The following is a 57,671-nucleotide window of genomic DNA, read 5'->3' on the forward strand; positions in this document are numbered from 1 at the left end:
TCGGGAACCCCTCCAGGGTGATTTTTCCTAACTCATAATGGATAGGCTAAAGAGATGTTTTTCCCAACGCATCTCTCAAGTGCGGAGCGCATCATAGCAAACACGCTAAACCTGTAAAGGGTTTTTCTTATGGTTTTGTGTTAAATGCTGCCTTTTTGGGCAAAGATGGCGAAAAGTACGCATATTGCTCGTGAAGTGAACATCTGTACTAAGGTTTACGTACTGATAGATAACACCTTGAGGTAATTGGCTTTCTGTATTCTATTCATTGTGTCTAGAACGTGATGAAACGTAAATGGAATTTAATCTAGATTTACACTTCTTGACGTTACAGCATTCATCAGTTGATAGAATACGGTTAATTTCATTTATAGATAATAATACCAATCGTAGTAAATAAAGGTGTCATCCTAGCTTGTTAAAATGCTCGAGAACAGCGTCAACAATTTTGATTGTAGAATAACTACTTATCGAAACTATCTGTTGAAAAGAGCTGTCTTGTTCTCAAGCCTTTTTCCTACGCTATTTCTGACCACTTGCTCACTGTGATTGGTATAACCTTACTTGCAGACCATTATTATGAAGCATAAATCTGTTTTAACCCTGCTTAGCTTGTCTATTCTTATGGCGTCTCCAGCCGCACTTGCTAAGCGTATGGGCCCTAGCACTGTCACTGTTGTTACTGAGCAAGTTGATATCCACCAAGTTAGCCAATCTCTTTCTTTGGTCGGCAAGTTAGAAGCCGAGCAATCTGTCATGATTACTTCTGAAGTGGCTGGCAGAGTGGACTCTATCAACATCAAGGCCAATCAAGATGTCACCAAAGGGCAGATGTTGGTCCAGCTCGACGATGATAAAGCGAAAGCGGCGGTTGCAGAGGCGCAAGCGTATTTAAAAGACGAGAAACGTAAGCTAGCGGAATTCCAACGACTAGTGAAACGCAACGCGATCACGCAAACTGAAATTGACGCTCAGAAAACTAATGTAGAGATCGCCAATGCTCGCCTAGCTGCTGCGAATGCTAATCTTAAAGACTTACACATTAGCGCGCCTTTTTCTGGCACGGTCGGCTTTATCGACTTTAGCCGCGGTAAAATGGTGACAGCCGGTACTGAACTCGTAACTCTAGATGACCTATCGGTAATGCAATTAGATCTGCAGATCCCGGAGCGCTACCTTTCTAAACTCTCTAAAGGTATGAAAGTAACGGCTCGTACTAGCGCATGGGGCGACACTCAGTTCACTGGCACTGTAGTGGGCATTGATTCTCGTATTAACGCTGAAACCTTGAACCTTCGAGTTCGAATTCACTTCGACAACAATAATGATTACTTAAAGCCGGGCATGTTAGTGGCAGCTGATATGGACTTTCCACCGGTGGAAGCACCCATTATTCCAGTTCAAGCACTTGAATACTCAGGTACTAAACGTTTTGTTTATGTCATTGGCGAAGATAACAAGGCGACACGAACCGAAGTGTTCCTTGGTGCTCGTATCGACAACGAAGTTGTGATTGAAAAGGGCATCGACATTGGTCAGAAAATTGTGGTGCAGGGCATAGTGAATATGCGTGATGGTGTTCAAGTTCAAGAACTGACCGTGAACCGCCCTGCTGAGTCAGCAAACGAGAAAGCAACACAAGAAGGCGCTAACTAATGTTGTTATCTGATGTTTCTGTAAAGAGACCAGTAGCGGCTGTCGTATTGAGCTTGCTGTTGGTGGTGTTTGGTATTGTTTCGTTCAATAAGCTTGCTGTTCGTGAGATGCCAGATATTGAAAGTCCGGTGGTCTCGATCAGTACTCGTTATGAGGGTGCTTCGGCTACCATCATTGAGAGCCAAATAACCTCCAACCTCGAAGATCAGTTATCCGGCATCAGTGGTATCGACGAGATCGAGTCCACTACCCGTAACGGTATGTCGCGTATCACGATTACTTTTGAGCTTGGTTACGATCTCAATACTGGTGTGAGTGATGTTCGTGATGCGGTAGCTCGTGCACAGCGTTCATTGCCAGATGAAGCCGACGACCCTATTGTTTATAAGAACAATGGTAGTGGTGAAGCCTCGGTCTACATCAACTTAAGTTCGACAGAGATGGATCGAACGCAGCTAACCGATTACACCGAACGTGTGTTGATCGACCGCTTTAGTTTGATCTCTGGTGTGAGCTCGGTGGATATCTCAGGTGGCTTGTACAAAGTAATGTACGTCAAGCTGAAACCTGCGCAAATGGCAGGGCGTGGGGTTACCACATCTGACATCACTTCTGCGTTAAACAATGAGAATATCGAAAGCCCAGGTGGTGAAGTACGTAACGATGCGATTGTGATGTCGGTTCGTACCGCTCGTTCTTACACTGAAGCGGAAGATTTTGAATACCTAGTCGTTAAACGCGCTTCTGACAACACGCCTATTTACCTTAAAGATGTCGCTGATGTTTACATTGGCGCAGAGAACGAAAACTCGACCTTTAAGAGTGACGGTGTTGTTAACGTCAGTATGGGTATTGTGCCTCAATCAGATGCAAACCCGCTTGAAGTAGCTGACCTAGTACATAAAGAAGTCGAAGCAATTCAAAAGTTCTTGCCAGATGGCACTCGTTTAGCTGTCGACTATGACTCAACAGTCTTCATCGATCGTTCTATCTCAGAGGTTTACAGCACGCTCTTTATCACGGGCGGCTTGGTTATCCTTGTGCTTTACATCTTTATTGGTCAAGCACGTGCAACACTTATTCCAGCGGTGACCGTACCTGTATCTCTGATCTCGTCGTTTATTGCGGCTTACTACTTCGGTTTCTCTATTAACCTGATTACTCTGATGGCACTTATCCTGTCGATTGGTTTGGTAGTAGATGATGCGATCGTGGTGGTTGAAAACATTTTCCACCACATTGAACGTGGTGAGTCACCACTGCTTGCTGCCTATAAAGGTACTCGTGAAGTAGGCTTCGCGGTAATCGCAACGACGCTTGTATTGGTGATGGTATTCCTACCAATCTCTTTCATGGATGGCATGGTTGGACTGTTGTTTACCGAGTTCTCTGTATTGCTCGCTATGTCGGTGATCTTCTCGTCGCTAGTTGCATTAACGTTAACGCCAGTATTAGGCAGTAAAATCCTAAAAGCGAACGTTAAACCAAACCGTTTTAATCTGTTTGTCGAGCGCGTATTTGGCAAGCTTGAGTCTGGATATCGCTCGGTATTGCGCCGTGCTCTAAATTGGCGTTGGGCAGCTCCAATTATCATTATCGCGTGTATGGGCGGTAGTTATGGCTTGATGCAACAAGTGCCGTCGCAACTGACGCCGCAAGAAGACCGTGGTGTTATCTTTGCGTTTGTTCGTGGTGCCGATGCAACCAGTTACAACCGTATGTCTGCCAACATGGACATCGTTGAAGAGCGTCTAATGCCATTGCTTGGTCAAGGTTTCTTGAAGTCATTCAGCATTCAATCACCAGCATTTGGTGGCAATGCCGGCGACCAAACGGGCTTCGTTATCATGATCCTCGAAGATTGGGACGAGCGTGACGTGACCGCGCAAGAAGCACTTAATGAAGTTCGTAAGTCACTAGCTGGTATTCCAGATGTGCGCGTATTCCCTTTCATGCCGGGCTTTAAAGGTGGTTCAAGTGAGCCAGTACAGTTCGTACTTGGCGGTTCTGATTACACTGAACTTCAAAAGTGGGCAGAGCTCTTAAAGCAAGCCGCTGAAGACTCTCCAATGATGGAAGGTGCGGACATCGATTACTCTGAGAAAACACCAGAACTATTGGTAACTGTAGACAAACAGCGTGCAGCAGAGCTAGGCGTTAGCGTTTCAGACATCTCAGATACCTTAGAAATCATGCTTGGCGGACGCAGTGAAACCACCTTCGTTGACCGTGGTGAAGAGTACGATGTTTACCTGCGTGGTGATGAGAACAGCTTCAACAACGCCAACGATTTAAGCCAAATCTACATGCGAACTCAGTCAGGCGAGCTAGTAACGCTTGATACACTGACACACATTGAAGAAGTGGCATCATCGATTCGTTTGTCGCACTACAACAAGCAAAAGTCGGTGACCATCAAAGCTAACCTAATGGAAGGTTACACACTGGGTGATGCTCTGGATTTCCTTGATGAGCAAGCGATTGAACAGCTACCGGGTGACATCTCTGTGAGCTACTCAGGTGAGTCTAAAGACTTCAAAGAGAACCAATCAAGCATCTTAGTGGTGTTTGCGTTAGCGATGTTAGTTGCGTACTTGGTACTTGCAGCGCAGTTTGAGAGCTTCATTAACCCGCTGGTGGTGATGTTCACCGTACCTATGGGCATCTTTGGTGGCTTCTTAGGTTTGGTGCTGATGAGTCAAGGCCTCAATGTCTACAGCCAGATTGGTATGATCATGTTGATCGGTATGGTAACCAAAAACGGTATCTTGATCGTTGAGTTTGCTAACCAACTTCGTGACCGTGGTATTGAGTTTGAAAAGGCGATCATTGATGCTTCGGCTCGACGCTTACGTCCAATCATGATGACGGCGTTTACCACACTAGCAGGTGCTATTCCATTGATTACTTCAACGGGCGCAGGCTATGAAAGCCGAGTCGCTGTGGGTACGGTTATCTTCTTCGGTATGGGCTTTGCGACACTGGTCACTCTGTTCGTAATCCCTGCGATGTACCGACTGATTTCTGGCTCAACACGCTCTCCGGGTCACGTCGAAGCGGTGCTCAATAAAGAGCTTAGCCATGACAACGTGGGAAGAACCAGTCACGGTTAATGAACACGAAATAGTGTAACAATATTGAAAAGCCTGCGTTTGCTCCTAGCGAATTGCAGGCTTTTTTTGTATAACAAACAGAGCTCAACGAACTAATACAATAAATCGAATAAAGGAAAGTAAAGTGGCTGAATTTAAATACAAAGATCTTTCTCAAGAAGAACAAGACAAGCTTGATGCAGCAACCTTTCGTCGCCTGCTAGCACACTTGGATGATAACAAAGATGTGCAGAACATCGACTTGATGATCTTGGCGGGTTTCTGCCGTAACTGTTTCAGCAAGTGGTACAAAGCAGAAGCTGAGCAACAAGGCCTAGACTTGGATATCGATGACGCTCGTGAGCGCATATATGGCATGACTTACGATGAGTGGAAACAAAACCATCAACCAAAAGCGACGCCTGAACAACTAGCGGCATTTGAAGCGAAGCAGAAGCCAGAGTAATTTGTTGTCGTTAGTGATTGATTAACAGAACAAAAAAAGAGCCCATCAAGGGCTCTTTTCAATTTTGGTGTCGGTGCTTACCCTGTGGTTAAGCCAACTCACCTGTTTGCGAGAAAGCTTCCAACTTCGCTGCGTAAGGCTGTAGGTCACCGATATTCAGATTTACCCACTCGTCATTGAAGTAAGTGTCTAGGTAACGTTCACCACTATCACATAGTAAAGTCACGATAGACCCTTTCTCGCCACGCGCTTTCATTTCACTGGCTAGCTGAAGCACACCGTACATGTTAGTACCGGTTGATGCGCCAACCTTGCGGCCAAGAATGTCAGATAACCAATGTGTCGTTGCGATACTTGCTGCGTCTGGGATTTTACGCATTTCGTCAACCACACCAGGAATGAAGCTTGGCTCTGCTCGTGGGCGACCAATGCCTTCAATCTTGCTGAACGTACTGCCTTTCACGTTCGCATTACCGGTTTGGAAGTATTCGTGGAATACAGAGTTCTCAGGGTCGACAACACAAAGCTTAGTTTCATGCTGTTGGTAGCGAATGAAGCGGCCGATAGTTGCAGAAGTACCGCCAGTACCTGGGCTCATTACTACCCAAGCTGGAACTGGGTGATCTTCCATCTGCATTTGATTGAAAATCGAGTTAGCGATGTTGTTGTTACCACGCCAGTCGGTTGCGCGCTCAGCGTAAGTAAATTGGTCCATGTAGTGACCATTCAGCTCTTCTGCTAAACGACGAGACTCATCGTAAATTTCATCTGAGCGGTCAACAAGATGCGCTTGGCCGCCGTAGAATTCAATCTGCTCAATTTTCTTCTTCGCTGTGCACTTAGGCATTACCGCAATAAACGGCAGGCCAAGCAGGCGAGCAAAGTACGCCTCAGACACAGCCGTGCTGCCAGATGAAGATTCAATGATCGTTGTTTCTGGGCCAACCCAACCGTTACAAATCGCGTATAAGAACAGAGAACGCGCCAAACGGTGCTTCAAAGAGCCTGTTGGGTGTGTGCTTTCATCTTTAAGGTAGATATCAATGCCTTCGATACTTGGAAGGTCTAACTTGATAAGGTGCGTATCCGCTGAGCGTTGGTAGTCCGCTTCAATTTTACGAATCGCGTTGTTAATCCATTGATGGTCAGTGCACATAAGCGTTCTCCTGATCTTGTGTAGGAATTTCTTGTAATTGGTATGGTTATAATTTAACTAGAATTCGAGAGAAAAACTTTGCCATATTTGCTTTGTTTTGACTAAAATGTAGAAAATTATTCTATTTAAATACGATTTGGTGAAAGTGTGATAGATGCCGTAGATAAAAAGATATTAAGTTTGCTGCAAGAAGACAGCACGCTGTCATTGAACGATATTTCAGAGGCAGTCAACCTAACAACCACGCCCTGTTGGAAAAGACTGAAGCGTCTTGAAGAGAACGGTATTATTGAAAAAAGAGTGGCGTTGCTGAACCCTGAGAAGCTTGATCTTGCTTTTACCGCGTTCGTATTGGTGAAAACAAGCAACCATTCTCATGAGTGGTATGGCCGCTTTGTGAATACTGTGTCGGACTTTCCAGAAGTGATGGAGTTCTATCGAATGGCTGGCGAGTATGATTATATGATGAAGGTTCAGGTTAAAGACATGAAGTGCTTTGATGATTTCTACAAGCGCTTGGTGAATAGTATTGATGGTATATCTAATGTGACCTCGACATTTGCGATGGAACCATTGAAGTACACGACAGCATTGCCGCTTTAAGCTAAATCTAGCGTTACGCTAACTATTTCTCAGTTTAGATATTGCCTCAGCGATAAAGAAAAGGATTATTCATGTTTGCAAAAGTTTCGACTGCTATTCAGCTGGTGTTAGCTATCGCTATTTTTTACCTTGGCTACACTATCTATTCATTCACCAATAAAGTCGGTGAAATTGTCGATACCTATCCTCAGGTTATAGAGGATCTTTCAGTGCTTACTAAAGAGCTAAAAGTCGAAGAGTTTCTGATACTGGCGGAGCACGTCGACGAGTTGGCGCCACAGATGCTAAATACCGTCGAAGATGTTAGAAAGACGGTTGAGAAGGTGAACAAAACGGTAGCATCGGTCGACAGTAAAATCCCAGCTATCCTAGATGAAGTAAAAAACGTTCGAGTTGAAGTTGAGCAGGTGAGAACCGATGTGATCCCCCCAACGTTAACAGAATTAAAGAGATACCGCGTAGACGTAATGCCACCAATGCTCGCTGAAAGTAAGTCTTACCGCGAACAGACTATTCCTGTCATCGTCACTGAGTCTGAAATGCTACGAGCGGAAGTCCCTGGTATTTTGGCACAAGCTAATTTGTTAGCTGATAAGAGTAAAGAGCTCGCTCAGGGAGCCGCAGAGGGCGCGGTGAAAGGCGTAGTGTTATCGCCATTTAATTTACTTAGAGACGCTGGCGATGGCATCAAAACACGAGTGCAAGGTGAATTCGAGCCTACGCCAGAAGCTGAGTAGAGTTTATGGATTCGAAGTAACGACTTTTCGTTAATATTAAAAATAGAGGCTAGGTACTAAACCTAGCCTCTATTTTTTGTGCGTATTTTGGGCTTGTAAGAAGCGTTTATCCGTTACTTAGTAAAACGCATCACACCTTCTTGTACTGCCGTCGCTACGAGCTCACCTTTTTGGTTAAAGATCTCGCCGCGCACTAAGCCACGAGTGTTCGCCGCCGTTGGGCTTTCAATCGCATAAAGTAACCATTCGTCCATCTTGAACGGGCGGTGGAACCAGATTGAGTGGTCAATCGTCGCCACTTGGAAATTTGGTGTCATGATAGAGACTTCATGAGGATGAAGCGCCGTAACTAAGAACCCCCAATCCGATGCGTAAGCAAGTAGGTATTGATGAATTAATTGGTTGTCTGGCATCGCGCCATTTGCTCTTACCCAAAGGTACTGTTTCGCTTCCGTCTTCTTTGGGTTGAGTGGATTCACAACCGTCACCGGGCGCATCTCAATCGGCTTTTCGCCACAAAAGGTTTTGCGCAGTTTCTCTGGTAAGAATTCTGCAATGTGGCTCGCTAATTCAGTTTCTGAAGCAAAATTCTCTGGTCCAGGAATATCAGGCATTGCAATCTGGTGCTCAAAACCTGGCGCATCGCCATGATAAGAAGCGGTGAGATAGAAAATAGGGCGGCCATTTTGAATCGCTTTCACACGGCGCGTGCTAAAGCTGCGTCCATCTCTTAGGTTCTCAACATCGTAAATGATTGGCTTTTCAGGATCACCGGGAAATAGAAAATAACTGTGGAAAGAGTGAACACTACGGTCGTCTTGAACGGTATAACGAGCAGCAGAAAGCGCTTGTCCCAATACTTGACCGCCATATACCTGTGGTAGGCCTAAGTTCTCACTTTGCCCGCGGAACAGACCTTCTTCTAGTTTCTCTAACTGAAGTAAATTGAGTAATTCTTTTAAAGGTTGACTCATCGCCAGCATGCCTCTTGGTAAAATAGGTGTCAGATTATGGTGTTAATCATTTAGCTTAGTCAGATATCTGTCAATAAATCATAGGGTTTCGAGACAGAATATGAAAGCTCTCTTATAATTGCTGAGTAGATTTGCCGAGTCCGGCAAACATGTTGAGAGAAATTGAATATGAAAAAGGCTCTAATTCTTATTACGTCTTTAGTATCGTTTGGCCTACTTGTTGGTTGCCAAGCAACATCAGAAACGAATGCTTCTCAAGAAGTGGTTGCAGAGAACACTCAAGTGATTTCAGGAACAGTTAGCTACCGTGAAAGAATTGCATTGCCAGAGAATGCAGTAGTTACCGTTACGCTAGAAGATATCTCACTGGCTGACGCACCATCAACGGTTATCGCAACTCAAGAGTTCACTACTGATGGTAAGCAAGTACCGTTCGCATTCGAACTGAGCTACGACAACAACAAGATTAAAGCTAACCACCGCTACAACATGCGTGCGTCGATTCATGTCGATGGCAAACTGCGTTTCACAACTGACACGATTAAGTCAGTGATTACAGACGTAGAAAACACGCAACAAGCAGACCTACGCTTGGTTGGTGTTCGTTAATTAGAAATAGATGCCACTGTTAAGGCATCTTAATTAACGTCTTTCGATAAATGGCAGCTCTAGGGCTGCCATTTATATATTCTTAGTTTGATCTTTCCGGCATCACTCACTTCAACCCCTTCTTTAACCAAATGCCGCTTTTGTCGGTCGAATGAATCGCCCTTTAAAGAGATCTCTCCCTTGCTGTTTATCACTCGATACCAAGGCAGTTTGCTACCTTCTGGTAGGTTACCCAGCGCTTTACCAACATGGCGCGCATAGCCCGGAAATCCTGAAAAACGTGCTATGTCTCCATAAGTTGTTACTTTTCCATATGGAATTTGGTGAATCACAGCAAAGATTTGGCTCAAAAATTGGTCCATACTAAATGTTCCTAGTTCATAAATACCAATCACAGTAAGTAAGTGTTCAAAAATAGCGCAGGGAAAAAGCTTGAGAGCAAGGCAGATTTTTTTGATAAGTATTATTCTCCAATCAAAAAATCTAACGAGGTTATCGAGTTTTTTAACAAGCTAGGGTGACCAGTTAATTACTACGATTGGTATGGTACCACGGATCGGTAGAAGGAGAGGGCTATGGTATTTTCAACGTTTCAGTTCTTGATCACCACATTATTAGCGGTTGTTTGCGCGAGAGCAATCAGTTTAAGTGAGGGAGATATCCCGGTGCTTGCAATGGTAATTCCTGCCTTATGGATTTTACCGCAGGGGGGCATAGCTGGATTAGCTTTGCTTGTTTCCATGACTACTTATGGTCTAACCCTTCCTTTGCAGCCCATCACGCTGTCTGTCAGTGCGTGGGTACTATTCCCGCTATTGATGGTGGTCTTCTCAAGACGCAGTAGTTTGTCGGTCGTGATTATTTCTGGCTTGATCGTGACTACGTTGCAGGTTGGAATCATGGTCACGCAATCAGCAGGCAAGCTTGAAGGCGTCCCGTGGGTTACCACACTTCAAACCTTATCTATCATCGTAATTTGGTGGGCGGCAAATCACCTTAAGCCAGCCAGCCGACACAGCTGGTGGTCATTAGGCTTAATACTTCCATTATGGATAGCCGATTTACCTTATGCTGCTTTGGTGGCCTTGTGTATAACGGGCATCATGGCATCAATGGAAACGCTGACGCGCTTGAAAACGTTCCGCTGGAATAAACTATTATGTTGGACACTGCCAACGGTCGGTTTTGCGGCTCTGGTAATTACTCCAAGTATCGAAGTTCCAAGCCCTGTCTTTGTGGTGTGGTTGTGTCTATTAGGCACCGCGTGGATGACTGACTACATCATTCGTACAGAAGATAATGAAGACATCGATGTCTAGTACTTCAGCAATCCAAACTTTCCAAATGCAGGTAAATGGTGAATTTACCTGCGATTTTCTAGTGGTTTGAATAAAGGATAAGCACTTAGACCGTAATTGTTCAAAAATAGGGTGGAAGGGCTTGCAATGGTTGCTGTGATGCTTAATAATCCAATCACTCTTTGAGGCAAGCCTCTTAGAAAACGAATCTATGGGGGCCTGGTCCTCCCGCAACAATAGCTCGTGAACTCGGTCAGGCCTGGAAGGGAGCAGCCGCAGCGAGTGACTTGTGTGCCGGGATGTGGCTGGGTTCCCACCCTTTAAAAAAGCCGCTCTTCATGAGCGGCTTTTTGCTATCTGAAGCTTAATTTTATCTTGTTTATGACTAGAGGTGCGAAAATATCAGTTTTTGAGGAAACGGTTATAAACAAACAGCAACACGAATGCGCCAAGCGTTGCGGTTATAATACTACCGATGTTAATGCCGTCAGCACTGCCGAGGCCGATGAAGCTCCCTAAAAAACCACCAACAAAGGCACCAGCAATACCTAGAACCATGGTGGCGATCCATCCACCACCATCGTTGCCCGGCATTAGCCACTTAGCTAGCGCCCCTGCAATCAACCCAAGAATAATCCAAGATATAAACCCCATAACTTCTCCTTACTCATTATTGTGTTAGGTGCATGTCGTCACACATCTATGGTTACGTTTAAATCATAGACCATGAATCAAAACTCGATTTAACTAACTGATGACCATTGCGATGTAACCCAGAATAAGAACCAATACCGATGTTAAAGCGTAGGGCACAGGATAGCCGATCGCTGGCATGTCACTGTGACTGGCATCTTGTGCGCCTTTCATTGCAGGCGTACTGTTCCTGCCTCCGGCACAAGCACCAGCTAAAATTGCAGGATTCATTTTGCGGAAATATAAGCCGTACAACCAAGCTAATAAGGGGGGTACTAAAGCAGCTGTCACCCCGAGCAAAGCTATCTTGATGACAACGATGCCTTGAAAAGAGGCCAGTATTTTGGGGCCTACCGTCGCTGCCAATACAGCAACAAACAGATTTAGGCCGATGTCTTGTAGAAAGCTTCTTGCTCCCTCGCTCATAGGGCCGCCAAAACTTGGATTCCGCGTGCGTAGGAAGGAAAAAATGATCCCGGTGAGCATACAGCCTGCCGAGGTTCCCAATGCAAATGGAATACCTGCGACTGTGACACTTAAATGGCCGAAGACATAACCAATTAATAAAGAAACGGCGAGATAGAAGGTTTCTGTGACGGTACTCTCGACGATGGGTACACTGTTCAACTTAGTGGCTGTTTGTTCTACACACCACTGAGAGCCGGCAATTCGAACCACATCGCCAACTTCGATCTGGGTTTGTGGTAATAGAGGTTGCTGGTGGCCTTGTCTGAAGACTGCTTTAAAGTAAACACCAAAACCGACTTCGGAATGTAACTGCGCTATCGTTTTTCCTGCATGTTCGGACTTCCCAACGTGAATGTCCGCTACTTCGATATCGACATTTCTAGCTCGTGGTTCATCGACTTCATTTCCGATATCAGCTTCACCTTCCGCAATCAAGACGCGATATTCTCCGCGAATGCCAATGACATCATTTAACTCAAGCATTGGATTATCAGAAGCATCAATGACTTGCTCACCTCGAACCACTTTAAGCACGGCCGCATCAGGGAAGTTTCGATACAGCTCCTGCACTGAACGACCGACTAACTCTTGGTGTGTGACCTTATAAGAGCGAACATCAATGGGTAGAATGCCAACATCTGAGAACCCAAAGGTACTTGGGAGCTTCTCGTTGTCATCGCCAGTTGAGAACTCTGCTTCTGCTTCTTTACCTGCTTTGACGGGGTCAATTCCAAAGAGAGAAGGGAGGTATTTAATGAACAAGATGATGAGGACGGTCGACAGGACATAGCTTATCGCGTAACCCGCCGCGATATTGGCACTGACCTGATCAATGCTCATGCCTTCTGGTGGCGTAAATGCCCCAGAGCTGATTGCTGACTGCGCTACGCCCATTACTGCCGTCACTGTGTAACTGCCAGAAATGATGCCCGCGGCATAGCCGGGCTCAAGGCCCATGAGCTTGGCGCCGATGACAACAATCGCAAAATTGCTGAACACGACAATTAAACCAATGACGACGAAGTCGATGCCTCCTCTAGCAAGGCCGGAGAAAAATTGCGGTCCTACTTTCATCCCAATGGCGTACATGAACATCATTAAGAAAATGTCGGAGACCAATCCTGGTTCTTCAATTTTTAGTCCATAAACTGAGAAGGACGTCAGTGCTATACCAACGCCAACGATTAGGGTGCCAGCTGTTGTGCCTAAGCTCACACCTTTAAAAGTGAGTCGACCAAGTGGATAACCAATGGTGAGTGATAGAAAGAGAAATACAAACGGATTCTCTGACAAGTAACTAAATAGAAAGGACATAATGTCACCTGCTAACTTGTTGATATAAGGGCAAGGAACCATCAAGGCTCCTTGCTTTAAGTAAGATGGGACAATTAGCTGTGATTAAAGTTACTCGACTCGTCAGCGTCGCTACCATTGACGACCGGGTGTTTGTCAAAGAAATCAACGCAGTGTTGTAAGTCGGAAATCAAAAGGTCAGCCATATCACGACTAAAACCATGACGAACTAAAATACGCATGATTACCAGATCTTCACGCTCGGCGGGCATCGCATAAGCGGCAATTTGCCAACCACGAGATCGGATGCGATCCGAAAGATCGTAGAGGTTAAAGCCTGGGGTTGCGCCATCTTTAATTGACCAACTCAAGGCCGGGATACCACCATGGCCATCGTAGATGATGTGAAATATACCCATCTTTTCGACTTCTTTGGCAAGGTAACGAGCCGTGTCATAACAAGCATCATGGATCTTACGGTAGCCCTCTTTACCAAGACGTAAAAAGTTATAGTATTGCGCAACGATTTGCCCCCCAGGGCGGGAGAAATTGAGCGCAAAGGTCGGCATGTTGCCACCGAGGTAGTTGACGTTGAAAATCAAGTCTTCATGCAGAGCATCCGCATCTCGCCAAACAACCCAGCCAACACCAAGTGGAGAAAGACCAAATTTATGCCCAGAAGCATTAATGGATTTGACCCTTGGCAAACGGAAATCCCACACTAAATCTGGGTCGCAGAATGGGGCGAGAAAGGCACCACTTGCACCATCAACGTGAATCGGAATATCTAATCCGGTCTCTTCTTGTAGTTTATCTAACGCTTCGTGTACCGCTTGTACTGGCTCGTATTGGCAAGTAAAGGTCACGCCTAGTGTCGGGACGACGCCAATCGTGTTCTCGTCACAACGTTTGATTACTTCCTCTGGGGTCATGATCAGACGATCACCTTGCATTGGGATTTCGCGAAGTTCAATGTCCCAGTAACGGGCAAATTTATGCCAACAAACCTGAACTGGACCACAAATAAGGTTAGGACGGTCAGTTGGCTTACCTTGCTTCTTCATTTTCTCACGCCAAGCCCATTTTAGCGCCATACCACCAAGCATTGCGGCTTCACTTGAGCCAGTTGTTGAACATCCCATTGGATTTTCAGCGTTAGGTGCATGCCAAAGATCGGCGAGCATATGTACACATCGAGATTCGATTTCTGCCGTTTGTGGGTATTCATCTTTATCGATCATGTTTTTGTCGATGCATTCATCCATCAATTTATGGACTTCGTCTTCGACCCATGTTTGACAGAAGGTCGCAAGGTTCTGCCGCGAATTGCCATCTAGCATTAGTTCATCATGCACGACTTGGTAAGCATGAGCGGGTGCATGCTCTTGCTCTGGGATTCGATACTTGGGCATAACAACGGAAAGATCTTTGGAAGAATAAACATCATCTAAGAGTGAACCACGAACAGTCGATTTTTTATGAAGAGGCATGGTGAATCCTTTATCTTATTGAATTTATTTTACTTATTGCCATTGAAACATCAGTAAATAGCAATGTTGGCAGCTAAATAAACATAGCAGGATTTTATAAAAATTCAGCTTAAATAAGAGTCTGGTTGCTTATTTCACATTGTTTTATCTTGTTTTGTGCACGGTAAAACAAATATTTCAAAAGTACACTGTGTGGTGAAAAAACGGAGTTGTCATGATGAACTTTATATGAGTGTTAATGCTTATTTTTTAGTGTTGTAAGTTTTGGATATATAATTTTGGTGGCTGATTATAATTTGGTCATTCTACGATGTTAAATTTTTAATCCTCTTAATTCGCAGGCAACACAACGGCAGACGCTTCTTCCTCTGAATCTTCTTTGTCTTCTACTTGATCCGCAACCCAATCAATTGTCTTTGTTAGATAGAGCTTATTGGTTTCAGTATCACACCAACTCTTCGACAATCCTCTTCGATTAAACTCACTGCCAATGGCTGCCAATGTTTGGTTGCTCGAGCGCCCGTAATATAAGGTGTCGCATAGTTGTAGGTTCGACATTGATTGTGGGTATGTATTAACCGACGAGGAGTTCATGCTTAGTGCTTTGGATTGATTGTGCGTGCAGCCTGTAAGGCTTAAGAAAAAGATCAATGCTAAGGCTTTCTTCATAATATCTCTGAACAGTTGCCAATAGTTGGTGGGGATTATGAGCATGATTAAGTCACTGATTTGTCAATTCTTCGCCAAGTACCTAAACAGCATGACTTTGCTCGCAATTAGAGCGCGTTATTGAGTTGTTTAATTCCTCGGTCAAAAAGCGCATTAATCGCCAAATGCGCAATTTTGTACAAAAGCTGAAAGAGACTATAGAGTAGACTGATAAGTCGCTCGATAATCAACAGGCTTGGGAATTGTTATGGAGAACAAGAAACGCTCTAAAGAAAAGGCCGAATATAAGATAACGGAAGAGCTCGGCGGCCTTGAAATTCTTAATGCTGAATATGAAAAGCAGAACTTCTCACGCCATAGCCACGAGGGCTACACGCTGGGAGTCATCGAGCAGGGCGCTCAGCGTTTCTATCGAACGGGCGGACATCATATTGCGCCACAAGATGCGATTATTTTGGTCAATGCCGACGAAGTTCATAGCGGTCACTCTGCCACTGAAGGCGGTTGGGCGTATCGAGCCATGTATCCACTCCCAGAGCAACTTGCTAAGATCACTCAAGAGCTTAACCTACCCAATTACGGCGCGCCTTATTTCCCAAGAGCCGTTGTTGAAGACCCAGAGCTCGCCAATCAATTGAGGTTGGTCTTCAACACGATTGATGAATCCGACAATCGCCTGTTAAGAGAGACCTTGATGTATGGGATGTTGGTTAAGCTGATTAGCCGACATGGAAAATCGCCGCTTAACCCTCAACTCGATGGGAAAACTCAGCGGCAACTTGTCTTAGTGAAAGAGTTCTTAGATGACTTTCCACAAGCCGATGTGTCTCTAGAAGAACTCTCTAAACTGGCGGCTTTAAGCCCGTTTCATTTGGTACGCTCTTTTCAGAAAGAGTTTGGCCTTCCGCCGCATGCGTATCAGATCCAATCTCGATTAAGGCTTTCCCGTAAGTTATTGAAACAAGGGCATACCATTTCAGATACCGCGCAAGAGTGTGGTTTTCACGACCAAAGCCATTTTCATCGACACTTCAAAAAGGCCAATGGCTACACGCCGGGGCAATACATCAAAATGCTCTAAATCGGACACCTTAATTCGTTTGTGAAATCGAGCAAGTTTGTACAATCGAACCGACTCAACTCTTCTTACATTGAATAGCTAATGTGGGAGAGAAAAGAATTATATGGATAATGAAACAATGGATAGACGAACACAGTTATGGAAGGGCGTTTTAGCGGGAATGCCCTTGAGCATTGCGGTTATCCCTTGGGGAATTCTAGCGGGCTCATATGCGATAGATGCTGGGTTGAATCAGCTTCAAGCTCAAGCGATGTCGGCTATTTTATTTGCTGGCTCAGCGCAACTTGTCGCAGCGGGTATGTTCAAAGCGGGTATTGGTTTAGGGACCATGTTGTTGACCACACTGTTCATCACTTCAAGGCACTTTCTGTATAGCGTATCGATGCGAGACAAAATCAGTCATCTTCCTGCGCGTTGGCGTCTATTACTCGGATTTTGGCTCACCGACGAGCTGTTCGCGATTTGTAGTGGGCAGTCTCAGCAAGAGTTTAATCGTTGGTATGCCGCGGGTGTAGGTGGAGGTTTTTACCTTGTTTGGAATATCGCGAGCTTTGTTGGCATTGTCGCGGGAAGCCAAATCCCGTCACTCAATGAAATCGGTCTCGACTTCGCGGTAGCCGCGACGTTTATCGCGTTGGTTTTTCCACTAATCAGAACATTGCCTGTTGTCGTGTGTGTGGTGGTTTCACTGGTCACTTCGGTTGCCATGTCGGTTAACAATATTGATGGTGGGCTAATGATTGCAGCGATCGCTGGTATGTTAGCCGGCTTTTTCAGCGAATCATTCCAAGAGCGAACCAACGGTGACAAGACAATCGTGGAGGGGAAATAGAGATGATTTGGTTAACGATATTCTTCATGACTGCGATTGTTTTCTTTAGTCGGTATCTGTTTCTTGAACCTGCAATCCCGCTTCGACTCAATCAAACCGCAAGGCGCCTATTGCGCTATTCAAGCCCAGCGGTGCTGACTGCGATTTGGGGGCCAATTGTATTTGCTCCTGAACAAACATTTTGGCCAAGCCTTGAAAACCCTTACTTGATAGGCGCGGTGGTGACTGGCTTGCTGATTTGGAAAACAGGCAATGTGTTACTTACGATTGGCGTCAGTATGGGGGTGTTTTTGTTTTATAACCTTGTCGCGGTTGATTACCTTTTCTCGTGAGCTTCAACTTCAACTTTATGTTTCTCCCATAATTTAAGGGCCGTATAAATATGATTACTTGTTATGTTCGATATGTGATTGATCCTAAAAAGGTAAATGAGTTCGAGACATACGCAAAAATGTGGATTCCTCTGGTCGCTAAATTCGGGGGCCAACACAATGGTTATTTCTTACCGTCGGAAGGGGCGAACAATATTGCCTTGGCGCTGTTTACCTTTGAAAGTTTGGTTGCCTATGAAGAATATCGGATTAAATCGCTGAGCGATGCTGAGTGTATTAAAGCGTTTGAATTTGCGGACGAAGTTGATTGTATCGTGAGTTATGAACGAAGCTTTTTTAGACCTGTTTTAGAGTGATAGACCTTGCAACGTATAGCGTGGTGGCATCTAATGTACTGATTCACTGTTTGTGTGTTTAGGTTTTGGTAAGGAGTTAGTTTGGCTAAGAAATATTATGTGGTTTGGAAAGGTCGCACACCGGGTATTTTTACTACTTGGAACGAGTGTAAATCGCAAGTCGATGGCTTCGCTGGTGCGAGATATAAATCGTTTCCAACATTAGGCGAGGCTGAGTCTGCTTTCGGTGGTAAAACGTCGTCTGTGTCAGGCTCTACAGCGACAAAGCCAAGCTCTGCGGGGAAGGCGACGAAAGCAAAGGTTCCGCCTCTTTCAGAGCAGCAAATCACTGATATGCCTTTTGATATCAAGATCTTTACTGATGGTGCTTGTGAGCCAAACCCTGGTGAAGCGGGGACGGGTTTAGCGGTCTATCAAAACAACCAATTAACCGAATTATGGTATGGCTTGTATCAACCTGTTGGTACCAATAATACCGCTGAGTTACATGGCCTTAAACAGGCGTTTTTGCTTGCGAAAGATAAGTTAAACGCAGGCCTCTCTGTGGCGATTTATTGTGACTCGAAATACTCGATAGACTGCATTACTAAGTGGGCAACAGGTTGGGAGAAAAAGGGCTGGACCAAGTCGGGAGGCGAGATCAAAAACCTCGATATTATTAAGCCTGCGTATGCTCTCTACCAAGAACTTGCTTCAAAAATCACCATCTACCATGTGAACGGACACGTTGGGATTGAAGGCAACGAATTGGCCGATAGAATGTCTATTGTGGCGATTTCATCGAAAGAGCAACAACTCGCTCAATATCGTGACATCGAAGATATTGAGTCTATTTTGGCATTGCGAGCTGGCTAGCTAGGCTTCTTAATGAAAAGCTAATGAAAGTCACTGAAAGCATAAGTCGCCATCATTGGGCAGTGCTAAGTTGAGCGTTACATTTCAAATTGATGTAGCGCTCTTTTGATCTTGTGGTGCTCAGTTTTCTTATGGTGCTTTGTTCTTGTGATGCTTAGCTGCCTGAGTTAATCCTTATTGAGCTGGGTTCTCTATCCAGCGAGATAATTGCTGAGCTTGTTTTATCGAATTAAAACTGTCTTTCACTCTCTGACGTGCCTCCAATCCCATTGACGCTTTATCATTACTGCTCAACTGCGCAAAACGCTCAATCGCTTCTCTTAATTCCTCAACGTTCTTTTCGCTAACCACAAAACCTGTTTCAGGTGAGACGATCTCTTTGCATCCCATGATGTTGGTTGTGATGACAGGCGTACCAACGGCCATCGCTTCTTTTAAAACCAGTGGCCCGGTATCCACACATCCTGTTTCGGAAAAGCAGAAGGGCGCGATTAGGCTCTCATAGTTCGACAGTTTCTCTTTCACCCATTCGTGAGATTTGGCACCAAGAAAGGTCACGTTTCGAGTGAGCCCTTGCTCTTTGACCTGCAATTTTAATTGTTGCTCTAAATCGCCAGTACCGATGATATCGAGATGAATGTCGAGAGGTTCGGCAATCGGCGCTAGTGCATCAATAAGATGGTGGATGCCTTTCTGCTCCACTAATCGGCCAAGAAAAACAAAGCGAAGTTGCTTGGTTTCGGTTTTTGGGTTGAGTTGGAATTGTTTGGTATTAACTCCGCAGTGCAGGAGCTTAATGTTTCCTTTCGCCATGGTGTTGAAGTCAGCTAGCATGTCTTTACATACTGCAACCACAAAATCACTCGATGAAATCTTGTGTTCAATATCATAAGCAAACTCGTAAACATCATGGCCGTGAGCAACGAACGAACAGGTAATATTCAGCAGTTTTGCCGCGACGATGGCGTGAGCTGCAGTGTGCTGACAGAAATGTGCATGAACGTGTTCGACGTCGTTTTCCGCGAGTTGCAGCGCTAATTTAAAGCCATAAGCGAACAGTGACTTCTTGGGCATGCTGGTTTGCTTAGAAATAAATGAGACAGCCTTGATTAACCCTATCCAATTAATGTGGGTGACTTTACTCATCCGAACATCTTTACCTATCTCGACAATGTCGTAGTCGAACTGTTTTTCGCTGTTTTCAATTTTGAACGTCATTACACAAACATCGTGCCCACAGGCTTTCACAGAGTCGACTTCTGTTTGAATGAAGGTCTCACTGAGTACAGGGTAGGTTGGCGCCACAAATGCTACTTTCTTCATTCTTTGCTCCTCAAATCCATCTGATTAAAGCTATCAAGCCAAGGTAATAACCAATAAAGCAAGATACGAACCAAGATCAAATCGTAGCTTTGGCGGGCATTTCAATGGTTTCCTGAAGGTTACCCACCCAGAAGTAGTCCGTTTTCTCAAATTGAAAATCAAATTGAGGTTGTAGGTTTTTTGACCGGTTGTGTTTTGTCGTCATTTTGGGAATGGGTACGTAGGGGACTGATCTAGAAGTGATTTTATCGCAAGGTGCTCTCGGCATAGAACATGCAACGATAGCCATATAACGTATAAATCTGAGGGCGTCATTATGGCTAAAGTAAGCGTTATCATTCCTACTTACAATTGTCTGGATTACCTGCCTAAGGCAATTGGTAGCGTGCTTAAGCAGACTCATCAAGACATAGAATTAATCATTATCGATGATAATAGTAATGATGGTACGTCGACTTACCTGGCGTCAATCCATGATGATCGTATCGTCAAGTTATCAACCTTGGGTGTCGGGGCTCCTCAAGCAAGAAACCTTGGTATCGAAAAGGCGACGGGTGAATTTATTGCGTTTTTAGATGCTGACGACTTTTGGTTTCCCGAAAAAGTCGAACGCCAGTTTGAATTTCATCAACGATATCCTGATCTTGCGATGAGTTTTACCAATTACGAGCACCTTACGGAAGACTACCAAGTGATAGTCGATTGCTTTAGTTATTGGTCGCAGTTTCAAGATCAAGACGAGTTGTTCATCAATATCGAGAACCCGCTAGAGTTCATTATTGAAAACAATGTGATTGGGACATCGACGGTCATGGTGAGAGCGGATGTGTTTTCTCAAACAGGCAGTTTCAATGCTGATATTAAGTATGGGGAAGATTGGGAGCTGTGGCTTCGAATGAGTGAAAACCATCAGATTGGTGCGTTGAACTCCGTGCAGGTTGGTTACTTGATGAGAGCGAGTTCCGTTACCCAAACTGAAAATCTTAAATTGAGAAATTTGCAGTCGATAGAGACCATTCTTCAACATTACCAAGATTATAGTCAACGATGGAATCTACCCTCTTCAAGTTTCAAAATAGCAAAGGCGAGAATACTGGAAGGCTACGCTGACTATTATCGAGGCTTACAAATAAACCGACTGGCCATCTCATACAGTATTCGTTCGTTGGTTTTGGCTCCGCAAAAACGAACGTTCCGACATCTACTTGGGGACTTTAAGAGTTTCCTAATGCCTGCATTGTAAGGAATAGGTGTCTGCTATGGGGTCACTAAAACAGTCCGCCTATTACGCCATTGGCATTGTGATGATGAAAGGGATATCACTCGTGATGGTCCCCTATATCACCCATAAGATGACGTTGGTTGAATACGGTTCTTTAGAAGCCATTGTCTTGTTGGCTGATATCGGGACGATCCTATTTAGCTTTGGGATTGTTGAGGCTATGTATCGATATGTTGGCGTCGCTGAGGGGGAAGAAAAGAGGAAATTGGTTTCTAACTGTTTCACATTGAGTGTCTTAGTGTGTGTGTTAGGGGGGAGCTTAATTGCACTTAGCATGCCGCTACTGTTATTGATGCTGCCCGTCGAGTTCCAACCCTATCAAATCCTACTTCTGTTGATACCGACCATGCTCGATGGTGCGATTTCTATCCCGTTAACACTGATGCGAATGAATGCGATGGCAAAACGTTTTTGCATGCTCAATGTCTTGAAGGCGAGTGTGCAAGCTGCAATGACGTTTGTGCTGCTTGAAGCGGGTTATGGCATCGATGGTGTACTAATATCTTCCGCTGTTTCGAGTGTGTTGCTGATGCTGTGTTTACTGCGTTATCAATGGCAGGAGATGGGCTCAATTGGCAGCCTCAAGTACTCCGCTAAGATCCTAAAGTTTGGATTGCCCACGTTAGTCGGTGGTGCTTCGATTTACATGATTACAGGGCTAGACCGTTGGGTGATGGCGAGTTTCGTCGGCGTTGAAGAGCTTGCGATTTATGCGGTCAGCGGTAAGTTTGCGTTGATTCTAGGCTTACTGTTGCAGCCTTATGCACTTTGGTGGTTTCCGAACCGAGTAGCTATGCTTCAGCAGCTTGGCGGTAGTAAAATTTGTGCAGATAGAGCCTTAGTCGGCGTTAACCTTGCCATCGTGTTAGGGATCCTGATGATTCTAACCGTTCCTGGTTTCATCTCATTAATTTTGCCTAGCAGCTATCACTATGCTGGTACTCTCGTCGTGGCCTTGCTTGTGATTGGTGTTATCAAAAGCGCAGGCGATTACCTCAATTTAGGCTGCTTTAGTGGCGATTCAAGTCAATCACAAATGTGGATTCAAGGTGGCTGTGCGATCTTGGCTGCGATTGGCTACTTTGTTGTGGCACCGATTTATGGAGTGTGGGGTGTGGTGGTGGTGCTTTGTGGTACTTATATCGTGAGGCTGTCACTGCTCTATATCGTGAGCCAAAAGATGGAATATTTACCTTATGATCACCGTAAATGGATAGTCGCGGTGAGTATCGGTCTATTTGCGATTGTCAGTGATAGGGTTCTTGGTTGGGTGCTGGTTGATGTGCATGATTTTGTTTTAGGCAGTTTTGTGGCGATAGTGACGTTAGTTGTCTTCATTCGATACTCCATTATCCCTGTACCACAGCCGCTACTCGATAAGTTTATGTTAGGTAAGCATTCGCATGTGAGTTGAATTCATGTCATCCCAAGTACAGCGGGTAATCGGCACTTAGCTACATAATCATCTTCAACAATAAAACACTGTTCATAACGACTCGAATTAGATAGTATTTATAAATTCAGTGAATACTAACCATGGAAAGATTTATGAATAAGTGGATGCTGCTCTTGTCTCTGTTTTCAGCTGCCTCATACAGCGCCTCTGATTTTTCAAGTGAGGGTATTACTGCTCCCGACTTCAATTCACAGGATTTCAAGCCGCCAGAAGTTTCTCAACAGGAACAACACAACATCGTTTGTGAAAGCGTAGTCTGCAATTCAACATCTGTACGTCAGCCCGTTCCTGTTGTTGGAGAAGTGCCCGATAGAGAGCTTAACAAAACCATAGAAACTCTTGCGAGTGCCATTTATATAGTGGGTGAAATGGGGATTGCAGAAAACTTAGCGACACCAGAGTACGAGAAATTTTTTGAGAATTAGTTGAAAGGATACGACAGTAGGATTGGTACTGGTTTTAATAGCTGCTATAAAAGGTCATATCTCATTTAATGATACGATAACCTTGGCATATTGAGACTAGGAAATACCAATGGAAATATGGAAGTTGCTGCTGTTTATCCCGGCTTGCTTTGCGCTCAACATGACACCGGGCCCAAACAATTTGTTATCAATGAACAACGCCCGTTGTTACGGATTTCAGGCCGCCTTTGTCGCTGGCTTAGGAAGAATCCTCGCTTTTTCTGGCATGATTGCTTTGGCTGCATCTGGCTTAGCGGTTGTGCTTTATACCTCTGAAACTCTGTTTTTCCTTATCAAGCTATTTGGCGCGATGTATCTGTTGTGGATCGCGTTCAATCTTTGGCGCTCACAAGCCAGTCCGGTCGCGGATATTGAACGAAATAAGAACTGGTTTGGTCTTGTTAAACAAGAGTTCGCTCTCGCTGCTGGCAATCCAAAAGCGATACTGATTTTTACTGCATTCCTTCCTCAATTTGTCGATGTTTCAGCGAACGTAAATACTCAATTCTTTGTTTTAGGCAGCACGTTCCTTGTATTAGAAATGCTCGCGATTTCCATCTATGCAGCCTTTGGTTTATATCTACGAAATTGGTTTTCAAAACCTCAAATGGCCAAGCGCTTCAATAAAGCATGTTCGGTTTTCCTTGCTCTATCCGGTGCTAATCTGTTGGTGAGTCGACAGTAGTTCTCATTTTGCTTGTCTAGTTTATCGTTAATCTTTTAAGGTCTATCTATGAATATTGTCTGTGCGGAAAAACAGGAACTGGCTGATATCTACCAGCTTGAACATGCTTTGTTTGGCGATCACGCCTATCCGTTGTTTTTCTTTCGTCAGGCATTTGATTGCTGGGGGAAGGGCTTGTTGGTGGCGAAACAGGATTCGCAGGTAGCGGGCTATGTGTTAATGACACCAACTGATAAACAACAAGAGTATTGGGTGTTGTCACTGGCTGTTGATACTGCTTACCGAGGTATGGGGATTGGCCGTTCATTGATGCAACTGGCGATAGAAACCTTGCCACAAGATTCCAAGCTTCTACTTACCGTTGATCCAAGTAACAGTTCGGCTTGTGAGCTGTATTTGTCGATGGGTTTTGTGACCATCAAAGAAGAGAGTAATTATTTCGGCGACGATGAGCCTCGTCTGGTCATGCAGCTCATCATCTAGTTCCCGCTTCATGTATCTGTTTAGATATAGGCATCGCATGCTTAAGTTAGCATCACGATACCGTGCATCAATACCACGCTAGAGGTGAGCCGAGTTCTCATATCAAAGTAGCCATCTGGGCCTTGGCTCTGATTCTCTTCTCTCATTGACCTTTCCGCTCGCCAAACCGCAATGTAGCCAATGATGAGAATTAAGGTAGTGAGAAACTCTTTTTGCTCTCCAAGCAACACTGCCAACCATGCGATTAACACAACCATGTTGCTTAGAATCAGCGCTTTGTTGCTTGATTGGCTTTCGAAATTTTCGATGCCATTTCCCCATAAGATGCCCGACAAAAAGCTCAAGATGACCACGCTGTAAGTGATGAAGAGTGTTTCCCCGCTCAAGCTTAAAAGTTGGCTGTCGGTGAGCGATAACAGCAGGCCGAATAAAAAGGGGATTAAACCCATATAACCGAGTTTGGCCATGGTGTTACGTGTTTGAGTTGTCCCCATGTAATCTGACTTCATAACTGCTGCTCGATAGCGGTTTTAAGGGTAGTACTGGTTGGCGATGTAGAACTCGGGAAGGTTGCGACCACTTTGCCTTCTTTGCTGATCAAGAACTTATAGAAATTCCATTTAGGTTTGACGCCTGCTTGTTGTTGGATTTCGGCAAAGACTGGATTTGCTTCTGGCCCAGAGATTGATGCACGCGCCATCATCGGAAAGGTGACGCCATAATCTAAGTAGCAGATTTTAGCGGATTGCTCCTCACTACCTCTGTCTTGGCGAAAATCATTACTTGGGAAACCAACAACCGTGAAGCCTTGGTCTTTATAGGTTTGATGGAGCTGCTCTAGTTGTTCGAACTGAGGAGTAAAACCGCACTGACTTGCCGTATTCACGATCAATAAAGTCTTACCTTGAAACTCTTCACACAGTTCAATTTCGTCGTTTGAGTTTAACAGCCTTTGTTTGCCGTTAAGTATCTCTGGGCAGCTAGCTGCAAAAGCGACAGAGCTTGTTAGGCTGGTAATCAGTACGGTTGAGCAAAGTAGTGAACATTTCATATGTTTGGCTCATTTTAGTTGGCGTAATGGTTATTACTCTTGAGCACGTTGAAATGATCACTTTGCGTATTATTTACTGTCTCATTAACTCGCGCTTTTAGTTGTGCTTTTGCTCTCTGAGATAAGATATGGAGTGACCAAACGACTGATATTCACTTTCGCACCAAGGCGAGCCGCTAACAGATACATGCCACCAATTTTTCGGTGCAGGAACAGCGCATCGGCTGGTGGTGTGTGCCAATACTCTTGTTCCATGCTCAATATGGTGCCTGCTTCACGAAGCCTTTGTGCCAAACCACTGGCTCTGAAGTCGTAGTTTTCGTCAACCAACATCGGCTCACAGGCCATCTTTACGAGGCTTAAAATAGCTTGACGTTGATCGGGAAGAATCGTCTCGCTGAAGAATCCAATTTGCTCTAACGCTTGGTTGAGCCCTTGCTCATTGTTATTAATCACTGACGAAAAGGCTAAGCGATAACCTTCGCTGAAGCGGTCACTGTATTCACGTGTTGCTCCGAAATCTAACAAGCCAATTTGTCGGGTGTTTTCAACGTAAAGGTAGTTGGCGAAATTGGGATCGGTTTGCACCATCTTAAAATCGAACAACTCTCTGAATAGAAGCTCAAGCAAGCTGTGCATCACAAAGTCACGGGTGCCTTGGTCGTAACTTTCTATCTGTTCTATAGAGACGCCTTCGATGAAGTCCATGGCGAGCACGGATTCTGAAGAGACTTGCGGATGGATCTTAGGTACGACGAAGTGAGAGTGTTCTTTTAATGCATTGTGATAACGAGTTGCATAATCAGCCTCGCGAGCGTAGTCCGCTTCATCATGGAGCTGTTTTTTTGCCTCTTCTAACAAGCCTTTGTAGTCGACCGACTTTGGTATCAAGCCAACAATGTTGAGCAGTGTGCCGACGTTGTCCACATCACTGTCGATGCTTTTTCTAATGCCTGGGTATTGGACTTTGACGGCGAGTTTGTCCCCGGCATCGCTATAGGCTTGGTGAACCTGACCTATAGATGCGCTGGCAATAGGTTTAAAGTTAAAGGAAAGGAATTCGGTTTTCCACTGGTGCCCAAGCGAGCTCTCTAAGACTTGATTGAGCTGCTTTGTTGGAAGAGGATCTGCGTCTGAGCGCAGGCGAGAAAGAATGTCGGCTAATTCAGGTTCTAAGACATCGCCTGCATCCATTGATAGCATCTGCCCCAGTTTCATTGCTGCACCGCGTAGGTGTGCGAGTTGATCGGTTAGACGAGCAATGTTTTGTGGCGTTAGCAGTAAGTCTTTTGCTTTGGGCCTGTTGCCTTGTGCTATTTGCTTGGTACCTTCCGTTAGCACATTACCCGCGACCCTTGTTGCCAGCGAGGCAAACTTACTGAATCTAGAAATTCGATGAGTGGGAAGGTTTCTCTCTTTTGCCGACATAAATGTTCTCACTTAGTTATCAAGACTCACTACAAAGTTCTGTCAATCATTACACAACCGAATGTTTTGTTGTGGTAACTTGTCTCGCGAAACAGTAAACAGAATTAAAAGGACAAAGCATGAGATTTATTTGGTTGAAAGTGGCCGTTACGGTATTGGTGTTCGCAGCTCTGTTTGGCATCGTTTACTACAAAGTCGCCAGCGGCATGTCTTAACTCAATCCTATTTAATGCAGCTGTTTCCGTTGCAGCGTGATTTTCCAGTTAGCCAGAAAGAGACTTTATATCGGTTCTTGGCAAATCGTAAATAACACCAATCTGCGATTGGCTTAAATATCGCCCAACGCAATGGAGCATATAGCCAACCTTTTCCTACTAAGCGCCACGCTTGGTAGGTCACGTCTAAACCTAACAGCACTTTGCCGTTCTCATCCAGTGCATGCAAAATGGTGTTGGCTGCGTCCGCATCAATCTGAGGGTAGTCTGAAAAGGATTCGCTGTAGATGTCAATGGTTTGAATCTTATTCTCGATATCATGCTTGGCAAGTGCCGCCATCTCTTTTGCGCACAATGGACAAGTCCCATCATAAAATATCGTCAGTTGTGTCATTGTTTATTCGCCTGTGACTTAGCTAGAAGAACCTTCAGTTGCCCGTTAAGTCGGCACCCTTCAATTCAATCGCTTGTTATTCGATAATCTTAAAATGGCTACGCTATTGTACCTTTTAAAGATCACTCTTCTCGAATCAAAGTTCTAAAGATGTCTGACTTAGACACTTTGTTCACCCTTTCAAGTCCTTGATTATTTGGTCAAATCTCTGGTTTATGGACAAATGATAACAAAACGTCCAAGAAAGGTGTGCCTTCAATATATAAACATCAACCAAATCAATTAGTTGAAGTTGGCTTGGAATATGCTCTATCGAACCTACGAATTGCTAAAGGATTTTCTCCAGTTTGGGCATGGAAGAAAACCTTAAAAGCATAAGTATGAACAAATGGAGAGAGAACATGAAGGTTATAAATTATTTACTTAGTGTGCTTCTGTTGTTTAGTAGTCCTCAGTTGGCGTGGGCTACTGTTGATGTGATGGAACTCGATGGTAACGCGACCAGTGATAATAGTGGTATTGATTGGGACGATGTAAATGACCCCAACAGCATGGTTGGGATTGCAGAATTTTTCGAAAAAGACCGTAATGGTATCGACCAAATCTTTTGGAAAGGTGGATCAAAAGATGATTCCGACATTACAGATTGGGCATTCCGTACGGCGTCACCACAACCAAAAGATGACTTTACTAATGCGTATGCCGCAGCTTTTGAAAGCGAAGGTGACTTGCTGATTTACTTTGGTGCCGACCGATATGCGAACAATGGTGATATGTACATTGGTTTTTGGTTCTTACAAGATCAGGTAGGGTTACCGGCAGGAGCGACAAAAGGTGATTTCGTTGGCGAGCACGTCAATGGAGACATATTGGTCTTGATTTCTTTTCCGCAAGCCAGTGGTGGTAAACCTTATATTGAAGTGCTGCAATGGGATTTGAATAATGGTGATGTGACTGACAACATGACCAGACTGTTCCAGACGGCTGGAGACCCCAAATCGAATGATTTCGTTGGTGCAAGATGTGGCAGTGGTGCTGTCGGTGTCGAGAAGATATGTGCGATTTCAAATGATGATTCTATCGGGGCAATTGCTCTACCCAATGTACAAGGTTGGGATTATCTAGCTAAAACGGGTGAAACTACGTCTATTCCGACGGAGAGCTTTGTTGAAGGACGCCTGAACTTATCTGCACTATTGAATGATGAGTTTGGTATTGAGGATATCCCTTGTTTTAGTAGCTTCTTAGTGGAGTCACGAGCTTCCCGCTCGATTGATGCGTCTTTGGCTGACTTCGTTGTCGGTTCATTTAGTTTATGTAGTATCAGCATAGCGGCGACTTGTAACACAACCAGTTTTACGGTTGATGGCATGTTCAACATCGACTACACCGTGACGGTTACTAATACTGGCCCTGGTTCGTTAGGCACTAATGGTGATTACGAAGTGGCCTTTTTATCGGAGTCACCAATCTTAGGTGCGCTTCCAGTGGTGGGTAACGGTGATGAAGTGTGGAGCGTCGGTGAGTCATTCTCATTCATGGGTAATTACCTGTCTGTAAATAATGGTGCCGTCGGCGTGATCGATGGTTCAGTGGATCTTGACGGGCTTATCGTGAATGCTCAAGCTCCCGTGGCTTACAATTGTCCGCCAATAGATTTGAGTCCAATGGTTGAGATTTCTAAGGTATGTAATAGCTTCTTAGAAGTTGATAGCGGTCAAGTTGTGCTTAAGAAAACCTATGATGTTGAAATATGTAATACCGGTGATATTCCATTGGCCATTGAATCGCTGGTGGATTCTAAGGATGATTCTTTGAGCCGTTCTGACTTACCTACCGAAGTCGTCAACAGCAGTTATTACCTCGACTTCGCTTTACCTTGTGATGATCTTGAGGATGTGACCACATGTGGTGCTGGTAATATGTGTAGTGCATTAAGTGCCGACCCAGAACTGTTTGCTTGTAAAACGGGTGAGGGTGAGTGGATACCGAACTTTGGTGATGCGATTGGTCAAGTTTGTACACAAGTAAGCAAAACCTATGCGCCAAATGTGTTACCGACTGGAGTAGACGGAATGCTATCTAATCAAGTAACAGCAACGTTTGACTCGTTGTTCTTGCAAGAAGCATTTATGGAAACATCGAACATTGCAACCTGTGATGTTTGTCCATTTACTGTACCTGAGCCATAAGTACTTTCATTAGTTGTACTCACTTAATTTCTAAAGCAGCCTAGTTCGTTAGGCTGCTTTATTTGTTAGGTAATTAATTAACTAGGCGACTTAAATTACTATTTGATGTTTTTTAATTAGCTTATATAAGGTTGTCCGAGAAATAGACAACGCTTTAGCTGATTGGGAAATATTGTAATGGTGTTGCTGAATCACACGACGAACATTTTTTGAGGAAAGTCGAGTGTCACTCTCAGTGTCGGGCGACGCATCTTTCAATTGAATCCCCATATGACGAGTAGAGAGCGCGTTTGAATTCGAAAGAACAATCGCCCTTTTTATACAGTTGAATAACTCTCTGACATTGCCTGGCCAATGGTACTGTTTCATTTGCTCAAGTGTGTCACTAGGCAGTTTGGTTTTGGATGCGTAATTGTGCTTCAGTTCAAATCGAACCAAATCTTCAATGTCTTCCTTGTGATCATTGAGTGGTACTAGGTCCAATGGAAGTACATTGATCCGATGAAAGAGATCCTTACGAAATTTACCCGCAGCAACGGCTTGTTCGATATTGACGTTGGTGGCGAAAATTACACGGCAATCTACGGGTAATTGGTTATTACTGCCGAGTCGCTCTATCGAGCTATTTTCGAGAAAGTGGAGCAGGTAAGTTTGTAGTGACAGCTCAAGATCGCCGATCTCATCCAAAAATAGTGTGCCACCATTCGCTCTTTCCACGTGTCCGACGTAGCGTTTGTTTGCTCCCGTGAATGAGCCTTTTTCAAAACCAAATAACTCTGAGTGGATCAGGGATTGTGGAATTGCGCCACAATTTACGGCGATGAAAGGTTTCTGGCTACGGGCTGAGGCCTCATGTATTAAACGCGCACATAGGCTTTTTCCTGTTCCTGTTTCCCCTTGAATCAGTACTGGAAAATCGTTGTTAGCGATCTTAGTTATCTTCTTTTTAAGTTGTTGGATGGTGCTGGATTGCCCCACCAATTGATATTGATGGCACGAATCAGGCTTAGGTTTGTGTTGCTGGGTGTCTACCATGCCATATGCATGCCCTAAATTTCGACAAAGCCATTCTGTATCAATAGGTAGATGGTAATAATCCCAATAGGTTTGCTTAATGAGCGATAAGTTGCGGCTTGGTGGTTGGTTGCAGATAGCGATTGCTTTCAAACTTGGAAAGTGAACCTTGAGCGTTGATATTTGTTCACATTGCTTGTTGATCGAGGATGATGTTAGACAAGACATCAAAATTGATGAGTAGCTGTCGCTGCGGGTGTTGAGTAAGTGAATGGCTTGTTCGGTCGTTTCTGCAATTTGAGCTTCCCAGTTATGGAGGCGCAATTCATCTACCCACTGATTATGGTGCAGGCATGTGGTGTTACATAGCAGAATCACAGAACGAGTTTTAGGCTCAGGTGATACTCTTTTTGATGGCATTGTGCTCACTCTTCATGTTTCGACTCCATGATGAAACCTACAGTAAGCCCCCTAAATATCCCATAAGCTTAGGAGCAAAACTCAATTAATTCGAGTACACAAATCTGATGGCGTTTGGCTGACAAGTGTCATTATCTAAAGCGGGAAAGCTAATCTGGTGCTTTACTTATTGATATTTATGCTTATTAATAAAGGTATTCACGAATATCGTGTTTTTACTGTTTTGTTTATTGATGATGACACAGTAAACTCCGCGCTAATCACTAACGATAAAGAGCTGATATTGATGATAATTAACGTAGCAAAAAAGTTCATTTTGGCAGCTTCTGCGCTGGTGCTAGGCGGTTGTGTTAGCTATAGCGTTACTGAACAAGAAATGACGAACTACCTGCAAGATTCGGTGATGTTAGAGCAAGAAGTCGGTGTGCAAAACGTTATGTATGCACAAGTCGCGGTTGATGACTTAGCGGTACAAATTGGCCGAGCTGATGCCGAGCGCGTGTCTGTTCTGGCGAATACTAATGCACAAGTTCAGGTGTTTAATGTGCCGAACATGAGGTTGGATCTTGATATCGAGTTCAGTGCGATTCCTGAATATGACAAAGAGAGTGGCGAGATTTATTTGAAATCACTGCGTTTAGAGCGCTTTGAAGAAAAAGACAAACAGCTTTCTCCTGAGATCGCCAAACTACTTAAGCCTGCCGTTTCTATGATTGGTTTTGCCTTATCTCAGTCGCCAGTTTACAAACTCGACAGCAATAAGGTTCAAGAGTCATTGATTAAGTCTTCGGAACCTAATCTTGTGATTAAAGACAACAAGCTGGTCATCGAGTTATTCGATTAACCTTTCACGTTTAGCTTAGACTAAGATTTAAAACACAATGGCTGCCAGTTTGGTGGCCATTTTTGTTTGTGTTGAACAGGCAATGCTTCTGTTTTTTGGCTGTATATTAAGCTTGTTTTCTCAGGCCCATTTATTGAATTCGCTGCGTATCTCATCTTTACTTTACTCTTGTGAGCAAGTCATCGCTTCAGTCATCAAATCATAAGAAAGAAAAGGTGAACGAACTATGAAGAATCCAGTGATAGCGGATAACAAACCCATTAAGGTCGAGCTAACCGAAGGGGAGGAGTATTACTTCTGTACCTGTGGGAAATCGAAAAACCAACCGTTTTGTGACGGTTCCCATGCCGGTTCGGGGTTCAAACCGAAAAGCTTTGTTGCCGAAGAGAGCGGAGATGCCTACCTGTGTCGCTGTAAGTATTCTAGCAACCTTCCTTTTTGTGATGGTGCCCATAAACAGTTTACGGCTGAGCAAGTGGGTCAAGAAGGCCCTGATGTGCATATCCAAGCGGCAACGCCCGATCTCTCACCTGCACCTTCTGCAACTAAAGAAGAGCCCACGGTTGAGTTCATTCATCAATTGGCACGAGATGGCTTATCCAAAGTAGGTCACCATGGGCCAATGACCTCAATGGGCGTCCCAAGATATCTATTACCTCACTGGGATGATATTCAAGTGATGGTCGCGCAAATGGCCACCAAGCCTTTGCTAGAAAATGTGCCGGTTGGTACTGAACTGATTGTTGGGCCTAAAGCGAAGAAGCCACTTAAATTGGACATCTCTTTGTTTGTGTCTGATATGAGTTTTGGCTCGCTATCTGAAGAAGCAAAAGTCTCCTTGGCGAAAGGTGCGGAGCTCGCGGGAACAGGCATCTGCTCTGGAGAAGGCGGCATGTTACCCGAAGAGCAAGCGGCGAACTCTCACTACTTTTATGAGTTAGCCAGTGCTCAGTTTGGTTACGATGAAGCTAAGCTCAAAAACGTTCAAGCCTTCCACTTTAAAGGCGGGCAGGGGGCGAAAACCGGAACGGGCGGGCACTTACCGGGCGCGAAGAACATAGGTAAGATCGCAGAAGTACGTGGCATTGAAGCGGGTACGGCAGCGATTTCTCCACCCACCTTTGTCGACCTTAAAACAGTCGAGGATTTCAAAAAGTTCGCCGACCGAGTTAGAGAGGTGACAGGCGGTATCCCAATAGGCTTTAAGCTAAGTGCTAACCATATCGAGGAAGACATTCAGTTCGCATTAGATGCCAGTGCCGATTACATCATCTTGGATGGGCGTGGCGGCGGTACAGGGGCGGCGCCAGAAATGTTCCGAGACCATATCAGTGTGCCAACTATTCCAGCGCTTGCTCGTGCCAGAGCCTATCTAGACAAGCAAGGTGTCAGTGACAGAGTCACATTGATCATCACGGGCGGTTTGCGCGTACCGATGGACTTTGTGAAAGCAATGGCGCTTGGTGCTGATGGTGTCGCCATCTCGAACAGTGCCATGCAGTCGATAGGTTGTGTGGCGGCGAGAATGTGCAACACCAATAATTGCCCAGCGGGTATTGCGACTCAGAAGGCCGATTTACGCCAGCGTTTAAATGTGGTGAAGGCATCGAATCAGCTTAAAAACTTCTTCGAGGCGTCGACAGAATTAATGCAAGTGATGGCGAGAGCGTGTGGGCATGATCACTTGAATCAATTTAACCCTCACGATTTAGCAACATGGAATCGCGAAATGGCAGAGCTATCGGGAGTTGTCTATTCTGGTGTCAGTCCACTAAACCAACTTAAGTAAACAGCACTTCGATAAGGCACACCTACTGCTCTTTTGGGTGTGCTTATTTCCTCAACCCCAAAGTTATCCTTTTGTAATGCATTGCTTTATAAGCGTTTTTAAAATATTTCCTATTTTTAAAAATATCGCTTTACCTCAAGTTAACTTGAGGTTTTATTATCATTCCCAATCTAAATACACAGACAATCGCCTCTGAAACCATGAATGTGGAAAGGTGATACAAATGAATTAGGAACCAACAATGAAAGTATTAGCGATTGGCGCGACTAACAGTACAACATCAATTAACCAACAACTTGCAGCTTACACAGCAGGTTTAGTCGAAGGCGCGCAAGTCGAGGTGCTCGACCTCAATGATTTCGAGATGCCAATTTACAGTGAAGACAGAGAAAAAGAGTCCGGCGTTCATCAACATGCGCAGCGCTTTTTTAGCAAGATTGGTGAAGCTGATGCTGTGGTCATCTCTTTTGCTGAATACAACGGTTCATACACCGCAGCCTTTAAGAATGTGTTTGATTGGACATCACGCATCGACATGAAAGTTTATCAAGGCAAACCTGTTGTTATGCTCTCCACATCACCAGGCCCTGGTGGTGCAAGTTCTGTGTTGTCGTCAGCGGTAAATTCTGCACCTTACTTTGATGCTGATGTGAAAGGCTCTATGTCGGTGCCAAGCTTCTACGATAACTTCGATATGGAAGCGGGAGAGATGACTAACGTAGAGATGATCGATAACCTTAAGATGATAATGAAAAAGATCTAGGTGCATATTGGTCATAAGACTCAAACCCCCTTCCTTGATGGCTGTTTTTGCGTTTTAAGCCCTGCTGTTGTTATATGAAAACTCAAAGCTAACTCAAGAACCTCAACTTAAACTTAAGATTAACTTTAGCTATACTGCTCTGTGGACTTGAATAGCTAAATAACATGAACATGAACATGAACATGAACAGGGAAAGTGATAGAGCATGAAAAACATCGTGTATTTAACGATTGGTCAACTCTCGGAGCGCAGTGGTGTTGCTCCTTCTGCACTGCGTTTCTATGAGACTAAAGGGTTAATTGCCTCTATTCGAACGAATGGAAACCAACGCCGTTATCAGTCAGCGATGTTGCGTCGAATTGCTCTTATTCAAGTTGCGCAGTCGATAGGCTTTACTCTTGAAGAGATCACGGAAGAGTTATCGACGCTGCCGATGAACCACACAGCAACCAAGCGAGATTGGGAGCGAGTAGCGAAGAAGTGGCAAGGGCAACTCGATAGCAAGATGGCACAAATACGTTCGCTACAAGAGAATCTAACAGGTTGTATTGGCTGTGGTTGTTTGAGTATGCAAAAGTGCCATTTATTAAACCCAGAAGATATTCTTCATGACCAAGGGCAGGGTGCTCAGCGTATTGTTGATTAGCCTCCATTTCGTCTGAACATCGAACTCAATTCTATATGTGTTATCACTTGATAGAGCAGTGGTGGCAGGGGTAGGGGTATCTCGTCTAGACAAAGCGGAATTAAGGGTCTAGTTTAGGTGGTTCTTTCAATAAAAGAAGAGGTTAGTTATGTTCAGCCATGTTTTTCTCGGTACCGAAGATATTGAACGCGCGAAGTGTTTTTATGACCCCATCATGAAAGTACTTGGTTATAACGAAGGCTCAGTTGATCCCAAAGGGCGCTGTGTTTACGTTAGCCAAACGGGCGTGTTGGGCTTAACGAAGCCGATTGATGGCCTGCCTGCAACGCACGGCAACGGCATGACGGTGGGTTTTCTGGCGTCTTCTCCTGAAGTTGTAGATGAGTGGCATCGGGTTGGCGTCGAAAATGGCGGTACCAGTATTGAAAACGGCCCCGGAGCGAGAGGTTCTGACGAGCGTCGCTTGTACATGGCTTATTTGCGAGATCCTGATGGAAACAAGATCTGTGCAACTCACTTTATGCCATAGTTTACCTTATGTCATCGTTCATTTTATGCCACAGTGGCGTATACTTAGATCATGTTGATGGTTCGGAGTTGGCGAAGTCGCGGCTCTGAACTTGTTAGCTTTCTGAATACTCAAAATTTTGCAAAGGTTCAGCTAAATGACATCGAACGAACTGTTTTATGAAAGCTTTGAGCGCTGCCGGATCGACCAAGAATTTCTCGAAACGTTTTTGGCGGATTTTTGCGAGCATAATCCAAGGTTTTCAGAGCGTTTCGAAAAGATAGGGTTAGAGCAACAAACCAAGATGCTTAAAGCCTCGATCATTCTTATCTACAACTCTGCTGGTCTGCCGAGCGTGCGTAACTCAGTAAAGAAATTGGGTAAAAGGCATAAAGACTTAGGGCTGGATATTTCCGAAACTGAGCTCAACGAGTGGTTCAATTCGTTACTCAATACGGTTAAAAAATACGACCCTCACTATGATGAAAGCGTCGAACAAGCTTGGACAGAAACTCTCGAAGCAGGCTTAACTATCATGAAGAAAGAGTGTGTTGTGCCAGGTTCTGTGAATCAATAGTTAAGTCACCAGCAGCTTTTCTTGAAAGGTAGATTTCGTTTGAGAGGTAAGCCATGAATCAGGCTTACCTCAATTCTCAATTTTTTGACTCATCATTAAAAATGAGCAGCCCAACCAATCAGGAATCCTTGCGATGCGGTATCGTATTCAAAGGTTCCTTTGTTTTCGTAATCAACCCAGGTCGATTTATAGGCAATATTTAAGTCAGACCAACTGTTTATCTGGTATCGTACGCCAGTTAATAGGGAAGAGGTAAAGTCGGTGTCGCTACCAAGCCCTGCATCCATGGTTGCGTGAAACTTCCAATCCTTATTGATCTGCGTAATCCATCTCACACCTACTTGGTAGTCAACCCATTCTTCATCAAGTGATCGGTCGACACTTAACCTACCACCTGAACCGTAAAGCTTGGTATCAATGTCGTTATCCCACCAACGAAGCCCAAACAGATAATCAATCGTGCCAAAATCGTATTGGTAGCGCTTAAAACCCTTCACATCTAAAACACCTTGTCGGATATCAAGGTTGCCTCTTAATAACTCTGCGTTGGATCCTAATACCGAGTTTGTTTTTCCGCTTAGTTTCATGAAGCTGTAGTCAATGTAATAGCCCCATTGATTGTCATAGACACCCTCTAAACGCACCATTACGGTCATATCAAGATGATCCATGATGAATGAAGGATCAACATCAACATCTGCTGACAAATTACCAATGGTGCTATCTCCACGAATATTGAGTGCGAGCGCGTAGATTTCGAAGCTATGTTGCCACTTTTTTGTATCCATCGGTGTACTTGCTTCTTGCGCATTTACAGTTGAACTAACAGCCAGTGCTGATGCGATTAGATAGCGCCATTTAGTCATATTGATATCCTTATCCTCAATGTGAAATCGCACTGTTATGAATGTATGTTTTGACCATTCATTTACCATATATGCAACTTGTATATCGCTGATTGTAGACTATGTTTTTTGAAAAGAGCTAAGTTAAGAGAGTTAGGGGATGAAGCCACAGAGTATTTTCTTGTTCGTCGCGGTTTTAGGTTTAACACCGATTGCACTGTCTTATGGTTATGCACCAGTTGTCTCTCTTGATTACCTTTTTGGGATCGACGCGAGCCCCATCAATGTGACTCATATCTTTCGTGCAGTGATGGGGCTTTATTTGGCTCTGGCGTTGTTTTGGGTGTTTGGCGCACTGTTCAAAAAGTATCGACTGCCAGCGCTCTATAGTTTGGTGGTTTTCATGTTGGGTTTAGCTGCCGGACGAGTCATCAGTTTGGTGGTGGATGGCATGCCGCATTGGCTACTTTTTGTCTATCTGATCTTGGAACTGGGCTTTGGCTTAGTCGGTTTAAAAATGATTCATAACGAGCAATCTGAAACAGCATAAGGACATTCTATGAAAAGGATTTTCCATCTTCTTATTCTGAGTGTGTTGAGTAGCTTTTCGCTATCAGCATGGTCAGCTCAAGAGCAGCCAAATATCTTTGTTATCTTCACTGATGATGTGGGGATCTCAAACCTAAGTGCCTATCACAACGGCGTGATGAGCAGTGAAACACCGAATATCGACAGCATTGCCGAGAAGGGCATGTTACTCACCGATTACTACGCTCAACCATCGTGTACCGCGGGTCGTTCTGCCTTCTTAACTGGGCAACTACCAGTGAGAACGGGCATGCACTCTGTTGGATTGCCGGGTGGGCCTGTGGGTTTGAGTGCGGATACCCCAACGCTTCCAGAAATGCTCAAGAGCATGGGCTATGTGACGGGGCAGTTTGGTAAAAACCATTTAGGCGACCGAGATGAATTCCTTCCGACAATGCACGGTTTTGATGAGTATTGGGGCTGGTTGTATCACTTGAATGCGATGGAATACACCGAAGACCCTGATTGGCCAAAAGACGGTTCGTTAGACGCATTTGCACCTCGTAACGTGATCTATTCAAGAGCGGATGGTAAGGGCGGACAAACCATCGAGGATGATGGCGCGCTGTCGATTGAGCGCATGCGCACACTGGATGACGAAGTCAATAAACACGCGATCAACTTCATCGAAAGGGCAGTTGAAGCGGATAAACCGTTCTTCACTTGGTACTGTCCATCACGTGGTCACGTTTGGACGCACCTTTCTGAAGAGTATGAAGCCATGCTTGGCCAGAACGGGTGGGGACTGCAAGAAGTGGTCATGAAAGATCTCGATGATCACGTTGGTGAGATGCTTGCCAAAATGGAAGAGCTCGGCATTGCAGATAACACCATCATCATTTTCACGGCCGATAATGGCCCAGAAATCATGACATGGCCAGATGGCGGTATGACACCATTCCATGGCGAAAAAGGCACAACATGGGAAGGTGGTGTTCGTGCTCCTGCATTGGTGAGTTGGCCGGGCAAAATCCCAGCTGGCAGTGTCGGTAATGGCATCTTTGATGATATGGATTGGTTACCAACATTGATTGCAGCGGCGGGTGGTCCAACAGACCTGAAAGAGAAAATGCTGAAAGGTCACGATGGCTTTAAAGCGCATCTCGATGGTTACAACCAAGTCGATATGTTGACGGAAAAAGGCGAGTCGAACCGTAAAGAGATTTACTATTACGAGCGAGATAAGCTACAAGCCGTTCGAGTAGGAGATTGGAAGGCACACTTCGTGGTTCAGAATCACGGTTGGAGTGGCCCGAAAGAAGAACTTAACGCACCACTATTGTTCAACCTGCGTCGTGATCCTTACGAGCGAGCAGCTGAAGAGTCTGGAATGTACTTGAAATGGATGGGACAGAAAATGTGGGCATTTGGCCCTGCTCAAGCCGCTATTCAGCAACACTTAGCAACCTTCGAAGAGTGGCCGCCAGTCACACCAGAATCTCCGGCTGAGAAAACCGGTGGTGTGGGGAATTAACGTATGCTCATTTCCTAGAACCTAAATAAACAAAGCCCAGCCCCTAAGTTTTAGAAATCTAGGGAGCTGGGCTTTTGTTTTGCTGAAAGAACAGGGCAGTCAGGAGAAGTGAACTAGTCCTCAAGAGGAAGCTGATAGCTGTTTTTTAGTTCTTTCACTGAGATGTTGGATTGAATCGCACTCACGCCTTTTACTCGTCTTATTGAGCTAATACGCTCAAAGTACTCTTCCAAATCTTTTGCTAACACTTGCACCATATAGTCGGCACCGCCAGCAATGCAGTGACACATCGGAATCCAATCGGTAACGGCGACAAACTCTTCGAACGGTTCTGTGTTTTCAACTTCGTGGTTACCCAAGGTCACAAGAGTAAAGCCTGCTACATGAAAACCCAGCTTTTTGCGGTTTAGCTTCGCTGCGTAACCATCGATATAACCCGTCTCTTCCATGCGTTTCCAACGGCGCCAGCATGGGGTTTCGCTGAGGTTTACCTTCTCGGCGAGTTTACTGTTACTCATGCGCCCGTCTTGTTGGATATGTCCTAAGATGGCGATATCTGTGTCATCTAACACTTCTTTGGTGGATTCTTTCTGTTTCATGGCTATTTTGGAAAAGTCTTGCTCAAATTTGGGTTAATATTAGCCTATATAGCAATTTAATTCCTAGTCGAATCTGTAAACTCTCTCCCTATAAATACTTTACTTATTAGGAGTGAGAGGAAATGAGCTCTCAATTAATGCTGGCGTTCTTGCTATTTTCAACATCAATTGCAATTACACCTGGGGCAGGCAATATCGCATTACTTGGGATTTCAAGTCGTTATGGGTTTGCTGCGACTTTACCTTTTATCTCTGGAAACGCTGTTGGCATCATCATCGTACTGGCGGGTTCCAGTGTCGGTTTGGTGAGCCTATTTACCCTTTACCCAGAGCTATACAACATTTTGAAATACGTGGGTGCGGCCTATTTGCTGTTCATGGCGTGGTCGATTGCGAATATGCAAATCGAAGAAAGCACCACCGACAATCGCTCGGGCTTTATGTCAGGCGTGCTGGTGCAGGTGTTAAACCCTAAAGGTTGGATTGCTTCATTAACTGTGTTTTCACAGTTCATCACCCCGAACGCGGACTACCTGATTCAAGTGGTGACCATTATCGCGGGTATGGTGATCACGGGTGTACCGTGCATGTTGGTGTGGGCGTATTGCGGCACCATGCTTAAAAAATTGCTTCAATCACCAAAACAGATGATGTTTGTGAACCGTTGCTTGGGTGGAAGTCTCGCGCTTGTTGTTGCTTTCATGCTTTATCAACCGGCATAGTTCAGAAAGAAAAAAACCACTCCTAAATCCATAGGAGTGGTGTCTAAATGTCGACTAAGTCGTTAACAGTAAAGAATTAAGTTAACAAATATTTAAGGAACTTGAGTTAAAAGCTTTTATGCCTAGAAGCTTTTAAGTTTTAAGATTAAGCGGTTTCAGCCTCTTTAACTGGAGCTGAGTTACGGATTAGGTGGTCAAATGCACCTAAACTTGCTTTGGCACCTTCACCCATCGCGATGATGATCTGTTTGTAAGGTACGGTTGTTACGTCACCCGCTGCAAATACACCTTTCATTGATGTTGCACCATGAGCGTTAATCTCAATCTCACCGCGTGGTGATAGTTCTACCTTCGTTCCCTTCAACCATTCGCTGTTTGGCATTAGGCCGATTTGAACAAAGATACCCGCGAGTTCAATCTGTTTCAGCTCATCGGTGTTGCGGTCTTTGTATTCCAGACCGGTTACGCGGTTGCCATCACCCAACACTTGTGTCGTTTGAGCCATCTTAATGATTTCGATGTTTGGCGTTGCGTTCGCTTTGTCGATAAGTACTTGGTCAGCGCGTAGCGTGTCTGCAAATTCAAGTACGGTTACGTGTTCCACGATACCTGCTAGGTCAATAGCGGCTTCAATACCTGAGTTACCGCCACCGATAACCGCTGTTTTCTTACCTTTGAACAGTGGGCCGTCACAGTGTGGGCAGTAAGCAACGCCTTTGTTGCGGTACTCTTGCTCGCCTGGAACGTTCATTTCACGCCAACGTGCACCCGTACTTGTGATGACAGTGCGAGCTCGCAGTGTTGCGCCGCTCTCTAGCTCAACGTGGATGTAGCCATCTTCCGTGTCTTCTGCAGCAATGATGTTGGCAGCGCGCTGCTCAGTCATTACTTCAACACCGTACTCTTTTACGTGCTCTTCCAGGCTAGCCACTAGCTTAGGACCCGTTGTCGCTTTCACTGAGATAAAGTTCTCAATCGCCATTGTATCCATTACTTGACCACCGAATCGGTCAGCAACCACACCTGTGCGAATGCCTTTACGTGCCGCATAAATTGCTGCTGAAGAACCTGCAGGGCCGCCGCCTACAACCAATACATCAAAGGGTGCTTGTTGGTTTAGATTAGCCGCTTTCTTTTCCGCTGCACCTGAATCAACCTTGTTCAGGATCTCTGCCAGTGACATACGACCTTGACCAAATAGCTCACCATTAACGAATACACTTGGTACTGCCATGATGTCGCGAGACTTCACTTCGTCTTGGAATGCTGCGCCATCAATCATTGTTGTCTTAACCAGAGGGTTAATCGCCGACATCATGTTGAATGCCTGAACCACTTCCGGACAGTTTTGGCACGATAGTGAGATAAAAATCTCTACATTAAGCTCTTGGTCGAGCTCTTTAATTTGTTCGATTACGTCAGCTTCAAGCTTGATAGGGTGATCACCACTGTGAAGCAGTGCTAGAACCAGTGACGTAAATTCGTGACCCATTGGCAAACCGGCAAAACCGATCGCGGTGCCTTTCTCTTGGTTCACGACCTGCATGATAGGGCGGCGAGTGCTTGCGCTATCATCTCGAGTCACTTCAATTTTATCTGTGAGAGAGGCGATATCATTCGCTAGGTCTTGAAGTTTGTTTGCGGTATCGCTGTCATCAAGGCTCAGCACTAACTGAACATTGGTTTTTAGGTTTTCTAGGTATGCTTTTAGCTGCTGCTTCATTGCTTGATCTAACATAATCGTGCCTGCTCTTAAATTCTGTGTCTTGGTATTGACCAATACCTTCTTGCTGAAAAAGGAAAATAAAAAAGGGGCGCAAGTCGGCAAATATTGTGGTGTTGATGCTTTGAAAGGGTGGCGCGCAACTGCCCTTTAGGAGGGAGGCCGAAGCGCGCCTGTAGAACCGTTTTATTTGTTCTTTTTAGCTATTCTTGTTAGCTAGGCTTAGATTAAATCTTACCTACTAGGTCTAGAGATGGTGCTAGTGTCTCTTCGCCTTCTTTCCATTTTGCTGGGCAAACTTCACCTGGGTTAGCGGCTACGTATTGTGCTGCTTTAACTTTGCGTAGTAGGTCTTCAGCGTCACGGCCGATACCTTCAGCAGTAATTTCCATTGCTTGGATAACGCCTTCTGGGTCGATTAGGAACGTAGCACGGTCTGCTAGGCCTTGACCTTCACGCATAACGTTGAAGTTGTTTGTGATGTTGCCAGTTTGGTCACCTACCATGAAGTATTCGATAGTGCCGATTTTGTCAGAAGTATCGTGCCATGCTTTGTGAGAGAAGTGCGTGTCAGTTGATACTGAGTAAACTTCTACGCCGCGAGATTGAAGCTCTGCGTATTTTTCTTGTAGGTCAACTAGCTCAGTTGGACATACAAACGTGAAGTCTGCTGGGTAGAAGAAGAATACAGCCCACTTGCCTTTAACGTCTTGCTCAGTGATTTCTACGAATTCGCCGTTTTTGAATGCTGTTGCGTTGAATGGTTTGATTTCTGTGTTGATCATGATTTGACTCTCTTTCTAATTTGTAGTGTTTAACGCTATCCCGCGTCGATGTAGATATATTGCATTGCCACCGAAAATTAGTGAAATCGGACATTTCTATAGATTCAATAGGCGAATCCTATCTTTGAAAGGAAAGGACTATCGGTAAAAGCTATCAACAAAAACTATTAACAAAAGCCATCAAACATCAGCACCCCCAATTTGAGTAGCTATGCTTTTTAGGTTGCTCTCTATTTAGGTAAGGGGAAGTACGGTTTCTTTACGCGAGTTGAGTTGAGTTGAGTTGTTATACCAAATTGTAAATAACAAAAAATTATCATTAATATAATTTATGATAATTTCAGTTAATCGTCGCATCTCCATATACTCTCTCCATCGAAACGAAACACCGAAGCTAATCTTCGGAAAGCACAGAATTAAAAACGAATTTGGAGCAAGTTATGAAAATGAATCACGTAGGCATCATGGTAGGCGACATGGACCAAGCAGTAGAGTTTTACACAAAGGCTCTAGGTCTAAGAGTTGTGATGAACAACACTAAAGTGATGGAAGAGCGCGAATCAGCAATCGGCCGTATGTGTATTGCTGTATTTGGCGAAGGCTTCAAAGGCTTCAACATCGCACACCTAGTAACATCTGATGGTATCGGTGTTGAACTGTTCGAAATGGTTGACCGTGAAGAGCGTCATAACGTTGATTTCTCTCGTCTAGGTATCTTCCACTTCTGTCTACAGCTTCCAAAAGAGCAGTTTGATTCAGCTATCAAACGTGTAGAAGAGTTTGGCGGTAAAGTACGTATGGATATTCACCGTTACCACCCAGAAGACGAACTAAAACAAGCACAAATGGTTTACCTAGAAGACCCGTTTGGCAACCTATTCGAATTCTACTCTCACTCATACGAAGATACGTACGCGACAGATTACGAGTAATCGCGTTACTGCCTTGCATAAGGTAGAAAACCGAAACACCCCCAAAGAGGATTGGTAGAGATACCAATCCTTTTTTGTGTTTGGATGATTGGCTGGGTGACTTATCTACATCAAGTATTCAAGAAAGATACAGATTTAAGGTGTTGTTAAATTTGACGTTTCTAAGATAAAACCTTTCATGAATATGACGAAATAAAGCGTTGTTCATGAAAACATTGCGCCATCATACCGAATGGTAGCCTTGGCTGAGCCGTGACTATACTCAGCATTATATTGCTAACCAATAACAACGAAAATAGAGAAAAATGCACAGATTAGCGCCCCCAAATTACATGAAAAAATCACATATTATCTTTACTGCTCTTATTCTTATGATATTAGCTGGATGCACCTCAACGTCGGCTGTCGGCAGTTCCAAAACAAAGGAATATGCCAAGTCACATGCTCTTGCTGGTAAAGCTTCTTGGTATGGCGATAAATTCCATGGAAGGCTCACAGCAAGTGGTGAGACGTATAATATTAATGCGAATACTGCGGCTCATAAAACCTTACCCTTCGGCACTATCGTGAGAGTGACCAATACAGACAATAACAAGTCGGTCGATGTGAAAATTAATGACCGAGGCCCTTACGTAAAAGGCCGAGTTATCGACCTTTCGCACAAGGCATTTGCAAAAATCGGCAATGTTAAGCAGGGCACCTTGCCTGTCAAAATCGAGATTGTTGATGACAGCAATACCTTCAGGTACAAACACTAATTGCCTCTGAGCCTGAACTGGTTAGTGAAACTTAAGGATTGGTAGAGATACCGATCTTTTTTGTTTAGGGCCATTCTTAACTTTGTTTCAAGTAGTAAGGAATAGATGATTAATAAAAGATAATTGCACTAGATAAAGTTACATTCATTTTTATCGCGATGTGATCAATACATCATATGGTTGTATTGAAAATCTATATATTGCTTCACGAGTAAGTGTCAACCTACTTTGAAAACAATAACAATAACAATATTAACCGTTAGGTGTCGATCGAAATGAAAATGAAGAAGCTTATGCTTTGTGGGCTTGCCGTTGGCTTAGTTGGTTGCGGTGGGAGTAGCGGTAGTGACAACAGTGGAGGAGATTCCAATATTTCTTCTATTTCAGGGAAGGTTATTGATGGCTATATTATTGGGGCTACGGTTTATCTCGACCTGAATTTCAATAATGAGTTGGATGCCAATGAACCTAGTGTTGTCACTAAAGAACAGGGCGATTTTAGTTTAGATATACCATCAACTTATCGTGAGTGCGCGCAATACGTTCCTATTGTGGTAGATGTTCCGGAAGGTGCTATCGATACTGATTTTCCTGATACTCCAATTGAAGACGCTTATACGATGGTAATACCTCCTCAATATGCGTTGAGTACAGATGAAGAGCTATACAACTTAACACCATTAACCTCTGTGGTTTGGAATGAAGTAGAAAAAGAGTTACGCGAAAGTACTTCTCAGGAGCTTTCTTGTGAGTCTTTGCTAGAAGAACAAGAGCTGAGAGACGACATAGCTGAACGTCTAACTGAGCAAGAACTTCACGTTGCTCGTCGCTACAACATCACAGTAGATGAATTGTATGGTGATTATATTGAGTCTAGTAATGATGAAGTGCATCAAATTGCTCAAGATATTGTTCCCGGATTACAAAAGTCATACGCAGATACACGGGAACTAATCAATCAATACCCAGAAGCAGACTTTGCTTGGGTCGAATACTTCATGGGCAAATGGGATAGTTCTAATAACAACTATAAGGATGTCTGGTATCGCTACCAATTCGTGCAAATGTCTAACGGTAACTCTGAGTCAGAAACTCATGTAATGTCTGATGATCTCAATAGTAAAGTTCAGCTTCATGATAGGCACTCAATGGAAACAACGGTTCGAGATGGCGTTAATATTGAAAAAACGATATCTATGGATATGGCCAGCAGTGACTACTATTGCTCTGTGAGTGAATGGCTGGAGACTATCTCTCAGGATTCGTCAGGGGTTCGTAACACCGTATATGGCCAAGCTGGAGACTGGAGTGATTGTAGTAGCCTTATTTTAAGTAATACTTTCACGGTTCAGGCTTTAGTTACGAAAGATTATGATGGTTCTGATCTTACTAGTTATTCAGAGCACAGTTATGACGATGGCAACGATAGCGGGTTCAGTCACCTGATTGGCGTCACAGACACTATCACTGCATCAGATTTAACTCCTGTTCGTAATGTGATTGATACCGACTTCTATAGTGAAGAAGGGCATGGTGCGGATTCCTGGTCTCGCGTGAAAAATGAGTTTAGAGAAAATCCGACTCAAGTGATGACTAGCCATAATAGTGATGGGGGCTGGGAACGTCTCACAAATTATAAAGACGGCACTCATAAAACGGAATGTGGTATGTCTGAATCTGATTTGTCAGAGGCTAACTGTTCAAGCTAAACCTATTTAGCATTCGGTTTTCCGTTTGAAGTGCAAGAGCATAACATTCATACATATACTATAAAGGCTGCTTTCGCAGCCTTTTTTGTGCTTTCTTCTAATCAAATTCCGATAAGATTCTCTAATTTTTAGTATTTGGCTTACGTGTTTTTCCTTAATTTAAATCAGTGGCTTAAATTTGATTTCACTGAGTTTCATTAAAATTCATTGTGAAATAATGAAAAGCTGACCTAATCCCAAATCATGTGTAGCTTGGCTAACAATGGGAAAGGGTAGGGGAATTACATTTCGTTACTGATTGAAGTAAATCTGAAACATAGCTGACACGATTCTGAAATTTTTGAGGGCTAGCGTATGGAGTTCTAAAACGAATCCAAATAAGGAAATACCCGTGAAGCTAACACCTGTCGTTGCCGCCGTAATCATGTATTTCAGTTCAGCAAGTTTTGCTTTTAGTTTGCAACAATCTGCCAATGAAAACAGTGAAGATCTCGTATGGACCGGGCATCTTAGCCCAGATAGCGACACTGTTATGTCTGCGATGCTTGCGGCTCATGTCTATGGTGGTACGGCGACAGTGCCTGAGCCTATCAACCCTGAATCGACGTTTATCTTGAACTACTGTAATGCGGAATCACCACGTATAGAGACAGATTACTCTTCATATCGAGTAGGGCTGGTGGACTTCAACCAAGTGACTCAACTAGCGCCAACCATCGATCAATCATCCATTGTTGCTGTGGTTGATCATCACGCTATTGGTGGCTCACCGATTAACACCCCACAAATTGTCGAGATGGATATCCGAGGTTGGGGTTCAGCTGCCACTATTTTGGCTGATAACGCTGAAAAGCTCGATGTGACTTTACCTAAGCACCTTGCTTGTGTCGGCTTAGGCGCGATTCTCTCTGATACTGTGGTATTCCAATCGTCAACCACCACTGAGCATGATCGTGAATATGCAGAGAAGTTGGCGAAGGTTGCAGGCATTTCGGATATCGAAGGTTTCGGCCAACAAATGTTGATTGCTAAATCAGACCTTAGCCACCTTTCTTCTGAAACCATTCTGACTCTGGATTACAAAAACTTTAAATATGGTGGCAAACAGGTGGGCATCGGTGTCGCTGAAACGCTAACCGCTCAACAACTGATTGACCGTAAAGACGAGCTTTTGGCGGCAATGAAGTCTTATAAAGAAGAGAACGGCTTAGATCATCTGTTCTTCTCAATCACAGATACCAAGAACAAAGAAGCGAACCTATTGTGGGTGGACGAAAGCGATTATCAAGTCATCAAGTCGGCTTTCAACGCTGAACCAACCAGCGACATGCTAACTCTGGAAGGCGTCACTTCTCGCAAGCGTCAGATTGGCCCAGCGGTTCAAAAGGCAATTGAGAGTTTGTAAGTAATAAGAGAGTTTGGAGGAGGGATTGGTAGATATACCAGTCCCTTTTTGTTCTGGGGAGAGCTAAAACCACACATTATTATAGTGTGAGCAATCACGTTAATTTGATAATGGGTCCATGTTGTTTATCTTGCCCAAATATCAAACTTGATGTGTATTAAAGATTAAATGTCCATTTGTGTTAATGTTCGGTCATCAACATCTATATGGTATACGGTGAAGTTTTGGCTAGACGTGGTAGTGGTTTAAGAACAGCGATTAGAGTTGTTAAAGCTATAGATAAAGCAAACAAGCGTTCTATACGGGAATCTGAAAAGCGCCGTAAAGCAGCTGAACGTGAAGAATTACGAGTTGAGCGTGAAAGGATACGCCGGTTAAAAGACGTTGAACGAACTGAGAAAAAGAGAGCCTCAGAAGTAAAAAGAGCGTTTAAAGAGTCCTTGGTTGAAGCGAAAGATGAATACAACGATCGCTGTCTTGAACGATCTTCATTAAGAAAACAATTTGTCAAAGAGGTTTTAAAGTAAATGGATAATAATTTACTAATAGTTGTCGTTTCCGCCGCAGTGTTAATTATCTTGACCTATATCCTAACTAAAAATAGTGCCAACAAAAAAGTAGCGGAATATAAGTCAATCGATGAGGCACTTAAGCTCATAAAAAACGAACTACATGTGGTGAAGACTGAATCTGAACAAGCAGCGAGAGAACTAGATTCTATATTCAATGAGACTGAATCGTTGAGGGCTCTTCAGAAAAATGAGAATACAATTGCTGAGAGTTTAGCTCAAAAAACAAAAGAACTTGAAGCTGTGGAACTAGGTATCGAAGATAGTAAATCTTCATTTGAGATGAATACTAAGGCTCTTGATGAACTCATGGGTAAGCTTGACTTATATTCTCGAATTGATGAGTACACTTCATGTGGTCATTTTGAAATGCCACAATATTTGTACGAGACGTCAGTTCGCTTTGCTGAAGAAATTAAGGAAGTTAGGCAATCACAAAAAGAGATGATCAAAGATAAAACTGCGATTATTTATCCAAGCTACACGGTTATCTCTAATGATACTGCTTACAATAGAAAAATCCTAGATGCACAAGTTAAGTTAATGCTGACAGCGTTTAATTCAGAATGTGACTTCTTAATAGGAAAAGTGTCGCCAAGTAGCTTTGCTCGAACATTAGAACGCATAGAGAAGCTAGCTAATAATATTGAAAAACTTTGTGCTACTTTTGAATGCGGCTTTAATTTGGATTATATCGAATTAAAATTTGAGGAGTGCAAGCTCCAATATCAATACATGCTCAAGAAAGAAGAAGAGCAAGTTGAACAGAAATTAATTAAAGAGCAGATTCGTGAAGAACAGCGAGCTATAAAGGAGTTCCAAAAAGCAATTGCTGATGCTGAAAAAGAAGAAAAGATGTATCGCAAGATGCTTGAAAAGGCACGTGAAGAATTAAATGATGCTTCAGATGAAGAGAAAGAGCTTATGGAGCGTCGAATAGCAGAGCTGCAAACTCGACTCGAAGAAGCTGAATCTAAAGAACAACGAGCTAAGAGCATGGCTGAACAAACTAGAAAAGGGCATGTTTACGTGATTAGTAACATCGGCTCATTTGGTGAAGATGTCTATAAAATTGGTTTAACGAGAAGACTTGAGCCAATGGATCGCGTTAAAGAACTAGGGGATGCAAGTGTACCATTCTCTTTTGATGTCCACGCTATGATTTATGCCGATGATGCTCCTGCTTTAGAGGCGGCTTTACATAGAGAGTTTCATACTCAACGTGTAAACGCGGTTAATACCCGCAAAGAGTTTTTCCAAGTTGATTTGGAATCTATACAAGAAGCTGTAGAAAAAATTGCTGGCTTTGAAGCTGAGTTTAAAATGACGGCTACCGCAGAAGACTATTATGAAAGCTTAAGACTCCAAGATGCAGCGTAAACATAATCGAGCTAAGATATCTTAGCTCGATTTTTTGACTTAGAGTATTTCGGTTTACCCAAAAAAATGGAACGTCTGAGCGTTCCATTTTTCGTATCTGATTACCTTAAACTTGCTCGCTAGGGTGTCCCCACATTCGCTCACTTGCGTAAGGGTCAGAGATGCTTGAAGTCGATTCACCCACGCCGTCTAATGCGCCTAAAGGTAGATCAATTTTCTTGTTCTGCTCTTAACCAAAACTCGGACAGATCTTCAAACAGATCATCATTATTCAAAATACTCAGATGGTTTTCGTTGTAACCACGAATTTGGTCCGCATTCAATTGGGCAGGTCGTGATAACTGGCTTGATAAATTGATCACACCATCGTTGCTTTTGGTATTGAACAGCTCACCTGAGTTATAGCCAAACGCGAGAAAATGTGGGGTGTGGTTTTCATCGTGTTCAGAAAATAAGTCAGCGATAAATTGGCCGTCGGGGTTTAGATCTACCCAAGCTGGCATCACGACAGGGGAGTACTCTATGCCTTGCTTCGCTGAAGCAACACCGCCGAAAGGGGAAGAGATAGTGGTGATGCTGCTAACAAAATCACACAGCTGACCGATACGGCACTGACGAAGACTGTTGGTGGCCACCAACCCGCCCATACTATGTGCCACAACATGTAATTGTTGAATTTTGTATTCCGTTAACACCGTGTGCATGAGGTTATTCAGGCCTTTGGAGTTCAATGCCAGAGACAAGCCTGAAGGATAGTTAAAGACCCAGATCTGATATTTAGATTGGTCGACTTTTTCAATCAGTGGGGCAAAATCTAACGCAGTGGCGTTGATGCCATGCACAAACAAGATCGGGATTTTATTTGGGTCATATTCAGATAGAAAATAGAGTCCGGCTTTGTCTTCAAGTAAGAATGTGAGTGGCTGCCACATACCGAGTTTTGCATTGCCTGTCTCAAAAGGGGGATCCGATAGATCCACCACGGTGCCTATGTCGACGAGGTCTAACTCAATTTTCAGTAGTGAGGATAATGAGCGATCAACAAAGGCGCTTGGGACTTCATTTTCATTAACTTCTAGGGATACTTCTATTGTGGATTTGTCTTGATGGTTACGAAGGTTAATGACACTGAATGCTTCGTCTGCTTGTAGGGTTAAGTCTTGATTTTTATCTTTAAAGACAAGTAGGTAATGGATGTTGTTCGATAGCTGTAAGTCGATACGGTCACTAGCGATTATTCCGTCGTAACCATCCACTTCGCTTTTATTGATGTCTTTGATTTGCTCAATCACCACGGCCGAACCTGAGGCGGGTTGGCTCAAAATGAGTTGGTATTGGTTGGTAATGGAGTCGATCGCATCTATCTCATGGGATAGGTTTCTAAAGTTACTGCAACCTGATAGCACTGAACTGAGTAACAGGGCTGAACTGAAAAATAGTGCAGTAAGTAATAGCTTCATTCAATTTCATCCTTAAATCGACTCGTTCCATCATTGAATCAATAGTCTGTGTTTAATAGTAGCAATAAAACAACGCTTAACAAAAAGGCAAGCAAGCGACTAAAAAGGTCGCTTGCTTGCCTTGGAGGTTTAGTTACACAGTGAGTAATTTGAGCACTAAAGCGTGTTTTTATACACTTTGCCGTCTTTCATGATCAGTTTCTGTGTATCGGTGTTAGCAACACATGCCACGCCTTCCAGTGGGTTACCGTCGATGATCAATAGGTCGGCATATGCCCCTTCAACGATTTGGCCTAGTTTGCCTTCTTGGTAAGGGTGTTGGTAAGTCGACATTTCGAACAAGCGTCCACAATTTGATGTCGCCATACGAAGTGCAGTGATGGTATCGAACACTTGTTCAATCGCACCGAGTTCATTCAGCTGAGTGGCATGCACATTGGTTTCGCCGACACAATCGGTACCAAAGGCGATGTTTCGAATGTCGTATTTCTTAATCAACTCTGCTGACTTGAACATGGCTTTACCCACGCGCTCTGTCTTGCGGTATGTCTCTTCGTTTGGCAGAGGGATCTTACGCTCTGCAATCAATGAAGAAGTAAAGTAAGACGGGATCACCCAAATACCTTTCTCTTTGATGATCTCGGCGATCTCGTCATCCATGATGGTAGCGTGTTCGAAAGACATGACGCCCGCTTCAGCTGCTCTGCGCATCGCATCGGAAGTATGGATGTGCGCGGCAACATAAGTACCGTAATCTGAAGCGGCTTGTACAGCGGCTTCCATTTCGTCAGAAGTAAATTGCAATGTGTCTAGTGGGTCGAAGGTCGATGATGCACCACCACCGGCCATGATCTTGATTTGCGACGCGCCCATAAACAGTTGTTCACGTACTGCTTTCAATACTTCTGAACGACCATCGGCCACTCGCATCGCGCCTAGCTTCATCATTGGCGAGTCTTCGTGTCCATTCGCTAAACGTTCTTGAGCTTGGTTTTGGCGGTAATCTGAGTGACCGCTGGTTTGTGAAATTGCCGCCATTGAAGGAAGAATACGTGGACCAGTCGCGTAGCCGTTATCGATACTTTTCTTAAGGCCAAGCGTGTTACCCGCTACATCACGAATGGTGGTAAAGCCGCGCATCAGCATCTCTTCTGAAATCTTCGCCGAGCGAATCGCCACTTCTTCACGTGTCATGGTATCAATCACATTGAAAGGTGCAGATAGCGTGATATGAACGTGCGCATCAATCAAACCTGGCATTACCGTGCCACCCTGAGCATCGATAATTTCATCCGCTAACGTTGTATCAACCTCGCCAATTTGTGTAATCAAGTTGTCTTCAATAAGAATTGATACGTTCTTGATTAGGTTGTTATCAACACCGTTAAATACGTTCGCGTTAGTGATTAGCTTTTTCATAGTCTGCACCTTTTGGAAATGAGAGTGTGTCGCTGATGGAGTTATCTTATGGCGGGCAGTATTTGAAAAATGGCCATTTGGTGACAAGCAATGATGAGAGTTATCTTTTGGTGCATTTCTATATTTTTGAAAATTGCTTTATAGAGGGAAGCGAATTATTGGTGTGAGAAATGATGAATCGATAAAAACTAATAATTTCGAATGGAATGGTTGTGGTGTCATCAAATGGTAAGTTTTGCTTCGATTCGAACGCTAAGATGTATTTCAAATCGAGGTTACTTATCCAATTAGAGAGAAACAGAATGACTAAATCAGACAAAGTTTACGGATTCAATACACCACAACGTCTATTCGTTGGTTACACGTTAGCTGTGCTGGTGGACTTAGTGGTTCTTAACTTCTTTGATGAGTACTGGGACTTTGTAAACATTGAATCTTTCACTATCTCTTTGATTGCGGCGTTGTTGTTGCAGTTGTTGTTGAAGCTCTCTATTGGTTTAGAGCACAAGATTGCTGAGCACTTCAAAAGCAAGCCGGGCACCGCACCTAAGGTTTACCGAGCAATCACCACTTGAATCATTTTAGTGGGTTCAAAATTCGTGATGCTAGAAGCGATTAACTTGTTGTTCGGTGAGAAGGTGAGCTTTACTGGTCCTTGGAATGGTGTGGTTGCGTTCTTTGCTGTGGTATTTACGATTCTGATTGCCGAAGTGATTGTATCGAAGATCTACTTTGCTCTTGATGATAAGCAAGACGCAAACTTGAATGAAAAGACAGCGTAAGCGAAAGTTGAATAGAAATCGGGAGTTTGAAACGAACTCTCAACTGAGAAGGGTTAGCAGTTTTGCTAGCCCTTTTTGGTTTCTGTTTACCTGCATTCCATTTATCGATTTCTTACTTATTTAATAATCCACGCAGTTTTAAGTGTGGCAGTTCAAGGCTTTCTCTATTGACTATATGAAGAGTATAGCTCTGCCGAAACTATCTTCAGAATAGCAAAATACGCTGCTTACCCATGATTCTTTTTGTGTTCAAGTCGCACACCAATTTGTACAGTCAGAGTGGTGTGAATCAATACTAATTATTTCTATCTTGTTGAATATTAGAGTGTACTTTAGGTGTTGAGATTTCTTTACTGAAAATAAAATATGCATTTTGTGTCATATTGTTTATTAGCGCATATGTTTGTGGAGGGAACACTACAAATCGATATAGGAAATCTAATGAAAGTAATCTTATCTAACCTTGGGTTAGCGACAACATGTCTATTTTCTTCGTTCGTAAATGCGCAACCACAGCTCCTAGTTCAGCCACAGCTTTCGATTCAACCACACCTACCTGTTATTGCTGATGAAGTGATGTATCAACTGTCACATCAAACGTTGACTGAAACATCGGGCGATCGATACACGCAGCAAATTGAACACGCGAGCGCGTCATTCATTAAGCTTCATTTCAATTCGCTTGTTATACCCAAAGGTAGCCTGTTGCGCTTGAGTTCGAGCACCAGTGATGAGGGTGTTGAATATCATGAGAGTCAGACAGATTGGTTTGCTCAGTCTATTTCAGGTGACACCATGTTGATTGAGGCGATGCCAAACGCAAACGGCCAATACCCTGAATTCGAGATAGACTACTACATGGCGGGTAAGAGTGCAGATGAGGAGGCATTGGCAACACTATCGACATGTGGCGTTAACGAGCGCAGAGATGTTGCCTGTTGGGAAGAGTCTCATCCAGGTAAGGTGGCTTGGACAACACCCGTTGCAAGGCTATTAATCAATGGACGTAGTTTGTGTACCGCTTGGCGAGTTGGGCCAAATAACCATATGTTCACCAATAACCACTGTGTCGCATCAGAATCAGAACTGAGAAATACAGAGGTATGGTTTAACTATCAGCGCCGTACTTGTGACGGCTCTATGGCCACCACGGTTAAAGTCATGGGAAGTAAGATACTCAGCACCAATTATGATTTGGATTACACACTTTTCACCGTTGATGATTTTTCAAAAATTGAGTCGTTTGGTTATCTAGGCTTGGATGCTCAAGAGCCAATCTTTGGCGATGGTATCTACATTCCTCAACACGGGGCGGGTAAGCCGAAAGAGCTCGCTATTGAGAGTGATCAAAATGGTTCAGGATTGTGTCAGATCGATGTGGCTTCAGCGAATGGGCGAGGATTAAATACGGATACTGGCTATTTCTGTGACACGATTGGAGGCTCGTCTGGGTCACCTGTTCTGCGAACCGATAACAACAAAGCCATTGCTTTGCATCATTTCGGAGGCTGCGAAAACCAAGGCGTAAAAATCAGTAAAATTTGGCCATTAGTGGCTTCGTATTTCAATGACGAGCTACCTAACGGCTCAGTTGGTGAGCCTAAGAATGAGATCCCAGAAGTGACTTTAGGAAGCCTAATAACCGATCTCGCCGCGACGTCCGGCCAACAAAAACTGTTTGTGCTCAAAGCCGCAAACCGTACCAGTGATGTAACTGCAACTATCAAGCAAGGAGTGGGTGACGCCGATCTCTATATTCGTTCTGGCGCGCAACCAACGAAAAGTACTTACGATTGCCGACCTTATCGCTCAGGCAACTTTGAAAGCTGCGAGGTGCCTATGGCGGATGAGGACCTCTATATCATGATTAACGCGTTCCGAAGTTTTTCCGGATTATCCCTGTTGTTGTCAGAGTCCCAATAATAAACGAGAAGTCAGTTTACGACATTCATAATAAAGGCGAGTCGGTTAGGCTCGCTTTTGATTATTATAATTAAACAGAATGATTAATAAAAATGGAGATGGTGGTGATATTTGATAGTTTTAAATATCTAATATGTTAATAGTAAATACTATTTCCTTAATTGTTATAAGGTAATTCTATTAATATAAATCCATAATTTTTTTGAGGCGTTTAATCCTTTTTATATAAAAATATACCCGACACCAAACTTTAATATTCATAAAAGTAATCATTGCTTTAACCAAGATCACAAATATCAATGAGCACTGTATTGCATATTTTGTTTTTGAGTTATTTTCCTGCCGCCAATCATAAAGGAAAAATAATAATGAAAAAAACAATAGCGTTAGTGTCTGTAACCGCCTGCCTAAGTCCGTTTACTTATGCTGATAATAGTAACGTTATCACCGGTGAATCGCCTGAAGGTGTCTACGTTCAATACCAATCGATGAATCAAGTGACTGAATCGATGAAGCAAGATGGCTTTACTTTGCATCGTTGTGGGATCAATACGCTTCGCAATAACATCCAAGCAAATCAAGGCTTGGAAGTCCCTCATAGTCAGATCCAATGTGTGTATTCAAAACCGGGTCAATCAACGAGTGATGAGTCTGAGCTAATCTATTGGCATTTGAACATTCTTTATAGCATGGAGAATGAAAACTTCGTTGCTGAGAGTGAATTTTCTGAGCGTTATACCAGCGAGATCTATACCCATAGCCCTGAATATCTTCTAGACATTGGTCCGCATTATTACCGTCAACGCTTGGAAGTTGAAGCATTGGGTATGAAGGTCGGTGAATGTAATCTACAAAAAATTTATTACTTCAGCGCTCCAACAGAAGAGTCATACTTATCAGATATTGCATCTTGCCCGGTGTATAAAGCTGATGGCGAACTGTCCGGTAATATTACAGTTGAAATTAACCATACACCGGCGAATTTGGGTTACAGTGAGCGTCTTGTCAAATTTTACGCTATTTAATCGTGTGAAAGTTTGAGCGGATTTTTATATTAATAATCTGACCCATATTCATTTGAACATTCTAATTTAGTATTAAATGAAAAAGGGTTGGTAATAAATACCAACCCTTTTAGGTCTATCGAAGTTTATGTACATATAGAGATGCCACAGAAAACTCAGAATCGTGTTTTTATTAAAAAGGTTAAAAATCTGAGCTATATAGCATTCAGTTTATAAGCCTCTATTAAATAGAGATTTAAAAATCGTATTTTAGACCAACTTGTGGCATGAATTCGCCTAAGTCGGCACCTTGAGCTTTAAGCTTTCGATAGCCGAGAGCTGCTTCAAAAGCCCAATTGCTGCCGAATTTCGTATCGGAAATGGCATACGTTTCGTATAAGTCAATGTCCTGACCGCTCTCTTCAAGCTTACTAATGCTACCCAAAACTTTCAGTGTCCAATTCTCACTCATATGAATGAAAGAGCCTAGCTCTAAACCATAACCATCCGCGGTGTAGCTCGCATCAGATATATCAGGTGGTGTTATACCATTTTTGCCAGGAGTAGAGCTTCCGGTTGTACCTTTGTAGCTTTGTTTAAATGACGTCTTGTTTACTTTTATATAAGGTGAATAAGAGCCTAACTCGAAGTAGTAGCCGATGCCGAAATCTTGCTTTGTTGTTGAAGCATAGGTTGTTGTTGAAAAATGTTGGCTTTGAAAGCTAGGGCCATCAAATGAGCTATAACTGATGTTGTAGTCAGCAAAGATATGGTCGTAGAAATTCCAAGATAAACGACCGTACCCACCAAGGCTACTTTCTGCATGCCCAATTACTGAGTCAGATAGGCCATCATCAATGCCATATTGAGCACCAAATGAGATAGAAGAGAAGTCATTCGCAGCAGCAGGTAAAGACGTTAACGCAGCAAGTAAAATTAAATGTTTCTTCATGTGTAACTTCATTATTTGTAAAAAGTTGCGGCATTGTATTACTTTATTTAACCTGTCTGTTGCGGAAACTAACATTCTGAAAATGATATGTAATGATTGTTTTCTTGTGGTGAATAATGCTGCTTATTGTTGGTTGTAAAATCTATTCACCATTTTGATACACCACATCGCCACGCAGTACAGTCATCAATACTTGAGTCTTGGCGATGCCTCTTGCTGACAAGGTGGTGATGTCTTTATCTAGAATGGCGAAATCTGCAGACTTCCCAACTTCAATAGAACCTGTTACGTCTTCAATTCCTAGGCTCTTGGCTGCGTTGAGAGTGTAAGCGTCGATGGCTGTGTAGATATCGGTTAGGCCTGTTTTGCCCATGATTAAGCTGTTTGCGATTCCGACCAAAGGGTTGATGTCGTGAACATTCCAGTCACTGCTTAGAGTGATATTGGC

At 43.8% G+C, this 57,671-nt stretch carries 56 protein-coding genes, 1 other RNA gene and 2 pseudogenes (1 of these 59 only partly in view); 37 read left to right on the forward strand and 22 right to left on the reverse strand.

From position 1 onward, the window contains the following. The first annotated feature begins 579 nt into the window (after positions 1-579). The 3 genes from BCV39_RS02400 (at position 580) to BCV39_RS02410 (ending at position 5,214) form a co-directional block, all read left to right on the forward strand. On the forward strand, positions 580-1,656 hold the full coding sequence (locus tag BCV39_RS02400) for an efflux RND transporter periplasmic adaptor subunit (protein WP_102432884.1): 1,077 nt from the start codon (positions 580-582) through the stop codon (positions 1,654-1,656). Continuing rightward, a complete protein-coding gene (gene vexH, locus BCV39_RS02405; protein WP_102432883.1) occupies positions 1,656-4,769 on the forward strand; it encodes a vibriobactin export RND transporter permease subunit VexH in 3,114 nt (1,037 codons plus the stop codon). Before BCV39_RS02400 ends, vexH begins: the two co-directional genes overlap by 1 nt. A gap of 124 nt (positions 4,770-4,893) precedes the next feature. Continuing rightward, entirely contained in the window at positions 4,894-5,214 is a 321-nt protein-coding gene (locus BCV39_RS02410) for a DUF1244 domain-containing protein (protein ID WP_048658194.1), read from the forward strand. A gap of 88 nt (positions 5,215-5,302) precedes the next feature. On the opposite strand, the gene BCV39_RS02415 is transcribed toward BCV39_RS02410, so the two are convergent. Further along, positions 5,303-6,370 carry a PLP-dependent cysteine synthase family protein gene (locus BCV39_RS02415; RefSeq protein ID WP_057623769.1) on the reverse strand — a complete coding sequence of 356 codons (1,068 nt, stop codon included), beginning with the start codon at positions 6,368-6,370 and terminating at the stop codon, positions 5,303-5,305. Between the two features lie 147 nt (positions 6,371-6,517). On the opposite strand from BCV39_RS02415, the gene BCV39_RS02420 reads away from it, so the two are divergent. Both BCV39_RS02420 and BCV39_RS02425 read left to right on the forward strand, forming a co-directional pair. Further along, positions 6,518-6,973: an Lrp/AsnC family transcriptional regulator gene (locus tag BCV39_RS02420; RefSeq protein ID WP_029223439.1), complete on the forward strand. Its 456-nt coding sequence runs from the start codon at positions 6,518-6,520 to the stop codon at positions 6,971-6,973. 71 nt (positions 6,974-7,044) lie between these two features. Next, positions 7,045-7,710: a hypothetical protein gene (locus BCV39_RS02425; protein WP_102432882.1), complete on the forward strand. Its 666-nt coding sequence runs from the start codon at positions 7,045-7,047 to the stop codon at positions 7,708-7,710. 113 nt (positions 7,711-7,823) lie between these two features. Here the strand turns inward: BCV39_RS02425 and tesB are convergent, their stop codons facing one another. Then, positions 7,824-8,684 (reverse strand): acyl-CoA thioesterase II, encoded by an 861-nt coding sequence (gene tesB / locus BCV39_RS02430; RefSeq protein ID WP_048664245.1) that lies wholly within the window; start codon positions 8,682-8,684, stop codon positions 7,824-7,826. Between the two features lie 168 nt (positions 8,685-8,852). Between tesB and BCV39_RS02435 the strand changes: the two genes are divergently transcribed. Continuing rightward, on the forward strand, positions 8,853-9,293 hold the full coding sequence (locus BCV39_RS02435; protein WP_048664235.1) for a YbaY family lipoprotein: 441 nt from the start codon (positions 8,853-8,855) through the stop codon (positions 9,291-9,293). Between the two features lie 59 nt (positions 9,294-9,352). On the opposite strand, the gene BCV39_RS02440 is transcribed toward BCV39_RS02435, so the two are convergent. Continuing rightward, positions 9,353-9,655, reverse strand: a complete 303-nt coding sequence (locus BCV39_RS02440) for an MGMT family protein (protein ID WP_048664234.1) — start codon at positions 9,653-9,655, stop codon at positions 9,353-9,355. A gap of 213 nt (positions 9,656-9,868) precedes the next feature. Between BCV39_RS02440 and BCV39_RS02445 the strand changes: the two genes are divergently transcribed. After that, positions 9,869-10,612 carry a hypothetical protein gene (locus tag BCV39_RS02445; RefSeq protein WP_048664232.1) on the forward strand — a complete coding sequence of 248 codons (744 nt, stop codon included), beginning with the start codon at positions 9,869-9,871 and terminating at the stop codon, positions 10,610-10,612. Between the two features lie 196 nt (positions 10,613-10,808). Then, positions 10,809-10,905, forward strand: an RNA gene (gene ffs, locus BCV39_RS02450) — signal recognition particle sRNA small type. Between the two features lie 88 nt (positions 10,906-10,993). Here ffs and BCV39_RS02455 read toward each other — a convergent pair. The 4 genes from BCV39_RS02455 to BCV39_RS02470 form a co-directional block, all read right to left on the reverse strand. Beyond that, positions 10,994-11,245 (reverse strand): GlsB/YeaQ/YmgE family stress response membrane protein, encoded by a 252-nt coding sequence (locus tag BCV39_RS02455; protein WP_017105442.1) that lies wholly within the window; start codon positions 11,243-11,245, stop codon positions 10,994-10,996. 93 nt (positions 11,246-11,338) lie between these two features. Continuing rightward, positions 11,339-13,066 (reverse strand): transporter, encoded by a 1,728-nt coding sequence (locus BCV39_RS02460; protein WP_102432886.1) that lies wholly within the window; start codon positions 13,064-13,066, stop codon positions 11,339-11,341. Between the two features lie 74 nt (positions 13,067-13,140). Continuing rightward, a complete protein-coding gene (locus tag BCV39_RS02465; RefSeq protein WP_017105444.1) occupies positions 13,141-14,535 on the reverse strand; it encodes a glutamate decarboxylase in 1,395 nt (464 codons plus the stop codon). Between the two features lie 330 nt (positions 14,536-14,865). Continuing rightward, complete coding sequence (locus BCV39_RS02470; RefSeq protein WP_102432881.1) at positions 14,866-15,204, reverse strand: hypothetical protein; 339 nt, start codon at positions 15,202-15,204, stop codon at positions 14,866-14,868. A 247-nt stretch (positions 15,205-15,451) separates the two neighbouring features. Between BCV39_RS02470 and BCV39_RS02475 the strand changes: the two genes are divergently transcribed. The 5 genes from BCV39_RS02475 (at position 15,452) to BCV39_RS02495 (ending at position 18,660) form a co-directional block, all read left to right on the forward strand. Beyond that, complete coding sequence (locus BCV39_RS02475) at positions 15,452-16,285, forward strand: AraC family transcriptional regulator (RefSeq protein WP_055320095.1); 834 nt, start codon at positions 15,452-15,454, stop codon at positions 16,283-16,285. Between the two features lie 103 nt (positions 16,286-16,388). Beyond that, a complete protein-coding gene (locus BCV39_RS02480) occupies positions 16,389-17,117 on the forward strand; it encodes an AzlC family ABC transporter permease (RefSeq protein ID WP_048658202.1) in 729 nt (242 codons plus the stop codon). A gap of 2 nt (positions 17,118-17,119) precedes the next feature. After that, a complete protein-coding gene (locus BCV39_RS02485) occupies positions 17,120-17,449 on the forward strand; it encodes an AzlD domain-containing protein (protein WP_102432880.1) in 330 nt (109 codons plus the stop codon). Positions 17,450-17,499: 50 nt separating this feature from the next. Next, positions 17,500-17,805 (forward strand): NIPSNAP family protein, encoded by a 306-nt coding sequence (locus tag BCV39_RS02490; RefSeq protein WP_048658204.1) that lies wholly within the window; start codon positions 17,500-17,502, stop codon positions 17,803-17,805. A gap of 81 nt (positions 17,806-17,886) precedes the next feature. Beyond that, positions 17,887-18,660 (forward strand): ribonuclease H family protein, encoded by a 774-nt coding sequence (locus BCV39_RS02495; RefSeq protein ID WP_048658205.1) that lies wholly within the window; start codon positions 17,887-17,889, stop codon positions 18,658-18,660. A gap of 174 nt (positions 18,661-18,834) precedes the next feature. On the opposite strand, the gene BCV39_RS02500 is transcribed toward BCV39_RS02495, so the two are convergent. After that, positions 18,835-19,983, reverse strand: coding sequence for a glycosyltransferase family 4 protein (locus tag BCV39_RS02500; RefSeq protein ID WP_048658206.1), 1,149 nt, complete (start codon positions 19,981-19,983; stop codon positions 18,835-18,837). Positions 19,984-20,299: 316 nt separating this feature from the next. Here BCV39_RS02500 and BCV39_RS02505 point away from each other — a divergent pair, with 316 nt between their 5' ends. The 5 genes from BCV39_RS02505 to BCV39_RS02525 all read left to right on the forward strand — a co-directional run bounded on the left by BCV39_RS02505 (position 20,300) and on the right by BCV39_RS02525 (position 24,353). Further along, positions 20,300-21,226: a glycosyltransferase gene (locus BCV39_RS02505; protein ID WP_102432879.1), complete on the forward strand. Its 927-nt coding sequence runs from the start codon at positions 20,300-20,302 to the stop codon at positions 21,224-21,226. 16 nt (positions 21,227-21,242) lie between these two features. Further along, positions 21,243-22,679, forward strand: a complete 1,437-nt coding sequence (locus BCV39_RS02510; protein WP_048664187.1) for an oligosaccharide flippase family protein — start codon at positions 21,243-21,245, stop codon at positions 22,677-22,679. A gap of 134 nt (positions 22,680-22,813) precedes the next feature. Continuing rightward, positions 22,814-23,146 carry a hypothetical protein gene (locus BCV39_RS02515; protein WP_198591314.1) on the forward strand — a complete coding sequence of 111 codons (333 nt, stop codon included), beginning with the start codon at positions 22,814-22,816 and terminating at the stop codon, positions 23,144-23,146. 109 nt (positions 23,147-23,255) lie between these two features. After that, positions 23,256-23,870, forward strand: coding sequence for a LysE family translocator (locus BCV39_RS02520; protein WP_017089636.1), 615 nt, complete (start codon positions 23,256-23,258; stop codon positions 23,868-23,870). 48 nt (positions 23,871-23,918) lie between these two features. Further along, positions 23,919-24,353 carry an N-acetyltransferase gene (locus tag BCV39_RS02525; RefSeq protein ID WP_102432877.1) on the forward strand — a complete coding sequence of 145 codons (435 nt, stop codon included), beginning with the start codon at positions 23,919-23,921 and terminating at the stop codon, positions 24,351-24,353. A gap of 41 nt (positions 24,354-24,394) precedes the next feature. On the opposite strand, the gene BCV39_RS02530 is transcribed toward BCV39_RS02525, so the two are convergent. The 4 genes from BCV39_RS02530 to BCV39_RS02545 form a co-directional block, all read right to left on the reverse strand. Continuing rightward, positions 24,395-24,862, reverse strand: coding sequence for a DUF3429 domain-containing protein (locus BCV39_RS02530; protein ID WP_102432876.1), 468 nt, complete (start codon positions 24,860-24,862; stop codon positions 24,395-24,397). Further along, a complete protein-coding gene (locus BCV39_RS02535; RefSeq protein WP_102432875.1) occupies positions 24,859-25,404 on the reverse strand; it encodes a glutathione peroxidase in 546 nt (181 codons plus the stop codon). The genes BCV39_RS02530 and BCV39_RS02535 overlap by 4 nt, the downstream gene beginning before the upstream one ends. A gap of 84 nt (positions 25,405-25,488) precedes the next feature. Beyond that, positions 25,489-26,832: an AarF/ABC1/UbiB kinase family protein gene (locus BCV39_RS02540; RefSeq protein ID WP_102432874.1), complete on the reverse strand. Its 1,344-nt coding sequence runs from the start codon at positions 26,830-26,832 to the stop codon at positions 25,489-25,491. Between the two features lie 222 nt (positions 26,833-27,054). Further along, complete coding sequence (locus tag BCV39_RS02545) at positions 27,055-27,441, reverse strand: DUF393 domain-containing protein (RefSeq protein WP_102432873.1); 387 nt, start codon at positions 27,439-27,441, stop codon at positions 27,055-27,057. A 401-nt stretch (positions 27,442-27,842) separates the two neighbouring features. Between BCV39_RS02545 and BCV39_RS02550 the strand changes: the two genes are divergently transcribed. Next, positions 27,843-29,633 (forward strand): hypothetical protein, encoded by a 1,791-nt coding sequence (locus BCV39_RS02550; protein WP_048658216.1) that lies wholly within the window; start codon positions 27,843-27,845, stop codon positions 29,631-29,633. 90 nt (positions 29,634-29,723) lie between these two features. On the opposite strand, the gene BCV39_RS02555 is transcribed toward BCV39_RS02550, so the two are convergent. Continuing rightward, the gene (locus tag BCV39_RS02555; RefSeq protein ID WP_102432872.1) at positions 29,724-31,067 is read right to left on the reverse strand and encodes a sigma-54 dependent transcriptional regulator; all 1,344 of its coding nucleotides are present in this window, start codon (positions 31,065-31,067) and stop codon (positions 29,724-29,726) included. Between the two features lie 286 nt (positions 31,068-31,353). Here BCV39_RS02555 and BCV39_RS02560 point away from each other — a divergent pair, with 286 nt between their 5' ends. The 6 genes from BCV39_RS02560 (at position 31,354) to BCV39_RS02585 (ending at position 36,194) form a co-directional block, all read left to right on the forward strand. Continuing rightward, on the forward strand, positions 31,354-31,911 hold the full coding sequence (locus tag BCV39_RS02560; RefSeq protein WP_055320121.1) for a DUF1439 domain-containing protein: 558 nt from the start codon (positions 31,354-31,356) through the stop codon (positions 31,909-31,911). Positions 31,912-32,137: 226 nt separating this feature from the next. Next, on the forward strand, positions 32,138-33,700 hold the full coding sequence (locus BCV39_RS02565; RefSeq protein WP_102432871.1) for a glutamate synthase-related protein: 1,563 nt from the start codon (positions 32,138-32,140) through the stop codon (positions 33,698-33,700). A 241-nt stretch (positions 33,701-33,941) separates the two neighbouring features. Continuing rightward, on the forward strand, positions 33,942-34,463 hold the full coding sequence (locus BCV39_RS02570; protein ID WP_055320105.1) for an NAD(P)H-dependent oxidoreductase: 522 nt from the start codon (positions 33,942-33,944) through the stop codon (positions 34,461-34,463). 205 nt (positions 34,464-34,668) lie between these two features. Beyond that, positions 34,669-35,109, forward strand: coding sequence for a redox-sensitive transcriptional activator SoxR (gene soxR, locus BCV39_RS02575; RefSeq protein WP_055320106.1), 441 nt, complete (start codon positions 34,669-34,671; stop codon positions 35,107-35,109). A gap of 148 nt (positions 35,110-35,257) precedes the next feature. Further along, entirely contained in the window at positions 35,258-35,638 is a 381-nt protein-coding gene (locus BCV39_RS02580) for a VOC family protein (protein ID WP_102432870.1), read from the forward strand. A gap of 136 nt (positions 35,639-35,774) precedes the next feature. Further along, a complete protein-coding gene (locus tag BCV39_RS02585; RefSeq protein ID WP_048658228.1) occupies positions 35,775-36,194 on the forward strand; it encodes a globin in 420 nt (139 codons plus the stop codon). A gap of 95 nt (positions 36,195-36,289) precedes the next feature. Here the strand turns inward: BCV39_RS02585 and BCV39_RS02590 are convergent, their stop codons facing one another. After that, the gene (locus BCV39_RS02590; RefSeq protein ID WP_102432869.1) at positions 36,290-37,060 is read right to left on the reverse strand and encodes a DUF481 domain-containing protein; all 771 of its coding nucleotides are present in this window, start codon (positions 37,058-37,060) and stop codon (positions 36,290-36,292) included. A 139-nt stretch (positions 37,061-37,199) separates the two neighbouring features. Between BCV39_RS02590 and BCV39_RS02595 the strand changes: the two genes are divergently transcribed. Together BCV39_RS02595 and BCV39_RS02600 are read left to right on the forward strand one after the other, a co-directional pair. Next, positions 37,200-37,589, forward strand: a complete 390-nt coding sequence (locus BCV39_RS02595; RefSeq protein WP_102432868.1) for a DUF4345 domain-containing protein — start codon at positions 37,200-37,202, stop codon at positions 37,587-37,589. Positions 37,590-37,598: 9 nt separating this feature from the next. Beyond that, complete coding sequence (locus BCV39_RS02600; RefSeq protein ID WP_102432867.1) at positions 37,599-39,101, forward strand: arylsulfatase; 1,503 nt, start codon at positions 37,599-37,601, stop codon at positions 39,099-39,101. A 113-nt stretch (positions 39,102-39,214) separates the two neighbouring features. Here BCV39_RS02600 and BCV39_RS02605 read toward each other — a convergent pair whose 3' ends face one another. Beyond that, positions 39,215-39,700, reverse strand: a complete 486-nt coding sequence (locus tag BCV39_RS02605; protein ID WP_019825927.1) for an Lrp/AsnC family transcriptional regulator — start codon at positions 39,698-39,700, stop codon at positions 39,215-39,217. Between the two features lie 122 nt (positions 39,701-39,822). On the opposite strand from BCV39_RS02605, the gene BCV39_RS02610 reads away from it, so the two are divergent. Next, positions 39,823-40,422 (forward strand): LysE family translocator, encoded by a 600-nt coding sequence (locus tag BCV39_RS02610; RefSeq protein WP_102277316.1) that lies wholly within the window; start codon positions 39,823-39,825, stop codon positions 40,420-40,422. Positions 40,423-40,567: 145 nt separating this feature from the next. Here the strand turns inward: BCV39_RS02610 and ahpF are convergent, their stop codons facing one another. Continuing rightward, complete coding sequence (gene ahpF, locus BCV39_RS02615) at positions 40,568-42,160, reverse strand: alkyl hydroperoxide reductase subunit F (protein WP_102432866.1); 1,593 nt, start codon at positions 42,158-42,160, stop codon at positions 40,568-40,570. A gap of 212 nt (positions 42,161-42,372) precedes the next feature. After that, complete coding sequence (gene ahpC / locus BCV39_RS02620; RefSeq protein WP_017629768.1) at positions 42,373-42,930, reverse strand: alkyl hydroperoxide reductase subunit C; 558 nt, start codon at positions 42,928-42,930, stop codon at positions 42,373-42,375. Between the two features lie 440 nt (positions 42,931-43,370). Here ahpC and BCV39_RS02625 point away from each other — a divergent pair, with 440 nt between their 5' ends. The 6 genes from BCV39_RS02625 (at position 43,371) to BCV39_RS02650 (ending at position 49,683) form a co-directional block, all read left to right on the forward strand. After that, positions 43,371-43,862 carry a VOC family protein gene (locus BCV39_RS02625; RefSeq protein ID WP_102300459.1) on the forward strand — a complete coding sequence of 164 codons (492 nt, stop codon included), beginning with the start codon at positions 43,371-43,373 and terminating at the stop codon, positions 43,860-43,862. A 305-nt stretch (positions 43,863-44,167) separates the two neighbouring features. Further along, positions 44,168-44,620: a septal ring lytic transglycosylase RlpA family protein gene (locus BCV39_RS02630; RefSeq protein WP_102432865.1), complete on the forward strand. Its 453-nt coding sequence runs from the start codon at positions 44,168-44,170 to the stop codon at positions 44,618-44,620. Between the two features lie 275 nt (positions 44,621-44,895). Then, on the forward strand, positions 44,896-46,329 hold the full coding sequence (locus tag BCV39_RS02635) for a hypothetical protein (RefSeq protein ID WP_048658240.1): 1,434 nt from the start codon (positions 44,896-44,898) through the stop codon (positions 46,327-46,329). Positions 46,330-46,720: 391 nt separating this feature from the next. Then, a complete protein-coding gene (locus tag BCV39_RS02640) occupies positions 46,721-47,734 on the forward strand; it encodes a manganese-dependent inorganic pyrophosphatase (protein WP_102432864.1) in 1,014 nt (337 codons plus the stop codon). Positions 47,735-47,940: 206 nt separating this feature from the next. Continuing rightward, entirely contained in the window at positions 47,941-48,261 is a 321-nt protein-coding gene (locus BCV39_RS02645) for a hypothetical protein (RefSeq protein ID WP_241910221.1), read from the forward strand. Continuing rightward, positions 48,262-49,683: a DUF4041 domain-containing protein gene (locus BCV39_RS02650; RefSeq protein ID WP_102432863.1), complete on the forward strand. Its 1,422-nt coding sequence runs from the start codon at positions 48,262-48,264 to the stop codon at positions 49,681-49,683. A gap of 106 nt (positions 49,684-49,789) precedes the next feature. Here BCV39_RS02650 and BCV39_RS23480 read toward each other — a convergent pair. The 3 genes and pseudogenes from BCV39_RS23480 to BCV39_RS02665 all read right to left on the reverse strand — a co-directional run. Then, positions 49,790-49,882, reverse strand: a pseudogene (locus BCV39_RS23480) (GNAT family N-acetyltransferase); the annotation flags it as partial. A 10-nt stretch (positions 49,883-49,892) separates the two neighbouring features. Continuing rightward, positions 49,893-51,143: an alpha/beta fold hydrolase gene (locus BCV39_RS02660; RefSeq protein WP_102432862.1), complete on the reverse strand. Its 1,251-nt coding sequence runs from the start codon at positions 51,141-51,143 to the stop codon at positions 49,893-49,895. Between the two features lie 156 nt (positions 51,144-51,299). Then, positions 51,300-52,562, reverse strand: coding sequence for an amidohydrolase family protein (locus tag BCV39_RS02665; RefSeq protein WP_102432861.1), 1,263 nt, complete (start codon positions 52,560-52,562; stop codon positions 51,300-51,302). Between the two features lie 302 nt (positions 52,563-52,864). Between BCV39_RS02665 and BCV39_RS02670 the strand changes: the two are divergent. From BCV39_RS02670 to BCV39_RS02680, 3 genes and pseudogenes are all read left to right on the forward strand, one after another. Continuing rightward, positions 52,865-53,344: pseudogene (locus BCV39_RS02670) on the forward strand (hypothetical protein). Positions 53,345-53,785: 441 nt separating this feature from the next. Then, positions 53,786-55,267: a serine protease gene (locus tag BCV39_RS02675; protein WP_102432860.1), complete on the forward strand. Its 1,482-nt coding sequence runs from the start codon at positions 53,786-53,788 to the stop codon at positions 55,265-55,267. 368 nt (positions 55,268-55,635) lie between these two features. Next, the gene (locus BCV39_RS02680; RefSeq protein ID WP_102432630.1) at positions 55,636-56,292 is read left to right on the forward strand and encodes a hypothetical protein; all 657 of its coding nucleotides are present in this window, start codon (positions 55,636-55,638) and stop codon (positions 56,290-56,292) included. A gap of 235 nt (positions 56,293-56,527) precedes the next feature. On the opposite strand, the gene BCV39_RS02685 is transcribed toward BCV39_RS02680, so the two are convergent. Both BCV39_RS02685 and BCV39_RS02690 read right to left on the reverse strand, forming a co-directional pair. After that, positions 56,528-57,223 carry an outer membrane beta-barrel protein gene (locus tag BCV39_RS02685; protein WP_102432629.1) on the reverse strand — a complete coding sequence of 232 codons (696 nt, stop codon included), beginning with the start codon at positions 57,221-57,223 and terminating at the stop codon, positions 56,528-56,530. Positions 57,224-57,365: 142 nt separating this feature from the next. After that, positions 57,366-57,671 carry the final stretch of an amidohydrolase gene (locus BCV39_RS02690; protein ID WP_240698017.1) on the reverse strand. It continues 1,338 nt past the right edge of the window, so the window shows 306 of its 1,644 coding nt (coding positions 1,339-1,644); its start codon lies beyond the right edge, outside the window — the gene reads right to left on this strand; it ends in the stop codon at positions 57,366-57,368.

Source organism: Vibrio sp. 10N.286.55.E10, from assembly GCF_002872555.1.
Classification (GTDB): Bacteria; Pseudomonadota; Gammaproteobacteria; order Enterobacterales; family Vibrionaceae; genus Vibrio; species Vibrio crassostreae.

Bases quoted from the DNA above. Each gene is read 5' to 3' on its own strand.
- BCV39_RS02400 (WP_102432884.1), top strand. From the start codon at position 580: ATGAAGCATAAATCTGTTTTAACCCTGCTTAGCTTGTCTATTCTTATG.
- vexH (WP_102432883.1), top strand. From the start codon at position 1,656: ATGTTGTTATCTGATGTTTCTGTAAAGAGACCAGTAGCGGCTGTCGTA.
- BCV39_RS02415 (WP_057623769.1), bottom strand. From the start codon at position 6,370: ATGTGCACTGACCATCAATGGATTAACAACGCGATTCGTAAAATTGAA.
- BCV39_RS02425 (WP_102432882.1), top strand. From the start codon at position 7,045: ATGTTTGCAAAAGTTTCGACTGCTATTCAGCTGGTGTTAGCTATCGCT.
- tesB (WP_048664245.1), bottom strand. From the start codon at position 8,684: ATGAGTCAACCTTTAAAAGAATTACTCAATTTACTTCAGTTAGAGAAA.
- BCV39_RS02435 (WP_048664235.1), top strand. From the start codon at position 8,853: ATGAAAAAGGCTCTAATTCTTATTACGTCTTTAGTATCGTTTGGCCTA.
- BCV39_RS02440 (WP_048664234.1), bottom strand. From the start codon at position 9,655: ATGGACCAATTTTTGAGCCAAATCTTTGCTGTGATTCACCAAATTCCA.
- BCV39_RS02445 (WP_048664232.1), top strand. From the start codon at position 9,869: ATGGTATTTTCAACGTTTCAGTTCTTGATCACCACATTATTAGCGGTT.
- BCV39_RS02455 (WP_017105442.1), bottom strand. From the start codon at position 11,245: ATGGGGTTTATATCTTGGATTATTCTTGGGTTGATTGCAGGGGCGCTA.
- BCV39_RS02460 (WP_102432886.1), bottom strand. From the start codon at position 13,066: ATGTCCTTTCTATTTAGTTACTTGTCAGAGAATCCGTTTGTATTTCTC.
- BCV39_RS02465 (WP_017105444.1), bottom strand. From the start codon at position 14,535: ATGCCTCTTCATAAAAAATCGACTGTTCGTGGTTCACTCTTAGATGAT.
- BCV39_RS02470 (WP_102432881.1), bottom strand. From the start codon at position 15,204: ATGAAGAAAGCCTTAGCATTGATCTTTTTCTTAAGCCTTACAGGCTGC.
- BCV39_RS02475 (WP_055320095.1), top strand. From the start codon at position 15,452: ATGGAGAACAAGAAACGCTCTAAAGAAAAGGCCGAATATAAGATAACG.
- BCV39_RS02480 (WP_048658202.1), top strand. From the start codon at position 16,389: ATGGATAATGAAACAATGGATAGACGAACACAGTTATGGAAGGGCGTT.
- BCV39_RS02485 (WP_102432880.1), top strand. From the start codon at position 17,120: ATGATTTGGTTAACGATATTCTTCATGACTGCGATTGTTTTCTTTAGT.
- BCV39_RS02490 (WP_048658204.1), top strand. From the start codon at position 17,500: ATGATTACTTGTTATGTTCGATATGTGATTGATCCTAAAAAGGTAAAT.
- BCV39_RS02500 (WP_048658206.1), bottom strand. From the start codon at position 19,983: ATGAAGAAAGTAGCATTTGTGGCGCCAACCTACCCTGTACTCAGTGAG.
- BCV39_RS02505 (WP_102432879.1), top strand. From the start codon at position 20,300: ATGGCTAAAGTAAGCGTTATCATTCCTACTTACAATTGTCTGGATTAC.
- BCV39_RS02510 (WP_048664187.1), top strand. From the start codon at position 21,243: ATGGGGTCACTAAAACAGTCCGCCTATTACGCCATTGGCATTGTGATG.
- BCV39_RS02515 (WP_198591314.1), top strand. From the start codon at position 22,814: ATGAATAAGTGGATGCTGCTCTTGTCTCTGTTTTCAGCTGCCTCATAC.
- BCV39_RS02520 (WP_017089636.1), top strand. From the start codon at position 23,256: ATGGAAATATGGAAGTTGCTGCTGTTTATCCCGGCTTGCTTTGCGCTC.
- BCV39_RS02525 (WP_102432877.1), top strand. From the start codon at position 23,919: ATGAATATTGTCTGTGCGGAAAAACAGGAACTGGCTGATATCTACCAG.
- BCV39_RS02530 (WP_102432876.1), bottom strand. From the start codon at position 24,862: ATGAAGTCAGATTACATGGGGACAACTCAAACACGTAACACCATGGCC.
- BCV39_RS02535 (WP_102432875.1), bottom strand. From the start codon at position 25,404: ATGAAATGTTCACTACTTTGCTCAACCGTACTGATTACCAGCCTAACA.
- BCV39_RS02540 (WP_102432874.1), bottom strand. From the start codon at position 26,832: ATGTCGGCAAAAGAGAGAAACCTTCCCACTCATCGAATTTCTAGATTC.
- BCV39_RS02545 (WP_102432873.1), bottom strand. From the start codon at position 27,441: ATGACACAACTGACGATATTTTATGATGGGACTTGTCCATTGTGCGCA.
- BCV39_RS02550 (WP_048658216.1), top strand. From the start codon at position 27,843: ATGAAGGTTATAAATTATTTACTTAGTGTGCTTCTGTTGTTTAGTAGT.
- BCV39_RS02555 (WP_102432872.1), bottom strand. From the start codon at position 31,067: ATGCCATCAAAAAGAGTATCACCTGAGCCTAAAACTCGTTCTGTGATT.
- BCV39_RS02560 (WP_055320121.1), top strand. From the start codon at position 31,354: ATGATAATTAACGTAGCAAAAAAGTTCATTTTGGCAGCTTCTGCGCTG.
- BCV39_RS02565 (WP_102432871.1), top strand. From the start codon at position 32,138: ATGAAGAATCCAGTGATAGCGGATAACAAACCCATTAAGGTCGAGCTA.
- BCV39_RS02570 (WP_055320105.1), top strand. From the start codon at position 33,942: ATGAAAGTATTAGCGATTGGCGCGACTAACAGTACAACATCAATTAAC.
- soxR (WP_055320106.1), top strand. From the start codon at position 34,669: ATGAAAAACATCGTGTATTTAACGATTGGTCAACTCTCGGAGCGCAGT.
- BCV39_RS02580 (WP_102432870.1), top strand. From the start codon at position 35,258: ATGTTCAGCCATGTTTTTCTCGGTACCGAAGATATTGAACGCGCGAAG.
- BCV39_RS02585 (WP_048658228.1), top strand. From the start codon at position 35,775: ATGACATCGAACGAACTGTTTTATGAAAGCTTTGAGCGCTGCCGGATC.
- BCV39_RS02590 (WP_102432869.1), bottom strand. From the start codon at position 37,060: ATGACTAAATGGCGCTATCTAATCGCATCAGCACTGGCTGTTAGTTCA.
- BCV39_RS02595 (WP_102432868.1), top strand. From the start codon at position 37,200: ATGAAGCCACAGAGTATTTTCTTGTTCGTCGCGGTTTTAGGTTTAACA.
- BCV39_RS02600 (WP_102432867.1), top strand. From the start codon at position 37,599: ATGAAAAGGATTTTCCATCTTCTTATTCTGAGTGTGTTGAGTAGCTTT.
- BCV39_RS02605 (WP_019825927.1), bottom strand. From the start codon at position 39,700: ATGAAACAGAAAGAATCCACCAAAGAAGTGTTAGATGACACAGATATC.
- BCV39_RS02610 (WP_102277316.1), top strand. From the start codon at position 39,823: ATGAGCTCTCAATTAATGCTGGCGTTCTTGCTATTTTCAACATCAATT.
- ahpF (WP_102432866.1), bottom strand. From the start codon at position 42,160: ATGTTAGATCAAGCAATGAAGCAGCAGCTAAAAGCATACCTAGAAAAC.
- ahpC (WP_017629768.1), bottom strand. From the start codon at position 42,930: ATGATCAACACAGAAATCAAACCATTCAACGCAACAGCATTCAAAAAC.
- BCV39_RS02625 (WP_102300459.1), top strand. From the start codon at position 43,371: ATGAAAATGAATCACGTAGGCATCATGGTAGGCGACATGGACCAAGCA.
- BCV39_RS02630 (WP_102432865.1), top strand. From the start codon at position 44,168: ATGCACAGATTAGCGCCCCCAAATTACATGAAAAAATCACATATTATC.
- BCV39_RS02635 (WP_048658240.1), top strand. From the start codon at position 44,896: ATGAAAATGAAGAAGCTTATGCTTTGTGGGCTTGCCGTTGGCTTAGTT.
- BCV39_RS02645 (WP_241910221.1), top strand. From the start codon at position 47,941: ATGGTATACGGTGAAGTTTTGGCTAGACGTGGTAGTGGTTTAAGAACA.
- BCV39_RS02650 (WP_102432863.1), top strand. From the start codon at position 48,262: ATGGATAATAATTTACTAATAGTTGTCGTTTCCGCCGCAGTGTTAATT.
- BCV39_RS02660 (WP_102432862.1), bottom strand. From the start codon at position 51,143: ATGAAGCTATTACTTACTGCACTATTTTTCAGTTCAGCCCTGTTACTC.
- BCV39_RS02665 (WP_102432861.1), bottom strand. From the start codon at position 52,562: ATGAAAAAGCTAATCACTAACGCGAACGTATTTAACGGTGTTGATAAC.
- BCV39_RS02675 (WP_102432860.1), top strand. From the start codon at position 53,786: ATGAAAGTAATCTTATCTAACCTTGGGTTAGCGACAACATGTCTATTT.
- BCV39_RS02680 (WP_102432630.1), top strand. From the start codon at position 55,636: ATGAAAAAAACAATAGCGTTAGTGTCTGTAACCGCCTGCCTAAGTCCG.
- BCV39_RS02685 (WP_102432629.1), bottom strand. From the start codon at position 57,223: ATGAAGAAACATTTAATTTTACTTGCTGCGTTAACGTCTTTACCTGCT.